The 57,671-nt window shown below is 71.3% G+C and carries 50 protein-coding genes (2 of these 50 cut by a window edge); 23 read left to right on the forward strand and 27 right to left on the reverse strand.

Translation table 11 applies throughout. From position 1 onward, the window contains the following. Nucleotides 1–863, forward strand: partial view of a PspC domain-containing protein gene (locus BG418_RS25565; RefSeq protein ID WP_188276316.1) — the 3' portion only. The gene continues 475 nt to the left of window position 1, outside the view; only the last 863 of its 1,338 coding nucleotides appear in the window; its start codon lies off the left edge, out of view; its stop codon occupies nt 861–863. 156 nt (nt 864–1,019) lie between these two features. Here BG418_RS25565 and BG418_RS25570 read toward each other — a convergent pair whose 3' ends face one another. From BG418_RS25570 to guaA, 4 genes are all read right to left on the reverse strand, one after another. After that, complete coding sequence (locus BG418_RS25570; protein WP_188276317.1) at nt 1,020–1,547, reverse strand: DoxX family protein; 528 nt, start codon at nt 1,545–1,547, stop codon at nt 1,020–1,022. A 105-nt stretch (nt 1,548–1,652) separates the two neighbouring features. Next, the gene (locus BG418_RS25575; RefSeq protein ID WP_399000230.1) at nt 1,653–2,897 is read right to left on the reverse strand and encodes a hypothetical protein; all 1,245 of its coding nucleotides are present in this window, start codon (nt 2,895–2,897) and stop codon (nt 1,653–1,655) included. 132 nt (nt 2,898–3,029) lie between these two features. Continuing rightward, nucleotides 3,030–3,839, reverse strand: coding sequence for a class II aldolase/adducin family protein (locus tag BG418_RS25580; RefSeq protein WP_188276318.1), 810 nt, complete (start codon nt 3,837–3,839; stop codon nt 3,030–3,032). Nucleotides 3,840–4,000: 161 nt separating this feature from the next. Beyond that, nucleotides 4,001–5,578 (reverse strand): glutamine-hydrolyzing GMP synthase, encoded by a 1,578-nt coding sequence (gene guaA, locus BG418_RS25585; protein WP_188276319.1) that lies wholly within the window; start codon nt 5,576–5,578, stop codon nt 4,001–4,003. Between the two features lie 316 nt (nt 5,579–5,894). Here guaA and BG418_RS25590 point away from each other — a divergent pair, with 316 nt between their 5' ends. After that, nucleotides 5,895–6,197, forward strand: a complete 303-nt coding sequence (locus BG418_RS25590; protein WP_188276320.1) for a chorismate mutase — start codon at nt 5,895–5,897, stop codon at nt 6,195–6,197. 843 nt (nt 6,198–7,040) lie between these two features. On the opposite strand, the gene BG418_RS25595 is transcribed toward BG418_RS25590, so the two are convergent. The 7 genes from BG418_RS25595 to BG418_RS25625 all read right to left on the reverse strand — a co-directional run bounded on the left by BG418_RS25595 (nt 7,041) and on the right by BG418_RS25625 (nt 20,823). Beyond that, entirely contained in the window at nt 7,041–8,864 is a 1,824-nt protein-coding gene (locus BG418_RS25595) for a GMC family oxidoreductase (protein ID WP_188276321.1), read from the reverse strand. A 53-nt stretch (nt 8,865–8,917) separates the two neighbouring features. Beyond that, nucleotides 8,918–10,534: a succinic semialdehyde dehydrogenase gene (locus BG418_RS25600; protein ID WP_188276322.1), complete on the reverse strand. Its 1,617-nt coding sequence runs from the start codon at nt 10,532–10,534 to the stop codon at nt 8,918–8,920. A gap of 119 nt (nt 10,535–10,653) precedes the next feature. Then, entirely contained in the window at nt 10,654–12,255 is a 1,602-nt protein-coding gene (locus BG418_RS25605) for a serine/threonine-protein kinase (protein WP_188276323.1), read from the reverse strand. 110 nt (nt 12,256–12,365) lie between these two features. Beyond that, nucleotides 12,366–13,949 carry a serine/threonine-protein kinase gene (locus BG418_RS25610; RefSeq protein ID WP_399000237.1) on the reverse strand — a complete coding sequence of 528 codons (1,584 nt, stop codon included), beginning with the start codon at nt 13,947–13,949 and terminating at the stop codon, nt 12,366–12,368. 105 nt (nt 13,950–14,054) lie between these two features. Further along, a complete protein-coding gene (locus BG418_RS25615; RefSeq protein WP_188276589.1) occupies nt 14,055–15,680 on the reverse strand; it encodes a serine/threonine-protein kinase in 1,626 nt (541 codons plus the stop codon). A gap of 178 nt (nt 15,681–15,858) precedes the next feature. Beyond that, the gene (locus tag BG418_RS25620; RefSeq protein ID WP_188276324.1) at nt 15,859–18,708 is read right to left on the reverse strand and encodes a protein kinase; all 2,850 of its coding nucleotides are present in this window, start codon (nt 18,706–18,708) and stop codon (nt 15,859–15,861) included. Nucleotides 18,709–18,813: 105 nt separating this feature from the next. Beyond that, entirely contained in the window at nt 18,814–20,823 is a 2,010-nt protein-coding gene (locus BG418_RS25625) for a serine/threonine-protein kinase (RefSeq protein ID WP_188276325.1), read from the reverse strand. Nucleotides 20,824–21,072: 249 nt separating this feature from the next. Between BG418_RS25625 and BG418_RS25630 the strand changes: the two genes are divergently transcribed. Then, nucleotides 21,073–22,314, forward strand: coding sequence for a serine hydrolase (locus tag BG418_RS25630; RefSeq protein ID WP_188276326.1), 1,242 nt, complete (start codon nt 21,073–21,075; stop codon nt 22,312–22,314). 21 nt (nt 22,315–22,335) lie between these two features. Here the strand turns inward: BG418_RS25630 and BG418_RS25635 are convergent, their stop codons facing one another. Beyond that, a complete protein-coding gene (locus BG418_RS25635) occupies nt 22,336–24,042 on the reverse strand; it encodes a glycerol-3-phosphate dehydrogenase/oxidase (RefSeq protein ID WP_188276327.1) in 1,707 nt (568 codons plus the stop codon). A 219-nt stretch (nt 24,043–24,261) separates the two neighbouring features. On the opposite strand from BG418_RS25635, the gene BG418_RS25640 reads away from it, so the two are divergent. Both BG418_RS25640 and BG418_RS25645 read left to right on the forward strand, forming a co-directional pair. After that, entirely contained in the window at nt 24,262–25,506 is a 1,245-nt protein-coding gene (locus tag BG418_RS25640) for a nucleotide sugar dehydrogenase (protein WP_188276328.1), read from the forward strand. A gap of 147 nt (nt 25,507–25,653) precedes the next feature. Continuing rightward, nucleotides 25,654–26,136 carry a hypothetical protein gene (locus BG418_RS25645; protein ID WP_188276329.1) on the forward strand — a complete coding sequence of 161 codons (483 nt, stop codon included), beginning with the start codon at nt 25,654–25,656 and terminating at the stop codon, nt 26,134–26,136. Between the two features lie 80 nt (nt 26,137–26,216). Here the strand turns inward: BG418_RS25645 and BG418_RS25650 are convergent, their stop codons facing one another. The 4 genes from BG418_RS25650 to BG418_RS25665 all read right to left on the reverse strand — a co-directional run bounded on the left by BG418_RS25650 (nt 26,217) and on the right by BG418_RS25665 (nt 30,664). Then, entirely contained in the window at nt 26,217–27,341 is a 1,125-nt protein-coding gene (locus tag BG418_RS25650; protein ID WP_188276330.1) for a GuaB3 family IMP dehydrogenase-related protein, read from the reverse strand. Nucleotides 27,342–27,471: 130 nt separating this feature from the next. Further along, nucleotides 27,472–28,977, reverse strand: a complete 1,506-nt coding sequence (gene guaB / locus BG418_RS25655) for an IMP dehydrogenase (protein ID WP_188276331.1) — start codon at nt 28,975–28,977, stop codon at nt 27,472–27,474. 244 nt (nt 28,978–29,221) lie between these two features. Beyond that, entirely contained in the window at nt 29,222–29,797 is a 576-nt protein-coding gene (locus BG418_RS25660; protein ID WP_188276332.1) for a sigma-70 family RNA polymerase sigma factor, read from the reverse strand. A gap of 255 nt (nt 29,798–30,052) precedes the next feature. After that, nucleotides 30,053–30,664: a response regulator transcription factor gene (locus BG418_RS25665; RefSeq protein WP_003948568.1), complete on the reverse strand. Its 612-nt coding sequence runs from the start codon at nt 30,662–30,664 to the stop codon at nt 30,053–30,055. Nucleotides 30,665–31,070: 406 nt separating this feature from the next. Between BG418_RS25665 and BG418_RS25670 the strand changes: the two genes are divergently transcribed. Then, nucleotides 31,071–31,403 (forward strand): WhiB family transcriptional regulator, encoded by a 333-nt coding sequence (locus BG418_RS25670; protein WP_188276333.1) that lies wholly within the window; start codon nt 31,071–31,073, stop codon nt 31,401–31,403. Between the two features lie 107 nt (nt 31,404–31,510). Here the strand turns inward: BG418_RS25670 and BG418_RS25675 are convergent, their stop codons facing one another. Next, on the reverse strand, nt 31,511–32,407 hold the full coding sequence (locus BG418_RS25675) for a LysR family transcriptional regulator (protein WP_188276334.1): 897 nt from the start codon (nt 32,405–32,407) through the stop codon (nt 31,511–31,513). 80 nt (nt 32,408–32,487) lie between these two features. On the opposite strand from BG418_RS25675, the gene BG418_RS25680 reads away from it, so the two are divergent. Both BG418_RS25680 and BG418_RS25685 read left to right on the forward strand, forming a co-directional pair. Then, nucleotides 32,488–33,168, forward strand: a complete 681-nt coding sequence (locus BG418_RS25680) for an MOSC domain-containing protein (RefSeq protein WP_188276335.1) — start codon at nt 32,488–32,490, stop codon at nt 33,166–33,168. A gap of 73 nt (nt 33,169–33,241) precedes the next feature. Then, nucleotides 33,242–34,015: an SDR family oxidoreductase gene (locus BG418_RS25685; RefSeq protein WP_188276336.1), complete on the forward strand. Its 774-nt coding sequence runs from the start codon at nt 33,242–33,244 to the stop codon at nt 34,013–34,015. Nucleotides 34,016–34,020: 5 nt separating this feature from the next. Here the strand turns inward: BG418_RS25685 and BG418_RS25690 are convergent, their stop codons facing one another. Next, complete coding sequence (locus tag BG418_RS25690) at nt 34,021–35,892, reverse strand: DUF2264 domain-containing protein (protein WP_188276337.1); 1,872 nt, start codon at nt 35,890–35,892, stop codon at nt 34,021–34,023. A gap of 280 nt (nt 35,893–36,172) precedes the next feature. Here BG418_RS25690 and BG418_RS25695 point away from each other — a divergent pair, with 280 nt between their 5' ends. The 6 genes from BG418_RS25695 to BG418_RS25720 all read left to right on the forward strand — a co-directional run bounded on the left by BG418_RS25695 (nt 36,173) and on the right by BG418_RS25720 (nt 42,826). Continuing rightward, nucleotides 36,173–37,399: a substrate-binding domain-containing protein gene (locus BG418_RS25695; RefSeq protein WP_188276338.1), complete on the forward strand. Its 1,227-nt coding sequence runs from the start codon at nt 36,173–36,175 to the stop codon at nt 37,397–37,399. Between the two features lie 104 nt (nt 37,400–37,503). Further along, nucleotides 37,504–38,835 (forward strand): sugar ABC transporter substrate-binding protein, encoded by a 1,332-nt coding sequence (locus BG418_RS25700; protein ID WP_188276339.1) that lies wholly within the window; start codon nt 37,504–37,506, stop codon nt 38,833–38,835. Nucleotides 38,836–38,989: 154 nt separating this feature from the next. Then, on the forward strand, nt 38,990–39,826 hold the full coding sequence (locus tag BG418_RS25705; RefSeq protein WP_223185459.1) for a carbohydrate ABC transporter permease: 837 nt from the start codon (nt 38,990–38,992) through the stop codon (nt 39,824–39,826). Then, nucleotides 39,823–40,731 (forward strand): carbohydrate ABC transporter permease, encoded by a 909-nt coding sequence (locus BG418_RS25710; RefSeq protein WP_188276340.1) that lies wholly within the window; start codon nt 39,823–39,825, stop codon nt 40,729–40,731. The genes BG418_RS25705 and BG418_RS25710 overlap by 4 nt, the downstream gene beginning before the upstream one ends. A 215-nt stretch (nt 40,732–40,946) precedes the next feature. Continuing rightward, on the forward strand, nt 40,947–41,933 hold the full coding sequence (locus BG418_RS25715) for a hydroxyacid dehydrogenase (RefSeq protein ID WP_223185460.1): 987 nt from the start codon (nt 40,947–40,949) through the stop codon (nt 41,931–41,933). Between the two features lie 197 nt (nt 41,934–42,130). Beyond that, complete coding sequence (locus tag BG418_RS25720) at nt 42,131–42,826, forward strand: ester cyclase (protein WP_188276342.1); 696 nt, start codon at nt 42,131–42,133, stop codon at nt 42,824–42,826. 160 nt (nt 42,827–42,986) lie between these two features. On the opposite strand, the gene groL is transcribed toward BG418_RS25720, so the two are convergent. The 4 genes from groL to BG418_RS25740 form a co-directional block, all read right to left on the reverse strand. Beyond that, a complete protein-coding gene (groL, locus tag BG418_RS25725; RefSeq protein WP_188276343.1) occupies nt 42,987–44,609 on the reverse strand; it encodes a chaperonin GroEL in 1,623 nt (540 codons plus the stop codon). 111 nt (nt 44,610–44,720) lie between these two features. Beyond that, nucleotides 44,721–45,029 carry a co-chaperone GroES gene (gene groES / locus BG418_RS25730; RefSeq protein ID WP_004955293.1) on the reverse strand — a complete coding sequence of 103 codons (309 nt, stop codon included), beginning with the start codon at nt 45,027–45,029 and terminating at the stop codon, nt 44,721–44,723. A gap of 317 nt (nt 45,030–45,346) precedes the next feature. Next, nucleotides 45,347–46,066 (reverse strand): hypothetical protein, encoded by a 720-nt coding sequence (locus BG418_RS25735; protein WP_188276344.1) that lies wholly within the window; start codon nt 46,064–46,066, stop codon nt 45,347–45,349. Then, nucleotides 46,063–47,037 carry a polysaccharide deacetylase family protein gene (locus tag BG418_RS25740; RefSeq protein WP_188276345.1) on the reverse strand — a complete coding sequence of 325 codons (975 nt, stop codon included), beginning with the start codon at nt 47,035–47,037 and terminating at the stop codon, nt 46,063–46,065. Before BG418_RS25740 ends, BG418_RS25735 begins: the two co-directional genes overlap by 4 nt. A gap of 83 nt (nt 47,038–47,120) precedes the next feature. On the opposite strand from BG418_RS25740, the gene BG418_RS40095 reads away from it, so the two are divergent. From BG418_RS40095 to BG418_RS25785, 8 genes are all read left to right on the forward strand, one after another. Beyond that, nucleotides 47,121–48,446 carry a class I SAM-dependent methyltransferase gene (locus tag BG418_RS40095; RefSeq protein ID WP_223185366.1) on the forward strand — a complete coding sequence of 442 codons (1,326 nt, stop codon included), beginning with the start codon at nt 47,121–47,123 and terminating at the stop codon, nt 48,444–48,446. A 95-nt stretch (nt 48,447–48,541) separates the two neighbouring features. After that, on the forward strand, nt 48,542–48,928 hold the full coding sequence (locus tag BG418_RS25755) for a WXG100 family type VII secretion target (RefSeq protein WP_188276346.1): 387 nt from the start codon (nt 48,542–48,544) through the stop codon (nt 48,926–48,928). Nucleotides 48,929–48,976: 48 nt separating this feature from the next. Further along, nucleotides 48,977–49,279 carry a WXG100 family type VII secretion target gene (locus tag BG418_RS25760; RefSeq protein ID WP_188276347.1) on the forward strand — a complete coding sequence of 101 codons (303 nt, stop codon included), beginning with the start codon at nt 48,977–48,979 and terminating at the stop codon, nt 49,277–49,279. Further along, nucleotides 49,279–50,982 (forward strand): RNase A-like domain-containing protein, encoded by a 1,704-nt coding sequence (locus BG418_RS40100; RefSeq protein ID WP_223185367.1) that lies wholly within the window; start codon nt 49,279–49,281, stop codon nt 50,980–50,982. Before BG418_RS25760 ends, BG418_RS40100 begins: the two co-directional genes overlap by 1 nt. A 19-nt stretch (nt 50,983–51,001) precedes the next feature. Then, complete coding sequence (locus tag BG418_RS25770; protein WP_188276348.1) at nt 51,002–51,667, forward strand: hypothetical protein; 666 nt, start codon at nt 51,002–51,004, stop codon at nt 51,665–51,667. An 8-nt stretch (nt 51,668–51,675) separates the two neighbouring features. Next, nucleotides 51,676–52,308 (forward strand): hypothetical protein, encoded by a 633-nt coding sequence (locus tag BG418_RS25775; RefSeq protein ID WP_223185368.1) that lies wholly within the window; start codon nt 51,676–51,678, stop codon nt 52,306–52,308. Further along, nucleotides 52,305–52,643, forward strand: a complete 339-nt coding sequence (locus tag BG418_RS25780) for an RNase A-like domain-containing protein (protein WP_188276349.1) — start codon at nt 52,305–52,307, stop codon at nt 52,641–52,643. The genes BG418_RS25775 and BG418_RS25780 overlap by 4 nt, the downstream gene beginning before the upstream one ends. A gap of 13 nt (nt 52,644–52,656) precedes the next feature. Beyond that, a complete protein-coding gene (locus tag BG418_RS25785) occupies nt 52,657–53,319 on the forward strand; it encodes a contact-dependent growth inhibition system immunity protein (protein WP_188276350.1) in 663 nt (220 codons plus the stop codon). On the opposite strand, the gene BG418_RS25790 is transcribed toward BG418_RS25785, so the two are convergent. Both BG418_RS25790 and BG418_RS25795 read right to left on the reverse strand, forming a co-directional pair. Next, nucleotides 53,303–53,668 carry a hypothetical protein gene (locus BG418_RS25790; RefSeq protein ID WP_188276351.1) on the reverse strand — a complete coding sequence of 122 codons (366 nt, stop codon included), beginning with the start codon at nt 53,666–53,668 and terminating at the stop codon, nt 53,303–53,305. The two genes, BG418_RS25785 and BG418_RS25790, sit on opposite strands and share 17 nt — an antisense overlap. A 50-nt stretch (nt 53,669–53,718) precedes the next feature. Then, nucleotides 53,719–54,345 (reverse strand): hypothetical protein, encoded by a 627-nt coding sequence (locus tag BG418_RS25795; protein ID WP_188276352.1) that lies wholly within the window; start codon nt 54,343–54,345, stop codon nt 53,719–53,721. Between the two features lie 78 nt (nt 54,346–54,423). Between BG418_RS25795 and BG418_RS25800 the strand changes: the two genes are divergently transcribed. Further along, nucleotides 54,424–55,365 carry an NAD(P)-binding domain-containing protein gene (locus tag BG418_RS25800; protein ID WP_317453756.1) on the forward strand — a complete coding sequence of 314 codons (942 nt, stop codon included), beginning with the start codon at nt 54,424–54,426 and terminating at the stop codon, nt 55,363–55,365. A gap of 57 nt (nt 55,366–55,422) precedes the next feature. On the opposite strand, the gene BG418_RS25805 is transcribed toward BG418_RS25800, so the two are convergent. The 3 genes from BG418_RS25805 to BG418_RS25815 form a co-directional block, all read right to left on the reverse strand. Further along, on the reverse strand, nt 55,423–55,911 hold the full coding sequence (locus tag BG418_RS25805) for a VOC family protein (RefSeq protein WP_188276354.1): 489 nt from the start codon (nt 55,909–55,911) through the stop codon (nt 55,423–55,425). A 99-nt stretch (nt 55,912–56,010) separates the two neighbouring features. Then, a complete protein-coding gene (locus BG418_RS25810) occupies nt 56,011–57,267 on the reverse strand; it encodes an RNA polymerase sigma factor (RefSeq protein ID WP_399000261.1) in 1,257 nt (418 codons plus the stop codon). Nucleotides 57,268–57,328: 61 nt separating this feature from the next. Then, nucleotides 57,329–57,671, reverse strand: the 3' portion of a protein-coding gene (locus BG418_RS25815) for a YciI family protein (RefSeq protein ID WP_188276356.1). Its footprint extends 14 nt past the window's final position; 343 of the gene's 357 nt are visible here — the last part of the coding sequence; its start codon lies off the right edge, out of view; its stop codon occupies nt 57,329–57,331.

Raw genomic sequence — 57,671 nt, forward strand, 5'->3', positions numbered from 1 at the left:
CCGCGTCCCAGACCTTCGCGACCCCGGGCGCGCCCCCCGAGACCAAGGCGCCGCCCGCCCCCGGCCCGCCCTCCTGGTGGCGCGACCCGATCGTCAAGGACGGCACCACCGGCCCGGTCGGCACCGGCTATCTGTGGGGCGCCGAGGGCGCCGACGCGCCTGCGCGCCCCGGGTTCGGGGCGCGCGCCAAGGAAGGCCCGGCCGAGAAGGCGGCCGACCGGGCCACCCGGGGCCCGCGCCCGATCGGCGGGCTCGTCTTCCTGCTCGCGCTGATCGCGGGCGGCATCGGCACGGCGGGCGCCTGGAGCCACCAGCCGCTGGGCACCGCGCTCCAGATCGGCCTGACCGCCGCCCTCGCGGTGTTCGGCCTCGGCCTGGTGATCAGCGCGTTCGTGGGGCGTACGGGGTTCGGCACGCTGTTCATGGCGGTGCTCACGGCGGCGCTGCTCGCCGGGGCCTCGGCGCTGCCCAAGACCATCGACACCCACTGGACCAGGGCGAACTGGAAGCCCGCCGCGATCGCCGACGTACAGCCGTCGTACCAGCTGGGCACCGGCGAGGGCACGCTGGATCTCAGCCGGGTCGTGGTGCCCGCCGGCCAGACCGTCTCCACGCGCGCGGAGCTCGGCGCTGGCCGGCTCCGGGTGTTCGTACCGAAGGGCGTGACCGTGAAGGCGACCATCCAGGTGGGCGTGGGCGACGTGCAGTTGCCCAGTGAGAGCCCGCACGACGTGAACGTCGAGCCGAACCAGAAGAAGACCGTGACACTCCCGCCGCCCGCCGGTGCCAAGCCCGCCGGGACCGTCGAGCTCGATCTGCATGTCTCCATCGGCCAGGCGGAGGTGGACCGTGCCGCGTCATGAGTTCCGGCCCGGGCGCCTCATCGCGGGGGCCGCGGTGCTCGCCACCGCCGTACTGTTCGCGGGTGATGCCGCCAACGAGTGGAACACGCCCTGGTACGCGGTGATCCCGCTGATGTCCGGCGGGCTCGCACTCGCCGGGCTCGCGAGCTGGATCGCCTACGGGGTGCGCAGACGGCGGCGCGCCGCCAGCCAGGCGTCCGCCGACAGCAGCGGCGTCCCTGCCAGCACCAACGGCAGCCAGGCCATGAGATAGGCCAGGTCGTTGCCGTAGTAGTACGGCGTGGTCGCCCAGCTCACGGTCAGCCACAGGCTGAGCGAGATCAGCGCCCCGCCGACCGCCGCGAGCCGCCCGAACAGGCCGACCAGGATGCCGAGTCCGACCGCGATCTCACCGAACGCGATGGCGTACCCGAAGCCGACCGGGCTCTTGAGGGCGAGGTCGACGAGGGCGGGGATCGCGGAGCTGTCGCGCACCGAGTGCATCAGCTCCCCGATCGAGCCTGCGCCGCTCGCCTTGAGGGTGGTGGTGCCGCCGGTGAGCTTGTCGAACCCGGCGTAGACGAACGTGACGCCGAGGAAGACGCGCAGCGGCAGCAGCGCGTACTTGCCCGCCGTCGCCCGCAGCCCCGTCCTGCCCGTCGCCGTGCCGCCGCTGTGTGTCCGGGTGAGGTATCCGTGTGCCATCGCCGATCCCGCCTTCCGTATCCCCTGTCAACAGACCATACGTACGGGAGGTACAGGCGGCTCAACCGGTTGAGCCGTCAACGGGCTCGGCGCAGTGCGTCGATCTCAGTCCGTGACGTCGATCGAGATGCGGTTCGTCTCGACGCCCGCCGCCGTCACCACCCGCACCTCGACCCGGCCGGGCTCGACGTCGACCGGGACCGGGACGGTCAGCAGGGTGTCGGTGGGGTTGGCGAAGCCGCCGGTGACCGGGATCAGCGGGACATGGACATGGACGGCGCCGATCCGCACGACCATCCGGGCGAGCCGGTCGGGGGTGCCCGCGCCCGGCGGCACGAATCCGGCGCCCCGGATCTCGATGTCGTCGCCGGTGCGGATCGGCGCGTCCAGATCGCCCGCCTCCCGCGCCCGTACGACCGAGAGCACCACCGGACGGCCGCCCTCCGCGTACTTCCCGGCGAAGTACGTCAGCGCCGACACCGCGACCAGGAGCGCCAGCGCCCACGGCAGATCGGGCAGCTGCTCGGGCCGACGGGCCAGGCGTACCCCGGCGAAGATCACGGCGACCGCGCTGACCAGCACGTACTGCACATCCGAGAAGCTGCCGCGCCCGGCGTCGTCGGTGAGCAGATCGGCGGCGCGCGGCCGCTCGGCGCGCACCTTCTGCAGCCGCTGCCCCGCGATGCGTACGACCACCACGCGGCGCACCACCACCGCGATCGCGCAGACCAGCGCGACCACCGTCAACAGGCCCGCGCCCCGGCCGAGTTTCAGGCCGTCGAGCACGTCGTCGCGCTCCGCGGGGCCGGACGCCCCGGCCAGGCGCAGCGCGAGGACGAGGACCGCGAAGACCACGAGCAGCACCCAGGCGGCGGCCACCGCGCGCGAGGTGGAGAGCCGGTTGTCCTCGCCGACGACCGGCGCGAGCAGGCCGCCACGCGCGCGATGCAGCCGGGCGGCCCCGGTGAGCAGGACGGCGGCGGCCAGCGCGGCGATCAGGCCCGCGGTCCGCGCGGCGGTCCAGCCGGTGCCGATCGCGGTGGACGACTCGGCGAGGGCGAGCGCGGCCACGCTGCCCCACACGATCGCGACGGTGGCCCGCCAGACCGCACCCGGCCAGGCGTGCCCCGCCTCCCGACCGCATTCGGCGAGCACGCGCGCGGACTGGGTGAGCTCGTCCGACACCCACTGCCGGGACGCCCCGGCGGAGTGCGCGACGGCGGCGGGCAGCCCCTCTCCGGCGGCGAACCCGTCGCGCTTGGCCAGGAACTCCGCGACCGCGCGCCGGTGCCCGTCCCGCGACCCCGGCCCGCACTCACCACCGCACTGCCGAGCCTCCTGCACCGCCACAGAGATCTCGCCCTTTCCCTCACGCCACGCCCAAGTCACGTCAACTGTCAGCGAATTGTGCCGTACGCGGGCCATCCCCCGCCCGACGGGGCGTCGCGGCGCGAGTGATTGACGCACCATCAAATTGACGTACTACGACAGGAGTTCGGGCTCCGACTCGCTGATCTGGCGCCACAGCGGCTGGTAGTTGATCCAGGCGACCAGATCGCTGCCGAGCTGATCATGGGTGGCGACCGCGTCCCTGCGGTCGATGAGCACGGGCTTTCCGGCCGCCCGCGCGGCCAGCTGCACCTGGGCGCAGCGCTCCATGGCGATGAACCACCAGGCCGCCGCGTCCACCGAGTCCCCCACGGTCAGCAGCCCGTGGTTGCGCAGGATCACGGCCTTGTACGCACCGAGCGCGGCCGCGATCCGGCGGCCCTCCTCGGCGTCGACGACCACGCCCGTATACGCGTCGAAGAGGGCGTGGTCCTCGAAGAAGGCGCACGCCTCCTGGGTGTACGGCTCGATCAGCTCGCCGAGCGCCGCCAGTGCGCGCCCGTGCACCGAGTGGGTGTGCGCGACGGCGACGACATCGGGCCGGGCCCGGTGCACCTGCGCGTGGACGGCGAAGGCCGCCTGGTTGACGTGGTGGCGGCCCTCGACGACCTGGCCGTCCCCGTTGACCAGCACCAGCGTGCCCGCCGTGACCTGCGCGAACGGGACGCCGAAAGGATTCACCCAGTAGCAGTCCTCGAACTCCGGGTCCCGCGCGGAGATGTGGCCGGACACGCCCTCCTCGTAACCGAACCGGGCGAACAGCCGCAGCGCGGCCGCCAGGCGCTGCCGCCTGTGCCGCCTCGCCTCGGCCGGGTCGTCGTGCACGGGCGGCAATGAGAACTGGAGCTGGTCGACGGGTATGGGTGCGGGCGGCTCCGCCGGGGTCTGCGGGATCTCGGTCATGGCCGGAAGTTACCGCGCGGTCCGACGAGTGAACAGGGTCGAGCACGTTGTTCGTCTGCGGGCCGTCTTGGGCTGGCCGCGCAGTTCCCCGCGCCCCTAAAACGGCGGAGCCGCCGCCCCGGGGTTTCCGGTGCGGCGGCTCCGATCGTCCGCTCAGTGGGTTACTCCCACTCGATCGTGCCCGGCGGCTTGCTCGTCACGTCGAGGACGACGCGGTTGACGTCGGCCACCTCGTTGGTGATCCGGGTCGAGATCTTCGCGAGCACGTCGTACGGCATCCGCGTCCAGTCGGCCGTCATGGCGTCCTCGGACGAGACCGGGCGCAGCACGATCGGGTGGCCGTAGGTGCGGCCGTCGCCCTGGACGCCGACGCTGCGGACGTCCGCGAGCAGCACGACCGGGCACTGCCAGATCTCGCGGTCCAGACCGGCCGCCGTCAGCTCCTCGCGTGCGATGGCGTCGGCCTCGCGCAGCAGGTCGAGGCGGTCCTTGGTGACCTCGCCGACGATACGGATACCCAGGCCCGGGCCGGGGAACGGCTGGCGCTGGACGATCTCCTCCGGCAGGCCGAGCTCCTGGCCGACCATGCGGACCTCGTCCTTGAACAGCTTGCGCAGCGGCTCGACGAGCTCGAACTCCAGGTCCTCCGGGAGCCCGCCCACGTTGTGGTGGGACTTGATGTTCGCGGTGCCGGTGCCGCCGCCGGACTCGACGACGTCCGGGTACAGGGTGCCCTGCACGAGGAAGGCGACCTCGGGGCCGTCCTCCTGGAGGATCTCCAGCTGCGCCTGCTCGAAGACGCGGATGAACTCGCGGCCGATGATCTTCCGCTTGGTCTCCGGGTCGGAGACACCGGCGAGCGCGGTGAGGAATCGCTCCTGCGCGTCGACGACCTTCAGCTGGACGCCGGTGGCGGCCACGAAGTCCTTCTCGACCTGCTCGGTCTCACCCTTGCGCATCAGACCGTGGTCCACGTACACGCAGGTCAGCTGGTTACCGATGGCCTTCTGGACGAGGGCCGCGGCGACCGCCGAGTCCACACCGCCGGACAGACCGCAGATGGCGCGCTTGTCGCCGACCTGCTCACGGATGAGGGCGACCTGCTCCTCGACGACGTTGTGGGTCGTCCAGGTCGGCTCGATGCCGGCGCCGCGGTAGAGGAAGTGCTCCAGGATCTGCTGGCCGTGCGTGGAGTGCAGCACCTCGGGGTGGTACTGCACGCCGTACAGCTTCTTCTCGTCGTTCTCGAAGGCCGCGACCGGCACGACGTCCGTGGACGCGGTGACGGTGAAGCCCTCGGGCGCGGCCGAGCAGGCGTCGCCGTGCGACATCCACACCGACTGCTCGGTGGGCGTGCCCTCGAAGAGCGTCGAGCCGGCCTTGCTGACGTGCAGCGGCGTACGGCCGTACTCGCGCGCGCCGTTGTCGTCGACGGTGCCGCCGAGCGTCGTCGCCATCAGCTGGAAGCCGTAGCACATGCCGAAGACCGGGACCCCGGCCTCGAAGATCTCGCGCTCCAGGACGGGGGCGCCTTCCGCGTACACGGAGGACGGGCCGCCCGAGAGGATGATCGCCTTCGGGTTCTTGGCCAGCATCTCGGCCACGGGCATCGTGCTCGGCACGATCTCGCTGTAGACCCGGGCCTCACGGACGCGGCGGGCGATGAGCTGGGCGTACTGGGCGCCGAAGTCGACAACGAGTACGACGTCGGGCGCGGCAGCAGGGGACGCTGATGACACTGGCGGCCTTCCGGCGAAGGGAGGGGGTCGGTATTTGTCGATTCTACCGGGGCGCGGGGTGGGACCTTTCGTCTCACCATCCGAACCGGGGTTGGCCCGGCCCGGGGCGGTCGGTCCATACTGTCGCCATGCGCAAGCACCAGACCTTCGTCTTTACCTATGGCACCCGGCCCGCCGGGCGCCATGGTCGTGCTGCTTGAGCAACTGACAAGCGACTTCCCAGGCGCCCCGGGCCGACAAGGCCCGGGGCGCGCTGTCATTTCCGGGCCTTGCCGCTCCGGGGCCGCCGCCCCGAAGACCCAAGGAGACCCCCGACATGTCCCTCACGCAGACCTCCATCACGCAGACCGAGAAGACCGGCGCCCGTACCGACGAGGCCGCGACCGTGATCACCGGCGCCCGCGAGCGCATCGACACGCTCGACGACCGGATCATCGGCCTCATCCAGGAACGGATGGCCGTCTCGGCCGTCATCCAGGAGTCCCGCATCGCCTCCGGCGGGCGCCGGGTGAACCTGAACCGCGAGATGGAGGTCCTGGCCCACTACCGGGACGCGCTGGGCAAGCCCGGCACCGCGCTGGCGATGACGATGCTGGAGCTGTGCCGGGGCCGTATCTGAACGGCCGAGGACGAGCGGGACGGGCCGCATCTGCGTTCGGTCGCATCCTCACCCGTCCGGCGCCGTGACCGCCCCCGGCCCCACTTCGTTTGTCAGGGTGTCCGTGCCAGCCAGGGGCGGGCCCGAAAAAACCACGCGTGGCTCCGCTGGAGCGTGTGACGCACCGTTGGTGCGTCGTGGGACCTCGCCCCAGCGCGCGTGACCGGACGGCAGGGGACAGCAGCCCGGTCACCCTTTAAAGCGGTCGGTTCCGGGGACGCCCGGGGCCGGCCGCATCCGGTCCAAACGGTTGCGCGGTCCGCAGCCCATCCCTCACGATGCAAAGACACGTCCCGTACTGCGCAGAGCGACTGCCAGTGGTCGATACCATCCGCGCGCCCCCCGCGCGCCGGGTCGGCCACCCGGCGCACACCCCGGCGGCGCCACCCCCCGTCGCCGCCCCGAGGCACCGATGCTGCCCTGACGTCGGTGCTGACGCCAAGGGCCCCGCGGGCCGTCCCCAGGAGGATGGCCCGACGCGGGGCCCTTCGCTCTGTCCGGGCCACTGCCGGCTTCTGGCCAGGCCCTCTTCCGCTCGCGCGCGGAGCCTCGCACCGCTCGCCGGGTTGCCCCGAGCCATGCCTTTGGCGGGATCTCTCCCGTAACCCTTCGGGCACCCGAAACAGATGTGACGGGAAGCACATAAGGATTCTGTGAGTCCTGGGACAACCATTGACAGGAGTTGCAGGTCATCCCCTGCGGAACCAACGGCCCCGCATGTTCTGCGGGGCCCGTGGACGAGCGGGGAGCGCTGCACTCGGAGGGGGGTGCAGCGCTCCCCGTCTTCCGTCGGTGGCCGAAGTCCTACACCTCGGGCTCGTCCGACTTCTTCGGCGGCACCGTCGGCATCCCCAGGAACGGCAGCCGCAGCGCGCCGAACGCGTCCTCCGGGACCGCCGGGGACTTCGGCGCCACCGCCGCGACCCGTACGTACGGCCTGCCCTGGGCCGGGCGCCGGTCGGTCTCGCCCTTGTTCGGCCAGAACGACATCGCCCGCTCGGCCTGCGCCGTGATCGTCAGGGACGGGTTCACGCCCAGGTTCGCCGAGACCGCCGCCCCGTCGACCACCGAGATCCCCGGATGCCCGAAGAGCCGGTGGTACGGGTCGATCACGCCCTCCTCGGCCGACGCGCCGATCGGGCAGCCGCCCAGGAAGTGCGCGGTCAGCGGGGTGCCCATCAGCTCGCCGACGTTCGAGCCCGCGAAGCCGTTGATCTCGGCGGCGATCGCGGACGCCGCCAGCGAGGCCGCCTCGATCTGCTTCGGGTTGGGCGCGCCATGGCCCTGGCGTGCGGTGAGCAGACCCTTTCCGACGCCGTCCGGCTTCAGATACGTCGTCAGGGAGTTGTCCAGCGACTGCATGACGAGCCCGATGATCGTCCGCTCCGACCAGCGCCGGTTGCTCACCGAGCGCGCCAGGAGCGTCGGGTGCTTCACCGCGTTCGCCAGCCATCCGAGCGCCCGCGAGGAGCCCTGCGCGTACGGCACCTGGAGGATCGACAGGCCGCCCATCGCGTTCGAGCCCCGGCCGTAGCGGACCGGCTCGATGTGGGTGTTCTCGTCGGGATGGACCGAGGACGTGATGGCGACGCCCCTGGTGAAGTCGACCCGGTCCGCGCCGTGCGCCTTCTTGTAGCGGCGGTTGTCGGTCTGCGCCCCGACCAGCGCCTCGGAGTTGGTACGGGTCAGCTCGCCCAACTTCATGGAGATGTACGGGAGTTGACCGCCCGAGCGCATACGGTGCAGCAGGGTCTGGGTGCCGTAGGTGCCCGCCGCGATCACCACGCGCCGGGCCGTGAAAAGCCGCCCCGGGGCCTTCTTGCGGTTGTCGGTGGGAAGCGTGGCCACTGCGTATCCGCCGCGCGAGTCGTCGGTGACCGAGACGACGGTGGTCATCGGGTGCACCATCGCGCCCGCCTTCTCGGCGAGGTAGAGGTAGTTCTCGTTGAGGGTGTTCTTCGCGCCGTGGCGGCAGCCCGTCATGCACTCACCGCACTCGGTGCACGCCTTGCGCGCCGGGCCCGCCCCGCCGAAGTACGGGTCCTCGACCGTCTCACCGGGCCGGGCCTTCGCCGTCCCGTCGGCGTCCTGCCCGTCCCCGAAGAACACGCCGACCGGCGCCATGTGGAAGGTGTCGCCCACCCCCATCCGCTGGGCCGCCGCCTTCAGATGCACGTCGGAGGGGGTCATCGTCGGATTGAGCCGCACCCCGAGCATGCGCCGGGCCTGGTCGTAGTACGGGCCCAACTCCTCCTGCCAGTCCGTGATGTCCTTCCACTGCGGGTCGTCGAAGAACTGCTTCGGCGGCACGTACAGGGTGTTGGCGTAGTTCAGCGACCCGCCGCCGACCCCCGCGCCCGCCAGCACCATCACATTGCCGAGCAGATGGATGCGCTGGATGCCGTACATCCCGAGCTTGGGCGCCCACAGGTAGTTCTTGATGTCCCAGGAGTTCTTCGGCAGCGACGCGCGCGTGAAGCGGCGCCCCGCCTCCAGGACGCCGACGCGGTAGCCCTTCTCGGTCAGCCGCAGCGCCGTCACCGAACCGCCGAAGCCGGAGCCGACGACGAGGACGTCGTAGTCGTACGCCGTGTCGTCCTGGTTCTGGGCAGGGGTCTCCTGGGACATCGGCTCTCCTCGTGCGACTTCGGAACGGGACGGGGGCAAGGAGTCGAGCGGGCTCAGCGCAGGCGGAGCGCCTTCATCGCCTTCAGGCTGCGGCTCATGAACGCGGCGTACTTCTCGTCGTCCATGCCGAAGGACGGCGCCAGCGGGAGGATCCGCTGCTGGGCGACGGTCTGGGCCTCGGTGTACTTGAGGATGCCCTCGGAGCCGTGCCGGCGGCCGAGGCCGGAGTCCTTCATTCCGCCCATCGGGGACTGCACGCTGCCGTACGCGGGTGCGTACCCCTCGTTGATGTTGACCGTGCCCGTGCGCAGCTTCGCGGCGACCTGATGGCCCCGGCGCGAATCCTTCGTCCAGACCGAGGAGTTGAGACCGTACGGGGTGGCGTTCGCGGCCTCGACGACCTCGTCCTCGTCCGTGAACCGGTAGATCGAGACGACCGGGCCGAAGGTCTCCTCGGTGCAGACGGCCATCGGGGCCTCTACGCCGTCCAGGATCGTCGGCTCGTAGAAGAGCGGGCCGATGTCGGGGCGGGCGACGCCGCCCGCGACCAGCTTGGCGCCCTTGGCGACGGCCTCCTCGACGTGCCGGGTCACCGTCTCCAGCTGACGCTCGCCCACAAGCGAGCCCATGTCGGCGCCGTACGCGAGGGAGGTGCCGAGCCGCATCGCCTTCGTACGGGCGGCGAAGCGCTCCACGAAGTCGTCGGCGATCGACTCGTGGACGTACAGCCGCTCGATGGAGATGCAGAGCTGTCCGGCGGAGGAGAAGCAGGCGCGGACGGCGCCCGCCGCCGCCTTCTCCACGTCGGCGTCGCGCAGCACCAGCATCGCGTTCTTGCCGCCCAACTCCAGGGAGACACCGACCAGTCGGGCCGCCGCGCCCTGGGCGACCTCGCGGCCGGTGCGCGTGGAGCCGGTGAACGAGACGTAGTCGGCGTACTTGACGACCTCGGGGCCGACGACCGGGCCCTCGCCGAGCACGACCTGGAACACCTCGGCGGGAAGTCCCGCCTCGATCAGCAGGTCACGGGCCCACAGCGCGGTCAGCGCGGTCTCGGTGTCGGGCTTCATCACCACGGCGTTGCCGGAGACGAACGCGGGCAGCGCGTCGCCCACCGACAGCTCGAACGGGTAGTTCCAGGGCGCGATCTGCCCCACCACCCCGCGCGGCTGGCGCAGTTCGGTGACCTTGGTGAGGGTCGGCACGACACCGGTGTGGCGCTTGGGGCGCAGATACGCGGGCGCCTTGCGGCCGTAGTGGCGCGCGGCCACGGCGACGGCCTGGACCTCCTCGTGCGCGTGCAGGCGCGCCTTGCCGGTCTCCAGCTGGATGAGGTCGAGGACCTCGCCCTGGCGGGCGAGGACCAGGTCGTGGAAGCGCAGCAGGACGGCGGCGCGCTCGCGGGGCGACGTCGCGGCCCAGGCGGGCTGTGCGGCGCGGGCGCGCGCGAACGCCTCGGCGACGTCCTCGGGCGTGGACTCGGGCAGGTCCGCCAGCTTCTCGCCGGTGAACGGCGTGTGGTTCACCGTCCGGCCGGAGCCGATGACACCCCGGGTGAGGCGGGCGACCACCTCGGGGGTGACCACATCGGCGGCGGTGCGGGCGCCCGTGGGAGCCGCGGCGACCGGGTTCGTACGGGTGCTGGAGGGCGTGGCCTGCGAGTCCGTCATGGGAGGGAGCGTATGCCCGGCGCAACCGTTTGGGTACCCGCCGGTAATACCTTTGTCGCACCCTCACAAACACGCCAGTAATCACTGGCCACATAACCGCTGATCAGGCCCTGTTTCCCTCAGAGGTCATGAATTTTCAGACCGTCGACGACTTGGCCGAACAGCTTCTCGCCGTCCTTGGACGCCTTGCCCGCGGCCGGCATCCTGACCCGCAGCTGCCAGTAGACCGAGCCTTTTCCGGGGATCAGCAGCTCGTGGAAGCGGAAGTGCAACGGGTCGGGGTCGCTCGCCGAGGTCGCGTACGGGACGAAGTCGGTGACCACCTCGGACGCCTTCTTGCCCTGGTGGGTGGTGTCCTTGACGGTGACCACGGCGTTGCGCATCTCGGTGGCCGACGCGCCGCCGTGCTCGTAATGGGACTTCCAGGCGGCCCCGGTGGGACCGGGGTCGTCCGTCCTGCCGGTGGTGTCGGTCTTCCAGACGTCGATCTCGAAGACGCCGCTGGGGTCGTAGTACCAGACCGCGTCGCCCTTGTCGCCCTGCTTGCGCTTGTACTCCTCGGGCACGGCGACGTCCGCGTTCAGCACCTCGTTCTCGGGCCGCACCTGCCAGCCGGAGGGCAGTCCGCCGCCCCCGAACGGGTCGGTGACCAGCAGCGTCACCGCCACCACCACCGCGAGCAGACCGCCGCCGACGCCGTACCGGGCGCGCTTGCTCTCGGCGAGGACCGGCGGGACCCAGGCGCGGGCGCCGGTGGCGGAACCGGCCGCCGCGCCGGGCAGCAGCCGGGTGGCGGCGACGGCGGCGGGCGCCGGGTTCGCGACCGACTCCAGGATCCGGCGGATCTCGGCCGGGGCGGGCCGCGCCGCCGGGTCCTTGCGCAGCAGCTGCATCACCAGCGTGCCGAAGGCGCCCGAGCCCCGGGCCGGCATCTGCGGCTCGGCCGACAGGACCGCCTGGAGGGTGGCCGGGGTGTTGCTGCGCCGGTAGGGGGACATGCCCTCGACCGCCGCGTACAGCACGACGCCGAGCGACCACAGGTCCGACTCCGGGCCGGGCCGCTGACCCAACACCCGCTCCGGCGCGATGAATTCGGGCGAGCCGACGAACGCGCCGGTCTCGGTGAGTCCTTCCTCGCCCTCGACCTGCGCGATGCCGAAGTCGGTGAGCACCACCCGCTCGCCGCGCCCGAGCAGGACGTTGGCGGGCTTCACATCGCGGTGCAGGACGCCCGCCTCATGGGCCGCGGTGAGCGCGCCGAGGACCGCGAGCCCGATCCGCGCGGCCTCGCGGACGTCGAGGGTGCCCTCCTGGAGCCGGTCGGCCAGCGAGTGGCCGCGCACCAGCTCCATCACGATCCACGGCTTGCCGTCCTCGACGACCACGTCGTGCATGGTGACGACGCTGGGGTGGTCGATCCGGGCGGCGGCCCGCGCCTCGCGCTGCATCCGCGTGTGGACGGTGGCGCGCTCGCGCTCGCCCAGGTGTTCCGGGACGCGCGGCTCCTTGACCGCGACATCGCGGTCCACCACCTCGTCGTGCGCACGCCAGACCGTGCCCATACCGCCGTGGCCGAGGCGGTCGACGAGCCGGTAGCGCCCGCCGAGGATGCGCCCGGCACCGGCCTCGCTCTGCGTGGGCTCGTACGCGTTCGGTACGGGCTGCGGCGGCTGAAGGCCGTAGCTGGTGGGCTCGTCGGCCCGTCCCCCGTCGTTCGTCATGCACACATCCTGTCGAACAGGAGTTGCCCGTGCCACAGAGGGGGTTCAGCGGATGCAGAGCCGTGACGTGACAAGGGCCGCGCGGAGACGTGACCGGCCGGGCGGACGGATCAGGCCGACGGCGTGAACGAGTCGAGCGCGGTGTCGAAGTGCCGCTTGGCCTCGTCGCGCCGCCCTATCGGCGCCGAGACCCACACGTCGTACATCTTGCCGCTCTCGTCCCAGGACTCGTCATACGTGTGCCGGGGCCCCTCGGCCGTACTGAAGCCGTTCCAGCTGAACTCCCACAGTGCCGCGTCATGGCCCTGGTGGGTGGTGGCGACGACCTTGCCGTCCCGGTAACCGGGGTTGGTGCTCGACCCGTTGGCGTCGGCGAGCCGCATCACGCCGAGCGGGCCGCCGGACACGGAGTTCTGCAGCCGGATGCCGAGCCGGAAGGCGCCGTCCGGCGAGACGTAGAAGACCCGCCGGTCGTCGGTGGTACGGGTGAAGCCCGCCGGGACCGTGAGGCTGAAGCCGTCCGGGTCGCGGACCGTGCGGTACCCGGCGGGCGCGGTGCCGGCCGGGGCGGGCTCGGACGCGGTGACCGTCACGGTGGCGCCCGCCGGCCCGGGTCGCACGGAGGCTGCCGAGGAGGCGGTGACCGTCGCCGTGGTCCCGCCACCGGTGGCGGCCTGTGCGTTGCCGCCGCCCTGGCCGCTGTCGTCGCTGCTCAGCAGGACGGCGGTGGCCGCGCCCGCACCGGCGAGGACGACGACCGCGGCCGCCGCGACCAGCGCGGTCCTGGCCCGCTTGGGCCGGGAGGCCGGGCCGGTCACCGCCACCCGCTCGGTCGGCGTGTACGTGCGCGGGGTGACGGGGGTGGAGCCGGTCGCCACGTACGCCTTCAGCAGTTCCGTGGCCTCCGGCGCGCCCAACCGGCGTACCGGGTCCCGGTCGAGCAGCCCGTGGACCACCGGGAGCAGCGGGGCTGCGGCAGCGGGCGGGCGGATCTCGTCGGTGACCACGGCGTGCAGCACACCGCCCAACGAGTCGCGGTGGAAGGGCGATTCGCCGCTCAGGGCGGCGCACAGGAGCGCGCCGAGCGACCACAGGTCGGACTCGGGCCCGGCCGCAGCCCCCTGCATCCGCTCCGGCGCGGTGTACTCGGGCGAGCCGACGAACGCGCCCTCCTCGCTGATCGTGGTGGTGCCCGGCAGCTGCGCGATCCCGAAGTCGGTGAGCACCACCCGGCCGGTGCCCTCCTCAAGGAGGACGTTGGCGGGCTTGAGGTCGCGGTGGAGCACGCCCTGGCGGTGCGCGGTGCTCAGTGCGCCGAGCAGCGCGATGCCCATCCGGGCCGCCTCGGCCGCGTCGACCGGCCCGCGCAGCCGCAGCCGGTCGGCGAGCGAACCGCCCTCGACCAGCTCCATCACGATGTACGAGCGCCCGTCCTGCTCGACCACGTCGTGGACGACGATGACGTGCGGGTGCTTGATCTGCGCCACGGCCCGGGCCTCGCGCAGCGCGGCCATGGCGGGGCCGCCGCCATCGGGGTGCAGCTCCTTGACCGCGACCTGGCGGCCGAGCAGTTGGTCCTGGGCGCGCCACACCGTGCCCATGCCGCCCCGGCCGAGCCGGGCCGTCGGCCGGTAGCGCCCGGCGATCAGGCGCTCGTCGGCCGGACCGCCACGCGGATCACTGGGTGCGGACACCGCGTCTTCCCCCTGATACTCGTCCTGGGCCCATCATGCCGCACGGGCCCGTGCCCGAGCAGGGCGTGAGGTCACGGGACGGCCGCAACAGGAGCTGACAGGCCGTCAGTTGAGCGGCGGCGGCTGCCAGCCGCGCAGCACCGTGTCGAACTGCTCGCGGGTGGTCGCCCAGTCGGTCTCCGGGCCCGACATGTACACCGCGTACTCGGTGCCGCCGCCGTCCGAGAAGTACATCTGGTCGATCGCGTGCCGCTTGCCCGGGAAGCCCTTCTTCTCCACGTAGGTGAACTCCCAGAGCGAGGAGTTCACCTGGTCCCGGAAGGTGTTGGAGTGCAGCGTGATCCGCTGGTACTTGGGCAGCCGCTTCTCCAGCGCCTTCTCCAGGTTCAGCTGGTGCATGTACGGATTCTCGAAGTCGGGCTTGCCCACGCTGATCCGGATGTAGTGGCGGCCGTCGTCCGGCGTGTAGTCGACCTCCTTGCCGTCCATCTGGCGCCGCCAGCCCTCGGGCACGAAGAGGGTGAACCCGGCCGGGTCCTTCACCCGCTGCCATCCGTCGGGCAGCGACGCGTCGCCCTGCTTGGTCGGCTTGTCCGTGGCCTTGTCCGGGGACTTGCTGGCCGTGCCGGTCGTGGTGGTGCCGGTGCTGCTGTCGCCGCCTCTGTCGCGGTACTTGAGCACGGCGAGGCCGACCCCGCCGCCGACGACGGCCGCGAGCGCGACCACCAGGGCGACCGTCCGCCAGCGCCGCCTGCCCGCCGGGCGCGCGGGCGCGACGACGGGCGCGGGCACCACGGCCTCCGGTGCGGGCACGGGCGCGGGTGTGCGGACCGTACCGGAGCCGCCGGCAGGGCCGTTGGCCGCGTGCAGTTCGGCCTCGGAGACCTGCCGGGTCGGCACGTACTCGTGCGCGGCCTTGGGCTCGCGCCCCTCCATCGCCTCCAGGAACATCCGCTCGGCCTCTTCGGCCGAGGGGCGGTCCTCGGGGTCCTTGCGCAGCAGGGCGGTGATGACCGGGGCGAGCGCTCCCGCGTGGGTGGCGGGCGGGGGCTCCTCGTTCACCACGGCCTGCATGGTGGAGATGGGCGAGGAGCGGCGGAAGGGCGACTCACCCTGGACGGCGGTGTAGAGCGTGGCGCCCAGCGACCAGAGGTCGGAGGCGGGACCGGGCTGTCCTCCTCGTACCCGCTCGGGCGCCAGATAGTCGATCGAGCCGACGAGTTCACCGGTTCGGGTGATCGTGGAGTCGCCCTCGATGGCGGCGATACCGAAGTCGGTGAGCAGCACGCGCGCGTCGCGGGCGAGCAGGACGTTGCCGGGCTTGACGTCGCGGTGCAGCACCCCGGCCGCGTGGGCGGCGCGCAGCGCGCCGAGGACGTGCAGGCCTATTCGGGCGGCTTCGCGGGCTTCTATGCGCCCGGTCTCGGCGGCCTTGACGGCGTCGGCGAGCGAGGGCCCGTCGACGTACTGCATCACGATCCAGGGGCGGTTGTCGTGGTCGAGCACATCGTGGACGGTGACCACGCCGGGGTGCGTGATGCGCGCGGCGGCCCGCGCCTCCTTCTGCGTCCGCGCGTGCAGCACTACGCGGTCGGCCTCCGCCACGTACAGCGCGGCGGTCAGCTCCTTGACGGCCACCGTCCGGTGCAGGACCTCGTCGTGGGCCCGCCAGACCTTGCCCATGCCACCGCGGCCGATGGTGTCGCCCAGACGGTAGCGCCCGGCCAGCAGCAGCCCCGCCGCCACCGCTTCCGCGCCCTTGCCGCTGTTGCTCTGGTTCTGTTCCACGTCCCCCGCCCGGCCGGTTCTTAAGGGGCAAGGTTACGGAGCGGATTCCGGCCAGGGAACCTCGGGGGCACCTTGCGCCGGACCGACTGCGAAGTATGTGTCTGAGGCAACCTATGAACCGTCAACGAGTGGCGCTGTAGGCGGCCGTGGCCTGCGTATAGATCTCCGTCACCTTGTCCCGCTGCGGCTCCGGACCGATGACCTGGATGAGGTGATACCGGCCATTGAGAATCATGACCTGATTGCGCACGTAAACGGTCCGGCCAGTGCTGTCACGCCAGGTGAACTGCCCCTCGGCAGTCACTTTTCGGCCAATGTCGACCCGTCTCAACCCGGCCGCGGTGGCCCAGGCCGAGTCCCGAAACGGCTGTAGCTCGCGCTCCTTGTCGCGCTGGTACGCGAGCGGGTCGTCACCCATGCTCTTGACGCTGTCCCGGCCGGGCACAACGACCAGCGTGAAGTCCCCACCGACATAACGGACTTGTCCGGCGTCATTGATGGGCTGCCGCTCGAAGGACGGATCGACGGCGGTCCGGAACCCCTCTGGGTCCGTACGGATCACGTACCCCTTGGCGGGCGGCTGCCCGCCGGGCGCGGTGGTCTGGGTCTGGGGGGAGGAGGGCGAACCGGTGCGCTCGGTGGTGCCGGTGCCGGGCGTCGGCGTGGTGCGCGGTGCGCTCTTTCCGGCGGGCGACCCACCACCGTTGTCCGTCGCGTCCTTGGAGCCGGACCTGGGCATGAAGAACACGGCGTACGCGAGGGCGGCGACGAGGAGCAGAAGGACGAGCAGGACGAGGCTGCGCCCGAGGGAACGGGGTGTGTTCTCTCGTTCTGGCGCGCGCGTGCGCTCCCGCTTCGGCGTACGAGACGTACGGGATTCGGCCCGCAGGGAGACGCCGGGCTCGCTGAACTCCTCATGTCTGCTCAGCCGCTCCGGCCTGCGGGGCTTGGGCTGACGCTTCTGTCGATGGCGGCCGTGCTCACCGGAGGCCGCGCGGCGGCGCCGCACCAACTCGCCCCGACGCCGCAGGATCGGCAGCCGGGTCGCATCGGGCGAGGGCAGCGGGACGACATGGGTGCCCGCGTCCGGTTCGGGCGCGGACCGCACGATCGAGCGCAGCCAGCCGCGCAGCTCCTCGAAGTCCGGCCGCTCGGTGGGGTCCTGGCGCAGCAGCGACTCCACGACCGGCCGCAGCGGGCCGCACTCCTCGGCGAACGCGGGCGGCTCGCCGCACACCATCTGCACCAGCTCGACCGCGTTCTCCTCCGGGTACGGAGCGTGCCCCTGCACCGCCCGGAACAGCAGCGCGCCCAGCGCCCACAGATCGGTGGCGGGCCCGATCGGCGGCGCGAGCCGCCAGTTCTCGTGTATCGGCCCGGCCTGCTCGGGCGCCCACCGCTCGGTGACACCCCCCACGACGGCGATGCGCGTCTGCCGCGCCCGCTCGGCCGCGAGGCGTGTGGTGGGCCCGTGGTACCCGCCCCCGTGCGGCTGCGGCGCCACGGCTCCCCAGCCGCCCGCGCCGTTCTCCCGGGCGACAACGCCCGCACTGGCATGCGTCTGCCGCTGCGCGTCGGCCCGCAACGCGTCGGCCCCGGCCCCGACGGCATGCGGCAAGGCGGGCTGCGGCGCGGCGGAGGGCGGGGGGCCGGTGGTGGCGGGGGGTGCGCTGGGGACGCCGGGTGCGCCGGAGGAGGTCGGTGCGCCCGGCGGGCGGGCGAGTTCCGGACGCGGGATCCAACGGCCCGTGACCGGGTCGTACGCCCGCCTGGTCCGCCCCGAGTCCGGGCCCTCCTCGACTGCGTAGGGGCTCGCGGACGCGGTGGTGTGGCCGGTGGTGTGGCTCGTGGCCGGTGTCGCGTGGGATCCGGCGGCAGGCGTACGGGGTACGCGCGTCCCGCTCACCGGGTCGTACATGTCCCGGTCGACGACATCAGCCCTGGAGCCGGTGTCGGCGTCGCGCCACACACCCTCCAACTCGGCCTGCGGGGGCGCCGGACGCTGCATGGGCAGTGCCCCGTCGTCCCCCACGCGCGCGGCGGCCCGCGCTCCGGCCCGGTACGCGGCGATGGCCCCGGCGCGTGTTCCGGCGGCGGTGGAGGTGCCGGGCCGGGGCACGAGGGCTCCGCCTTGTCCGGGGCCCGCCTGCCCGTTGGCCGCCTCGACGTCATCATCCGGGCCGTCTCCGTCCGGTCCCGCCGGGGACCAACCCGCGGGCAGCGCCGGCGCCCTGGTCGACGGAAGCGAGGCGGGCCGGGCGGCCGGAGCCGTCGGCGCGGGCGGCCTGAAGGGGGCGTGGGGGTCAACGACATCAGCCCCGTCGGTCGCCTCCACCGGCTCACCGGCACCCGGCGCCCCGAAGTCGTCGTCCCCACCGTCGAACCCCGCCGGCACCACCGCGTAACCGCACAGCGCTTCCTCCGCCGCGCCGACCGCGAGACCGGTCAGCATCACGCGGCCGTCATCGCATATCAACACGGTCCGGGCCGTGATGTTCCGGTGCGTCCAGCCGTGCGCGTGCAGCACGCGCAGCGCGGTCAGCACATCCGAGGCGACCTCCGCCGCCCGGTACGGCGCCATCGGCCGCTCGGCGAGCAGCGCGGCCAGTGGCCGGGCCATGACGAGTTCGCTGACGATCCACAGCGAACCGTCCTCGGCGAACACATCGAAGACCTGGTCGAGCCGGGGATGGTCGGGGATCCGCGCGGCCGCCTGGGCCGCCTCGATCGCGCGCCGCAGAAACGGATCGGCGGGCCGTCGCTGCGCCCCGCCGCCGAACCCTCCCCCGTACCGCCCGTCCGCCCCCTGCACCTCGGCGTCGACGACCTCCGGCAACGGCACCCGCCGCACCAGGACTTCCTGTCCGCTGTAGGTGTCAAACGCCCGGGTCTCGACCAGTTCGTACTCGTCCGAAGGCGGCAGCGGCAGCCGATAGCGGTCGGCGAGCACCCGACCCGCATACTCGTCCACGACGCCTCCCCAGAGCGCGCTGTCCCCCGAACCCGTCAATTCCGGTCGATTACCGGCCCATTGTGGCTGCGTACGGTCCGCGGGCTCTCACGATACGTGGCCTGCTCAGTCCTTGGGGCTGAACGTGTCGAACGCCGTCTTACGCAGCGTCGCACACGGCTCGGCGTCCCACTCGCCCGCCTTGCAGGTGATCATGATCGCGTAGCCGTGCGACCCGTCGGCCTTGAAGCCACGGTTGAGCACGCGTACGTGCTGGCCGCTCTGATCCCGCTCGAACGTCCAGTCGGCCACCGTGGGGTAGCCCTTGTACGACACCGACTGTATGCCGACCAGCTTGTAGTTGCTGCTGCTCCCCGCGACCGCGCCGGCGAGCTCCAGCCAGGCCCGCTTGGCGTCGTCGGACGGGCTGGAGTTGAAGTCGACCTGGACACGCGGGAAGCCGCCGTTGGCGCTGTATATGCCGCCCGAGTTCTCCCCGGCTGTGCCGGTGCGGTGGAACCCGGCGGGCATGGCCATGGAGAAGTGGAAGTCGCCGTCGGTGACCATGGTGTAACCGCTGGGCAGCCCGGCCGCGTTGCCGTTCCCGGACCCGGACCCGGTGCCGGGGGTCGCGGGCGAACCGGAGGTCTTGCCGCCGCTCTGCCCCTCGGTCTGCGCCTGCCCCTGTCCGCTGCCCTGACCCTGGCCCTGCGCCTGGCCGTTGCCGGTCTTGCCGTTGGCGTTCTTGTCGCCGCCCGCCGTGGCCCCGCTGGACGCGGCCTTGTCGCTCTTGCCGTCCTTGCCGGTCTTGGCCTTGCCATTGTCGTCACCGCCGCCACTCAGCGCTATCGCGAGCACCGTGCCGAGCACGGCCAGCGCCGCGACGACCGCGATGATCACGAGGGTGCGGCGCGGCACCACGTCGGTGAGCGGCGCCCGCACCGGCGCGGGCGGCCCGGACGGCGTCGGGGGCGCGACGGACGCCGACCCGGCCGCCCCGCCAAGGGACTTGGCGGCGGTCTTGCCGACAGCCCGGTCCTTTGCCTTCTCTTTCGCCTTCTCCTTGGCGGTGGTCTGCGCCGCCACCGCCGCGTTCCGTACGGACTTGAGCGCGCCCCGCATCCGGTCGGCGGCCGCGTCGGCCACCTCCTTCGCCTTCGCGCCCGTGTCGCCCTTGGGCTCGCCGGGCACGGGGGGCAGCGCGACGACCCGCGTCACCTCGGACGACACCGGCTCCGGCGCAGGCTCCGGCTTCTCCGGGGCGTGGATGACCTCGGTGAGCAGCGCACGCGCCGCCGCGTTGTCGAGCCGCTGCTCGGGGTCCTTGGCGAGCAGCCCGTAAATGACCTTCTCCAGGAGCGGTCCCGCGTTCTGCGGCGGGTCCACCGGCTCGGTCATGACCGCGGTCAGCGTCGCTATCGCCGAACCCTTGTCGTACGGCGGGACGCCCTCCACGCTCGCGTAGAGCAGACCGCCCAGCGACCACAGGTCGGCGGCCGGACCGGGCTTGTGGCCACGCGCGCGCTCCGGCGAGATGTACGAGGGCGCGCCGACGAGCATGCCGGTCGAGGTGATGGACGGGTCGCCCTCGACCTGCGCGATACCGAAGTCGGTGAGCACGACCCGGCCGTCCTCGGCGATCAGCACGTTGGACGGCTTCACATCACGGTGCAGGATGCCCTCGCGGTGCGCGGAGCGCAGCACGTCGAGGATGGCGAGCCCGACCTCGGCGGCCCGGCGCGGCGTCAGCAGCCCGTCCTCGCGCACCGCTTCGGCGAGCGACTTGCCCTCGACGAGTTCCATGACGATCCACGGCCGGTCGTCCTCGTCCACGACGTCGTAGACCGTCACCGCGCTGGTGTTGCGGATCCGGGCGATCGCCTTGGCCTCGCGCAGGGTGCGCGTGATGAGCCGACGCTTCTCCTCGTCGTCGATGCTGCTGGGAAAGCGCAGCTCCTTGACGGCGACGGTACGGCCCAGCGTCTCGTCGACGGCACGCCAGACCGTGCCCATGCCGCCACGGCCGAGCACATCCCCGAGCCGGTACCGATCGGCCAGGAGCCTGCCCTCGGCCTTACGGCCGGGCTCCTTCCGCTCGTCCCGCTGGGGCTCCCGCGACTGCTCCGCCTCCGACATGCGTCCCCTCTGCGATCCCTGATCCGCGCCCGCACCGACCGCGTCCCGGCCGACGGCTCCCCGCAACTTGCCTCGTGAGGCGGCCCGGTTCACCGCTTTGTCCTGCTTCTCCTGCCGGGGGTCCGGGGGTTGGCCCCCGGGGGAGCGGCACCCGCCCTGGCAGAACGTCCATTGTCTCTCACGCCGGGACCAATGATTGTCCCGGGTCCGCCGTCCGCCAAGATGGCTCCCGGAAGGGGGACGACCGCGATGCCGACACTTCGGACACTGCTCGCCATACCCCTGGCCGGCTCGCTCTGCGCCCTGGGCAGCCTGTGCCTGCCCAGCCCTCCGGAGCCCCCGGACCGCCCGGACCCGCAGGTCACCGCGCTCACCCGACTGGTCACCGAGGGCGCCGCCCCGGCCGCCGCGCTGCTCGCCGAGAACCGTACGGACCCCGGGTCCCACACGGATCCGCCGTCCAGCACGGACTCCCCGTCGGACACGGACTCCCGGCCGGGCACGGACTCCCTGTCGGACACGGACTCCCGGCCGGGCATGGACTCCCTGTCGGACACGGACTCCCGCTCGGGCACGGACTCCCAAGCCCGCACCGGCTCGGCGTCCCGCACCAGCTCCCGGTTCCGCACCGCCGGATCCGGCCTCGGCCGCGCCGACCGCTTCCGGGCGGGCAGCGTCACCAAGTCCTTCGTCGCGACGGTGGTGCTCCAGCTGGCGGCCGAGGGCAGGCTGAACCTCGACGACACCGTGGAACAGCATCTGCCGGGCCTGATACGCGGCCATGGAAACGACGGCCGCCACCTCACCCTGCGCTCCTTGCTCTCCCACACCAGCGGTCTGTTCCCCTACACGGCCGACACCACGGTCCCGGTTCCACTCACCCCCTCAGCAGCCGTCCGTATCGCCCTCGCCCACTCCCCCGGACCCTTGGGCACCTACGCGTACTCGAACACCAACTACGTAGTCCTCGGCATGGTTGTTCAGCAGGTCACCGGCCACTCCTACGCGGCTGAGGCCGAACGCCGCATCATTTCTCCCCTCCGTCTCACCGGCACCTCCTTCCCGGGTGCCCGCACCACGCTGCCCTCCCCGCACAGCCGCGCGTACTCCGCCGACGGCCGGGACGTCACCGACCTCGACCCGCGCCGGGCGGGGGCCGCCGGAGAACTGGTCTCCACGCTCGCCGATCTGAACCGCTTCTACGCGGCCCTGCTCGGCGGCGAGCTGCTGCCCGCGCCCCAGCAGCGCGAACTGCTCAGCACCGCCGCCACCCACGGCGTATACGGCCTCGGCATCTACCCGCAGCGGCTCTCCTGCGGGATCACCGTCTGGGGCCACAACGGGCATATATCGGGCAGCCTCGTCCACGCGGCCGCCACCGTCGACGGCCGCCACACCGTCGTCTTCCGCATCAACACCGACACCCTCACCGACCCCTCCCTGGAACTCGCCCTGCTCAACACCGAGTTCTGCCCGACGCCCACCCCGTAGCCCCCGGCTGGGCCCGTCGCCCTACAGCGGCACGATGTCCGGCGCTCCCAGCCGCGCCGCGTCCGCCGTCAGGTCGTCCGGCTGGCGCTGCGACTCGCGCTCGGCCTGCACCCTCTTCTCGTAGTGCTCCACCTCCTTCTCGATCTGCTCCTTGTCCCAGCCGAGGACCGGCGCCATCAGCTCGGCGCACTCCCGGGCCGACCGCGTGCCCCGGTCGAACGTCTCGATCGAGATCCGGGTGCGCCGGGTCAGCACGTCGTCGAGGTGACGGGCGCCCTCGTGCGACGCGGCGTAGACGATCTCGGCCCGCAGATAGTCCTCGGCCGCGCTCAGCGGCTCCCCCATCGACGGGTCGGCCACGATCAGCTCGATCAGGTCCTCGGTGAGCGAGCCGTACCGGTTCAACAGGTGCTCCACGCGCACCACATGGAGCCCGGTCCGCGCGGCGATCCTCGCCCGCGCGTTCCACAGCGCCCGGTATCCCTCCGCGCCGAGCAGCGGCACGTCCTCGGTGACACAGGCCGCGACCCGCTGGTCCAGGCCGTGCACCGCCTCGTCCACCGCGTCCTTCGCCATCACCCGGTACGTCGTGTACTTGCCGCCCGCGATCACCACGAGCCCGGGCACCGGATGCGCCACGGTGTGCTCGCGCGAGAGCTTGCTGGTGGCGTCCGACTCACCGGCCAGCAGCGGGCGCAGGCCCGCGTAGACCCCCTGCACATCGTCCCTGGTCAGCGGGACGGCGAGGACCGAATTGACGTGTTCCAGCAGGTAGTCGATGTCCGCGCTGGAGGCCGCCGGATGCGCCTTGTCCAGGTCCCAGTCGGTGTCGGTCGTGCCGACGATCCAGTGCCTGCCCCATGGGATCACGAAGAGCACCGACTTCTCGGTGCGCAGGATGAGCCCGCTCGTGGAGTGGATCCGGTCCTTGGGCACCACCAGATGGATGCCCTTGGAGGCCCGGACGTGGAACTGGCCGCGCTCACCGACCATCGCCTGGGTGTCGTCCGTCCACACCCCCGTCGCGTTGACGATCTGTTTGGCGTGGATCTCGTACTCCCCGCCTCCCTCCACATCGCGCACGCGCGCCCCGACGACCCGCTCGCCCTCGCGCAGAAACCCGGTCACCCTGGCCCGGTTGGCCGCGTGTGCGCCGTAACTCGCGGCAGTGCGGACCAAGGTGGCCACATAACGCGCGTCGTCCATCTGCGCGTCGTAGTACTGCAAGGCCCCGACCAGCGCTTCCTTCTTCAGGCAGGGCGCGACCCGCAGGGCGCTGCGGCGGGACAGATGCCGGTGGACCGGCAGCCCCCGGCCGTGGCCGGACGAGATCGACATCGCGTCGTACAGCGCCACGCCCGATCCCGCGTACAGCCGCTCCCAGCCCTTGTGCTGGAGCGGATAGAGGAACGGCACAGGCTTGACCAGGTGTGGGGCCAGCCGTTCGAGGAGCAGCCCGCGCTCCTTCAGCGCTTCTCTGACCAGCGCGAAGTCCAGCATCTCCAGATATCGCAGCCCGCCGTGGATCAGCTTGCTCGACCGGCTGGAGGTGCCCGAGGCCCAGTCCCGCGCCTCCACCAGCCCGGTGGACAGGCCGCGGGTCGCGGCGTCCAGCGCGGTGCCCGCGCCGACCACCCCGGCGCCGACGACCAGCACGTCGAGCTCGCGCTCGGCCATCGCGGCGAGCGCCTCGGCACGCTGCACCGGTCCCAGTGTCGCTGTCCTCACGGCTGCCTCCCGTTGATCTGGGTGGTCTGGCTCACAACCTCGATTCTGGACGCGACCACCGACATCGGCCACCGCCTGTGGACAACACTCGGACGACCCCGGGCCCACAATGCCGCATAACGGTCATATTTACTCTTAGTCTGACATTGCGTAACGCCCATTCTGTCCACAGGGCTTGCGCACCTTGCCCCCTCCGGTTATGGGAAGGACGGTCATCGCATGCCCGCAGACCTCGCCGTCATCGGACTCGGCCACCTCGGCCTGCCGCTCGCCCAGGCCGCGGCCGCCGCGGGCATCGACACCGTCGGCCACGACACCGACCCGCACGTCCTCGCCGAACTCCGCGCCGGGCGCCCCCCGGTCGACGGCTGCCTCACCGCCGCCGAGCTGCGCCGGATGCTCGCGGGGGGCTTCCGTACCGCCGCCGGACCGGCCGAGCTCGGCCGGGTGCGCACCGCCGTGATCTGCGCGCCCACCCCGCTCGGCGCCGACCGCACCCTGGACCTCACCGCCGTCGCCGACGCGGCGCGCACGCTGGCAGCGCGGCTGCGCCCGCACACCACGGTCATCCTGGAGTCGGCCGTCCACCCCGGCACCACCGAGGACTTCCTGCGCCCGCTGCTCGAAGCGGGCTCGGGGCTGCGTGCGGGCCGCGACTTCCACCTCGCCTACTCCCCCAGCCGCATCGACCCCGGCAACCGCACACACGGCTACGCCACCACGCCCAAGGTCATCGGCGGCCTCACCCCCGCCTGCACCGAGTCCGCCGCCGCGTTCTACGGCCGCCTCACCGACAAGGTCGTCCGCGCGCGCGGTACCCGCGAGGCGGAGATGGCCAAGCTCCTGGAGACCAACTACCGCCAGGTGAACATCGCGCTGGTCAACGAGATGGCCGTGCTCTGCCACGACATGGGCGTCGACCTGTGGGACGTCATCCGGTGCGCCGAGACCAAGCCGTTCGGCTTCCAGGCGTTCCGCCCCGGTCCGGGCGTCGGCGGCCACGGCGTCCCGCTCGACCCGACGCCACTGCCGTACACCGGGCTGCGGATGGTCGGGCTCGCCCGGGAGATCAACGCGCATATGCCGCGGTACGTCATCCAGCGCTCCACCACGCTCCTGAACGAGCACGGCAAGTCCGCCCGGGGCGCGCGCGTACTGCTCCTCGGGACCACCTACAAGCCCGATCTCGCCGATCTGGAGGGCTCCCCGGCCGCCGAGATCGCGGGGCGGCTGATGGACCTGGGGGCGTCGGTGAGCTACCACGACCCGTATGTGCCGGACTGGCGCGTGCGCGACCAGCCCGTGCCGCGCGTGGACTCGCTCTACGAAGCGGCCGCCCACGCCGACCTCACGGTGCTGCTCCAGCACCACCGCACGTACGACCTCCAAGGTCTTGCGGTCAAGGCCCAGCTGCTGCTCGACACCCGGGGCGTCACCCCTGGGGGCGCGGCCCACCGCCTGTAGAGCGGCCTCCGAAATCTCGGTGGCGCCCCGCCCACGCACTGTTACTCTTCGGGTCGCTCGATCGCACAGTCGTGCGCATTTCCATGAGCTCTTCCACGCGCGCGTCCGTGGTGCACGCGCTTCCTTGACCTCGGGGGGATCCGAAAAATGAGCCAGAACTTTCCACCGCCGCCGCAGCAGCAGCCGGGCTTCCCGGGCTTCGTCCCGGCCCCGCCGCCGGCCCCGGTCCGCGACAACCTCGCGGGCGGTCTGGTCGCCGCGTTCGTCGCCGCCGTCGTCTGCGCGGGCGTGTACGGCGGGATCCTCGGCGCCACCAAGCACGAGATCGGCTACGCGGCCGTCGGCGTCGGCTTCGTCGTGGGGTGGGCGTCAGGCAAGGTCGGCGGGCGCAACCCCGCCCTGCCGGTGCTGAGCGCGGTCCTCGCCCTCGGCTCCGTCTACGCGGGCCAGATGTTCGGCGAGGCGATCGTCGCCTCCAAGGTGCTCCACGTCGACGCCACGGACCTGCTGGTGAACCACCTGAGCGTGGTGAACGAGCTCTGGAAGACCGACGCCGACCCGCTGACGTTCCTGTTCTTCGGCATCGCCGCGGCCGCCGCCTTCACCGGCTCCAAGAAGGGCGCCGCGTAACCCCCGGCACACGCAAGGGGCCCGGACCATGGGATGGTCCGGGCCCCTTCACATACGTACTACGTACGTGTGAGTCGACGTCAGCGCTTGTGCTGCGCGTCCGCCACCGTCACCTCGACGCGCTGGAACTCCTTGAGCTCGCTGTAGCCGGTGGTGGCCATCGAGCGGCGCAGGGCGCCGAAGAAGTTCATCGAGCCGTCCGGGATGTGCGACGGACCGGTGAGGATCTCCTCGGTGGTGCCGACGATGCCCAGGTCGACCAGCTTGCCGCGCGGCACGTCCTCGTGGACGGCCTCCATGCCCCAGTGGTGGCCCTTGCCCGGCGCGTCCGTGGCACGGGCCAGCGGGGAGCCCATCATCACGGCGTCCGCGCCGCAGGCGATCGCCTTGGGCAGGTCGCCGGACCAGCCGACGCCACCGTCCGCGATGACGTGCACGTAGCGGCCGCCGGACTCGTCCATGTAGTCGCGGCGGGCCGCGGCCACGTCGGCGACGGCGGTGGCCATCGGGACCTGGATGCCCAGCACGTTGCGCGTGGTGTGCGCGGCGCCGCCGCCGAAGCCCACCAGGACGCCGGCCGCGCCGGTGCGCATCAGGTGCAGGGCCGCGGTGTACGTGGCGCAGCCGCCGACGATCACCGGGACGTCCAGCTCGTAGATGAACTGCTTGAGGTTGAGCGGCTCGGCCGCGCCCGAGACGTGCTCGGCCGAGACGGTGGTGCCGCGGATGACGAAGATGTCGACGCCCGCGTCCACGACGGCCTTGGAGAACTGGGCCGTGCGCTGCGGCGAGAGGGCGGCCGCGGTGACCACACCGGAGTCGCGCACCTCCTTGATGCGCTGCCCGATCAGCTCTTCCTTGATCGGGGCCGCGTAGATCTCCTGGAGGCGGCGGGTCGCGGTGTCCTCGTCCAGCTCGTCGATCTCGTCGAGCAGCGGCTGCGGGTCCTCGTAACGGGTCCACAGGCCCTCAAGGTTCAGCACGCCCAGACCGCCGAGCTCACCGATGCGGATCGCGGTCTGCGGCGACACGACGGAGTCCATCGGGGCGGCCAGGAACGGCAGCTCGAACCGGTAGGCGTCGATCTGCCAGGCGATCGAGACCTCCTTCGGGTCCCGGGTGCGCCGGCTCGGGACGATGGCGATGTCGTCGAACGCGTACGCCCTGCGGCCGCGCTTGCCGCGCCCGATCTCGATCTCAGTCACGTTGTGTGGGCCTTTCCCTCTACGTCTGCGGTCCCAGTATCCCCGACATGTGTGTCCCCGACATACGGGCGAGGGGCGGTCCCGTGAACGGGACCGCCCCTCGGCGACACCTACGCGCGCGTAGGTGTCGTCAGCGCTTGGTGTAGTTCGGCGCCTCGACCGTCATCTGGATGTCGTGCGGGTGGCTCTCCTTGAGGCCCGCCGAGGTGATCCGGACGAACCGGCCGTTGGTCTGAAGCTCCGGGACGGTGCGGCCGCCGACGTAGAACATCGACTGACGCAGGCCGCCGACCAGCTGGTGGACGACCGCGGAGAGCGGGCCGCGGTAGGGCACCTGGCCCTCGATGCCCTCGGGGACCAGCTTCTCGTCGGAGGCGACGCCCTCCTGGAAGTAGCGGTCCTTGGAGAAGGACTTCTGCTCGCCGCGGGACTGCATCGCGCCCAGCGAGCCCATGCCGCGGTACGACTTGAACTGCTTGCCGTTGATGAACATCAGCTCGCCCGGGGACTCCTCGCAGCCCGCGAGCAGCGAGCCGAGCATCACCGTGTCGGCGCCCGCGACCAGGGCCTTGGCGATGTCGCCGGAGTACTGCAGGCCGCCGTCGCCGATGACCGGGACGCCCGCGGCCTTGGCGGCGAGCGAGGCCTCGTAGATCGCGGTGACCTGCGGAACGCCGATACCGGCGACGACACGCGTCGTGCAGATGGAGCCGGGGCCGACGCCGACCTTGATGCCGTCGACGCCCGCGTCGATCAGCGCCTGGGCGCCGTCGCGGGTGGCGATGTTGCCGCCGATGACGTCGACGCCCGCCGCGTTCGACTTGATCTTGGCGACCATGTCGCCGACCAGCCGGGAGTGGCCGTGCGCGGTGTCGACGACGATGAAGTCGACGCCCGCCTCGATGAGCGCCTGGGCGCGCTCGTAGGCGTCGCCCGCGACACCCACGGCCGCGCCGACGATCAGCCGGCCGTCCTTGTCCTTGGCGGCGTTCGGGTACTGCTCGGCCTTCACGAAGTCCTTGACCGTGATGAGGCCCTTGAGGATGCCGTTCTCGTCGACGAGCGGCAGCTTCTCGATCTTGTGGCGGCGCAGCAGCTCCATGGCGTCCACGCCGGAGATGCCGACCTTGCCGGTGACCAGCGGCATCGGGGTCATGACCTCGCGCACCTGGCGCGAGCGGTCCGACTCGAAGGCCATGTCGCGGTTGGTGACGATGCCGAGCAGCCTGCCCGACGGGTCGGTGACCGGGACGCCGCTGATGCGGAACTTGGCGCACAGCTCGTCGGCCTCGCCCAGCGTCGCGTCCGGGTGGACCGTGATCGGGTCGCTCACCATGCCGGACTCGGAGCGCTTCACCAGGTCGACCTGGTTGGCCTGGTCCTCGATCGAGAGGTTGCGGTGCAGGACACCGGCGCCGCCCTGACGGGCCATGGCGATCGCCATGCGCGCCTCGGTGACCTTGTCCATCGCCGCCGACAGCAGCGGGACGTTCACCTTCACGTTCTTCGAGAGGTACGAGGAAGTGTCGATCTGGTCGGGCGCCATGTCGGACGCGCCCGGCAGCAGCAGCACGTCGTCGTACGTCAGCCCGAGCATCGCGAATTTGTCGGGCACTCCGTCGACGTTTGCAGTCATGACACCTTCCCCATGGCCTTGATCGGTGCGGATGTCCATGCTAACGGGCTGGCGCGGTGTCTCATTCCATGAACAAGATCAACCGAATTCTTTGGACGTTCACACGTACGTGCGCCACGGCTACGCGCGCGTGGAGCGCCGTACAGCGACGTACGGCAGAAGCGCGCGTGCGGCGGCGTACGGCCGGACGGGTGAAGCGCGGCCCAAGACGCAACCGAAACGTGACGTGAGCGCGTGACCGGGACTACTGCTCGGCGAGCGCGCGCAGCCGGCTGAGCGCGCGGTGCTGGGCGACCCGGACCGCGCCCGGGGACATCCCCAGCATCTGCCCGGTCTCCTCGGCGGTCAGCCCGACCGCGACCCGCAGCACCAGCAGTTCGCGCTGGTTCTCCGGCAGGTTGGCGAGCAGCTTCTTGGCCCACTCGGCGTCGCTGCTGAGCAGTGCGCGCTCCTCGGGGCCCAGGGAGTCGTCCGGCCGCTCCGGCATCTCGTCGGAGGGCACCGCGGTCGAGCCCGGGTGGCGCATCGCGGCCCGCTGGAGGTCGGCGACCTTGTGCGAGGCGATGGCGAACACGAAGGCCTCGAAGGGCCGTCCGGTGTCCCGGTAGCGCGGCAGCGCCATCAGCACGGCGACACAGACCTCCTGCGCGAGGTCCTCCACGAAGTGGCGCGCGTCACCCGGCAGACGGTTCAGCCGGGTGCGGCAGTAGCGCAGCGCGAGCGGGTGGACATGCGCCAGCAGGTCGTGCGTGGCCTGCTCGTCGCCATCGACGGCACGGTGAACGAGCGCACCGATCACCGTTGTCTCGTCGTCGCGCATCGGTCCATGGTGCCCCGGCGTCGCAGACTCCGTGGCACCGCGTCCATAGTTGTGCACCGAAGCGTTATGAGCAGGTGCGCCGGAAGTCATCTCCTGCGCCCTCCCCTCCCGCTCGACCGACTCGTCCCCGAGGAACTCCACACCTTCAAGGATGCGGCATCGCGCGCGAAGCGTCACACGCCGCTCCACGGAGCGGGGGGACGGACCCGTCCGTCGACGACGGACGGGGATCCGGCCGACCCCGCCGCGGCCAGGTCAGCGCACCAGGCCCCAGCGGAATCCGAGCGCCACCGCGTGCGCCCGGTCGGAGGCGCCGAGTTTCTTGAACAGCCGCCTGGCGTGGGTCTTCACGGTGTCCTCGGACAGGAACAGCTCACGCCCGATCTCCGCGTTGGACCGGCCGTGGCTCATGCCCTCGAGGACCTGGATCTCGCGCGCGGTGAGCGTGGGCGCGGCCCCCATCTCGGCCGAGCGCAGTCTGCGCGGGGCGAGCCGCCAGGTCGGGTCGGCGAGCGCCTGTGTGACGGTCGCCCGCAGCTCCGCGCGCGAGGCGTCCTTGTGCAGATAACCGCGGGCCCCGGCGGCGACCGCGAGCGCCACACCGTCCAGGTCCTCGGCGACCGTCAGCATGATGATGCGGGCGCCGGGATCGGCGGACAGCAGCCGCCGGACCGTCTCCACGCCGCCCAGACCGGGCATGCGTACGTCCATCAGAATCAGGTCCGAGCGGTCGGCGCCCCAGCGGCGGAGGACTTCCTCGCCGTTGGCCGCAGTCGTCACACGCTCTACACCCGGCACGGTCGCGACCGCGCGGCGGAGCGCCTCTCGGGCAAGCGGGGAGTCGTCGCAGACGAGGACGGATGTCATGGCCGTCCTCCGCAGCTGATGCGCGTCACCTTGAGCCTCCAGGCTGGTTACGTATCGTCACCTGTGCGATTGACGCCCTCGGACACCTGCCCGAGCGCTTCTTCTTTCAACCGCTCCGCACTCTCAACGACGGTCACTCGAAAGAGTTACGGGTCGGACGGGCACCTTCGGCACTCTACGTGAGGAAGCGTGTGCGCCGGGCGCGCATCGCGGGTCACCCGCCGTTCGCTCGGAGGTATGCCCCATTTAGCGGCTTTTCTTCCCTTTTCCTGGTGTCTGTGGCTAGATTCGCAATGAGTCATATTTACATCTACTAACACCGTAGATGTACGTTCGTCGGTACACCCCAGTGATCCGGGGTACCCGGCCCATCCGCCTCAGGCACGGCTTCAAGGGGACATGAGCAATGGCAGATTTCTCCCGCCTTCCCGGACCGAACGCCGATCTGTGGGACTGGCAGCTCCTCGCCGCATGCCGCGGGGTCGACAGCTCCCTCTTCTTCCACCCGGAGGGCGAACGCGGCGCGGCCAGGAGTGCGCGCGAGAACTCGGCGAAAGAGGTGTGCATGCGCTGCCCGGTGCGCGCCCAGTGCGCGGCCCACGCCCTCGCGGTGCGCGAGCCCTACGGCGTGTGGGGCGGGCTCACGGAGGACGAGCGCGAAGAGCTGATGGGCCGGGCCCGCAACCGGCTGGTGACCGCCGCTGCCACCGGCGGGGCGGGTGACGGGGGGCACGGCTAGCGCCGCGTACGCCGAGGTTCGCAGAAACGTTCCTGCGCCGGATGGCGCAGGCCTGCGTGCCACCCCTGGGCGCCTCCGAGTGATCGCCGACGGCCCAGCGCCGCCGGTCAGTTGCGGGCGGCTGCTCCGGCCAGCTGGTCCAGGGTGGCCGCGACGGCCGGTACCCGGGCCAGGTCGGGCAGGGTGAGCGCGACGATCTCGCGCTCCACGGCCGGCTCGACCGTGACCGTACGGGCGCCCTTGGGACGTACCGACGCGATCGCCAGCTCCGGCAGCACCGCGACACCGAGCCCCGCCCCGACCAGGCCGATCACCGCCGGGTAGTCGTCGGTGGCGAAGTCGATGCGCGGGGTGAAGCCGGACTCCTCGCAGACCTCGACCAGTTGTCGCCGACAGCGCGGGCAGCCCGCGATCCACGGCTCGTCGGCGAGGTCGCGGATGTCGACCGTGCCGCTCTCGGCCAGCCGGTGGCGCTCGGGGACGAGGCCCACCAGGCGGTCGATGAGCAGCGGCCGGACGACCAGGTCGTCCCACTCCTCCGTGGTCGCCTCCCCGTACCGGAAGGCGAGCGCGATGTCGCAGTCGCCGTCGCGCAGCATCTCCACCGAGCGCGGCGGCTCGGCCTCGACGAGCGACACGCGCGTGCCGGGGTGCGCGGCGCGCAGCGCGGCGAGCGCGCTCGGGACCAGCGTGGAGGAGCCGCTGGGGAACGAGACCAGGCGTACCCGGCCGGCCCGCAGGCCCGCGATGGCGGCGACCTCCTCCTCGGCTGCCGTCAGCCCGGCGAGGATGCCGGAGGCGTGCCGCACCAGGACCTCGCCCGCCTGGGTGAGCCGTGTCTCGCGGCCGGTGCGCACCAGGAGCGGGGTGCCCGCCGAGGACTCCAGGGCCTTCATCTGCTGGCTGACGGCGGGCTGGGTGCAGCCCAGCTCGCGGGCGGCCGCCGAGAAGGAGCCGGTGTTGGCGACGGCGCGCAGGACGCGGAGATGACGGGCCTCGATCACCCTTCGAGTATAAGGGATGCTTGGAGATCGCGGGGAATATTGGATGACCGCTTTGAGACAGTCGCGTTAGCGTTCTCCTCATGAAGCTTCTGTCAGTGAATCTGGGCCGCGCCACGGTCGTCGACTACACCGATGCCGAGGGCGGTCTCACCGGCATCGGCAAGCGCCCGGCGGAGGGTCCCGTACGGATCTTCCGGCCCGGTCTCAAGGGCGTGGGCGCCAGTGGTGTGGCGGGCGACGACGTCTGCGACAAGCGCCACCACGGCGGCGACCACCAGGCTGTCTACGCCTACGCGCGCGAGGATCTCGACACCTGGGGACGGGAGTTGGGCCGCGAACTGCCCGGCGGAATCTTCGGCGAGAACTTCACCACGTACGGCCTGGACGTCAGCGACGCCCGGATCGGCGAGCGCTGGAGGGTCGGCCCGGACGTGCTCCTGGAGGTCTCCTGCGCGCGCATTCCGTGCCGTACGTTCGCGGGCGCCCTGGGCGAGCAGGGCTGGGTCAAGCGGTTCACGCAGGCCGCGGTGCCCGGTGCGTATCTGCGGGTGATCGAGGAGGGCGAGGTCCGCGCGGGCGACGCGATCGAAGTGGTCCACCGGCCCCGGCACGAGGTGTCGGTGGCGTTCTGGTTCCGCGCGTTCACGACCGAGCGGGAGTTGCTGCCGCGCACCCTGGCGGCCGGTGACGCGATGCCGCCGGAGGCCCACGAGACCGTCCGCAAGTACCTGGAGCGACAGGACGCCCGACGGGCCTCCTGACCGGACGAGCACCGGACGGTCACCCGGACAGGCCGTCACACCGCTGTCATCCGAGGGGCACTACCGTGCGCGTATGACGACTGCACTGATTACGGGCGCGACAGCGGGAATCGGGGCCGCCTTCGCGCGGCGGCTGGCCACCGACGGGCACGATCTGGTGCTGGTGGCCCGCGACGGCAAGCGGCTGCGGGACCAGGCCACCGAGCTGCACGACCGGCACGGCGTGGAGGCCGAGGTGCTGGTCGCCGACCTTTCCACGGAGGACGGCATCGCGGCGGTCGAGGCCCGGCTCGCCGAGCGCAGGAAGCCGATCGACCTGCTGGTCAACAACGCCGGATTCGGCAACAAGGGCCGCTATCTGGACGTGCCCATGACCGACGAGCTGAAGATGCTCAAGGTGCACATCGAGGCGGTGCTGCGGCTCACCTCGGCGGCGACCGAGGGCATGCGCGAGCGCGGGCGCGGCGGGGTCGTCAATGTCGCCTCGGTGGCTGCGTTCGTACCGCGCGGCACATACGGCGCGTCCAAGGCGTGGGTGGTGCAGTTCACCCAGGGCGCGGCCCGGGACCTGGCCGGTTCGGGCGTGCGGCTGATGGCGCTGTGCCCGGGCTTCGTGCGGACGGAGTTCCACCAGCGGGCCGGAATGGGCACCGACAACATTCCGGGCTGGCTGTGGCTGGACGCCGACAAGCTGGTCTCGGCCGCGCTCTCCGACCTCGCGCGCGGGAAGTCGCTGTCGATCCCGGACCCCCGCTACAAGGCGATGATGGGCGTGGTGAAGCTGGCGCCGCGCGGCCTGCTCGGCGGGCTGACGTCCCGCACCGGCCGCAAGTACGGCCCGCAGTAAGAGGTTCAGAGGCCCGTCGTGCGGACGGTCGGGGCCTTTCCGTCGAGCGCGAGCTCGTACGTGGTGCCGTCACTCCAGGTCACCCGCACGGTGCGGCCCTCGACGCGTACGGCGGTGACCAGGTCGGGGAGGGGAGCCGGGTGCTCCTCCCCCGTCAGGGAGGCGAGCGCGACGAAGAGCGTCGGGCCGTCCCCGGTCACCCCGTCGAGGACCGCCACTTGTGCGTCGGGGCCGAACTGGGTTGATCCGGCGGCCACTACGCGCGCGTGCGGCTCGTACCCCTCGACGGCGTGCAACTGGCCGGTCAGTTCGGGCCCGGTGACAGCCCACCCCGTCTGGCGTACGCGCGTGCCGGGCGGGGCGCCGACGAGCAGATGGGCCCGGACCTCGGCCCGGCCGTGGACCAGCGTGACAGACACGGTCCGCATCCCCGGCAGCGGCCGCGCTGCGGAGGCGGCCCAGCCGGGACCGCTGCCGAGGGGTTCGGCGAACCCCCGGGCGGTGACCGCGCCGTCGTCGAGGACGAGCCCGAAATGGTTGTCGCGCACGTCCCCGCAGGTCGGGCCCGTACGGGTCGCATAGGCGAACCGGGCGTAGCAGGGGTCCTCGTCCGGGCCGAGGCGGTGGTCGGTGCCGTGGTTGTGGAGCCGGACGACGCCGTCCGAAACCGTGGACTGGATCAGGGTGTTGGTCGGGCCGAGGGCGACGGCCGCGTCCCCGGTCTCGACGGGCAGCGGCTCCTCCACAGCTGTCCACACCGGGTGCTCCGGCGGCAGGAGCAGCCCGAGGAATCCTTTCGCCGCCCAGTACGGGGAGGCCGGGCCCGAATACCCCTGGACGATCGGCGCGTACGGGCCGTGCCAGCCCAGGGTGAGCAGACCCCGCTCGTCGGTCGCGCCCCGGCCGGGCTCCCAGTCCATGAAGTACGCGAGGGTGCCGGAGGCGAGGCGGCGGGTGGCGCCCGGGGTCATCGGGGTGTGGCCGGTGAGCGCGCCGAGCCAGGGGGCCGCGGTGGCGGCGAAGCGGTAGGTGAGGGAGCGCCCGTACGGCATGGGGGCGCCGTCGGCGCCGAACATCCGGGTGTGATCCGCGAGATGGGCGCGCAGCCGGGGGCCGTAGCGGTCGAGGAGTTCCCGGTTGTCACCCAAATGAGCGTGCAGGACGGGATAGAAGTGGAGAGCCCAGCCGTTGTAGTGGTCGAAGGAGCGGTGGGGGCCGTCGCTGTACCAGCCGTCGCCGAGGTACCACTGATCGACGTGTTCCAGCGCGCGCTCGATGGTGGCCGAGGCGCGGTCGGTCTCGATGCCGGCGTCCTGGAGGAATCCTGCGACGGTGAGGCCGAAGAACCACCAGTTGTTGTCGACGGGCGAGGGGCCGAGGGCGGGCAGCAGCCAGTCGACGGCTCGCTGGCGGACGCGGTCGTCGAGCCTGTCCCAGAGCCAGGGGCGGGTCAGGCGCAGCCCGAGGGCGACCGAGGCGGACTCGACGACCGCCTGGCGCACCTCGGCCATGCGCGGCCAGGCATCGGGGCTCGCGCTGTCCAACTCCCCGGTGGGCAGCGGGTGTTCGGTGCCGGACGCCAGGCCTTCGGCATAGCGGTCGAGGTGGCCGTGCGGGTCGTCGCCGTGCGCGCCCGCGATCCGCAGTGCGGCGAGCAGCCAGGTGCGGGCGAACCCTTCGAGGCCGTCGGAGCGGGGTCCGGACCAGCTCGGGCGGTCGCCGGGCAGGTTGATCAGCCCATGCCTCGGTGAGGCGTAGGGGCGTACGGAGAGGAGGAGTTGATCGGCCGCGTTTTCCCAGTGGCCGCGGGTCCAGCCGGTGTACGGGCTGAGCTCGTGATCGAGGGGTGCGAGGGGTGCGAGGGGCGGTGTCGGCATGATGCTCCCCGTCTGTGACGGATCCAGGACCGTGGCCGTGCGGGGATCCAGGGCCGTCGCGGAATCCAGGACCGGTTCGGGTTCAGAACCGGGTCAGGTTCAGGACTGGGGCGGCTCCAGGACCGTGCCGTGCTCGGGACTGCGGCGGAATCTAGGGGGTTGGCTGATCGAACGTCAATGGAATCGGACCGAATGATCGAAACGCTTGTCGTTCGATCAGGGTGCATTAGGGTCATGGCCCCAGGACACCGGGCGCCACACTGCGAGGGGGACTGCCGCCGTGCGAGAGAGTGCTGCTGAACGTCACGACCGACTGCTGGAACTGGTGCGCCGGCGCGGCTCGGTGCGGGTCTCCGATCTGGCCGGCCAGTTGGGGGTCTCCCCCGTGACCGCGCGCCGGGACGTGGAGGCGCTGGCCGTGCGGGGGCTGCTCGACCGGGTGCACGGCAAGGTCTCCTGGCCGCACACCCAAGGTGCGCCGGGGGTGCCCGCGCAGGGCATACCCGGGAGCGGTGGCCGGGAGTTGGTGCTCGGGATGGTGGCGCCGAACGCCACGTACTACTTCGCCGAGGTCATCCGTGGTGCGCACGAGGCGGCGGCCGCTGCCGGGGCCCGGCTGATCCTGCGGATATCGGACTACCGCCCGCAGGACGACCCGGCGCTCGCGGCCGGGCTTGTCGCGGCGGGGGCGGACGGGCTGCTGGTCGCGCCGGGCTGGAAGGAGCCGCACGATCCGGTCGAGCACGGGCGGTGGATAGGTGAACTGCCGGTGCCCACCGTGCTGTTGGAGCGGCGCGGGGTGCCCGGCGGGGCCCTGGACGACCTGGACCGGGTCTGCTCGGACCACGCTCACGGGGTGCTCCTCGCCGTACGCCATCTCACCGGGCTCGGGCACCGGGCGCCGCTCCTGGTGGCGCGGGCGGACAGCCCGACGGCGGTCGCGGTGCGGGCCGGGTACCGGCAGGCGCTGGACGCACTGGGGCTGGACGCGCCGGGTCCGGTGATCGGTTCGGTTCCGGCGGAGGTGGACCCGGCCGGGTTCGAGGCGGCCGTGCGGGCGCTGCTGGCGGCCGTGGCCAGCGGGGAGGCGACGGCGGCGCTGGTCCACAACGACGTGGACGCGATACGGATCGTGCAGCGCCTCGCCGAGCTGGGCGTACGGGTGCCGCAGGACCTGGCACTCGTGGCGTACGACGACGAGGTGGCGGCGCTCGCGGACATCCCGCTGACGGCGGTGGCCCCGCCCAAGCACGAAGTGGGCCGGTACGCGGCGCAGTTGCTGATCGAGCGGCTGCGGGGTGGATCGGCGGAGCCGGGCGAGGAGCCGCGCCGCCATGTGGATCTGCTGCCGCGTCTGCGGGTGCGGTCCTCGTGCGGGGCGCCGCGCCCTGGCGGCGGCCGGGTGCCGGATGCCGGGGTCGGGCTCGCCCCGGGCCCCGTGCTCGGCGAGGGCGCCGACTCCTCTGCGAGCCAGCCTGCGAGCCAGCCCATCACCGCTCACTCCTAACTCGATCATTTTTCGATCATTCGAACTTTCGCTCTTGACTTCGGTCAGGAACGGCTCAAGGATCGCGGCCATCGCCTCGTCCCCTCACGTTCAGGAGCCGTTCCGTGAACCGCAGTTGGACCAGATCGACTACCGCAGCCATCGCCACGGCAACCGCCCTCGCCCTGCTCTCGGCCTGCGGAAGCGGGGACGGCGGCTCGGACGCGGGCGGTGGCAAGGGCACCGCCGACAAGCCCGTCACCCTCACCTTCTGGGCCTGGCAGAAGGGGTCGAAGGACGTGGTGGACGCGTTCAACGCCTCGCACAAGACCATCAAGGTGAAGTTCGAGGAGATACCGTCCGGCAACGCCGGTGGCTACGCCAAGATCTCCAACGCGGTGCGGGCGGGCAACGCGCCGGACCTGGTCGCGATCGAGTACCCCATGCTGCCCGAGTTCGTCAGCCAGGGCGCGCTCCAGGACATCGGCTCGTATCTGCCCGCCGACGTACGGAAGAAGTTCCTGCCGCAGGCGGTCGAGCTGACCACGCTGGGCGGTAAGAGCTGGGCGGTGCCGTTCGACGCCGCGCCCCAGACGTACTACTACCGCAAGGACTTCTTCACCAAGAACAACATCCAAGTACCGAAGACCTGGGCGGAGTTCCGCACCGCCGCCGAGCAGGCGAAGAAGGTCGATCCGAAGGCGCGGATCGCCACCTTCATGCCGGACGACCCGACCACGTTCGAGGCGATGGCCTGGCAGGCCGGGGCCCAGTGGTTCAAGGCCGACGGCGACACCTGGAAGCTCAACACCTCGGACGCCGCCACCAACAAGGTCGCCGACTACTGGCAGGGGCTGATCGACGACAAGCTGGTGCAGACGGCGGTCTCGTTCAGCCCGGAGTGGACCGCCGCGCTGAAGGACGGCTCGACCGTCGGCTACCTCGGCGCTGCCTGGGGCGCGGGCGTCCTCAAGTCGACGCTGCCCGACCAGAGCGGCAAGTGGGGCGTCGCGCCGGTGCCGACCTGGGACGGCAGGCCCGCCAGCGGCATGCTCGGCGGCTCCACTTGGGCGGTGACCAAGGGCAGCAGGAAGGCGGCGGCCGCCGTCGAGTTCGCCACCTGGATGTCCACCACCGAGGAGGGCGTCAAGGCCCGTATCGCACCGGGCACTTCGAGCGCGTTCCCGGCCGACGTCTCGTTGCGCCCGGCCGCCAAGAAGGCGTTCGACGCCGGGTTCTACGGCGGCGAGGACATCTACCAGCTCTTCGACGCGGCCGGTGCCTCGATCAACCCCGCCTGGAGCTGGGGCCCGACCACCGGGACCACCAACACCACGCTGAAGGACCAGTTCGGCAAGGTCAGCGGCGGCACGGTGAAGATCACCGACGCGCTGCGGGCCGCCCATGACGCCACCTTGGCCGAGCTGAAGAAGCGCGGCCTGAAGGTCGAGGGCTGAGCCCGTGACCGGGACGGTCCGGACAGCCGGAGTGGACCGGACGCCCGGGGAGGGCCGCGCGAGTAGCGCATCCCGCACCACCCTTCGCCGTACGAACACCACACGCCGACGCACCAACGCCGCCGCCACCGCGCTCCTCGCGCCCTTCTGCGTCCTGTTCACCGCCGTGACCGTCGTGCCGATCGGGTACGCGGTGTGGCTGAGCCTGTTCACCGAGAAGCAGTCGGGGCTCGGGTTCGGCGGGGCGAGGTCCGTGTTCAGCGGGCTCGACAACTACACGGCGGCCCTCGGCGACCGGGCGTTCCGCGACGGGTTCTGGATCCTGCTCGGCTACTGCGCCGTCTACATCCCCCTGATGGTCGGCGGGGCGCTCGCCCTCGCGCTGCTGCTCGACTCGGGGCTCGCCCGCGCCCGCCGCTTCTTCCAGCTGGCGCTCTTCCTGCCGCACGCCGTGCCCGGCATCATCGCCGCGCTGATCTGGGTGTACCTCTACACACCCGGCCTCAGTCCGGTCGTACGGGCCATGGACTCCGGCGGTGTCGGCTTCAGCTTCTTCTCCCCCGACGGCGCCCTCCCCTCCGTGGTCAACATCGCGCTGTGGGAATGGCTCGGCTACAACATGGTGATCTTCTACGCGGCGCTCCAGGCCATCGACCGGTCCGTCCTGGAGGCGGCCACGGTGGACGGCGCGGGCGCCTGGCGGATCGCGTTCAGCATCAAAGTCCCGCTGATCCGCGCCTCGTTGGGGATGGTCGCGCTGTTCACCGTCATCGGCTCGCTCCAGCTGTTCACCGAGCCGCTCATCCTCAACCAGGGCAGCGGTTCGGCGGTCACCTCGACCTGGACGCCGAACATGTACGCCTACACCGCGGCCTTCGCCCGCAACGACTACGGCCTCGCCGCCGCCGCGGCCGTTCTGCTCGCCCTCGCCGCCGCGCTGCTGTCCTTCGCCGTCACCCGCCTCACCACCCGGAAGGGGGCGCGGACATGACCACCCCGGCCACGACCGACTCCACCCCCGCGCACACCAGGGCCGAGCCCTCACCCCGTAGCAAACCGAACGCCCGCTGGCTCTCCAGGACCGCCGTCAACGGCGCGCTGCTGCTCTCCGTCGGCTACACGCTCTTCCCCCTCCTCTGGCTGATCACCGCCTCCACCAAGGACACCGGCGGTCTGCTCGGCGGCGACGCGTTCTCCTTCAAGGGCTTCGACCTCGGCAGGAACCTCTCCGACCTGGCCTCCTACAACGACGGCGTCTACTTCCGCTGGTATCTCAACTCGCTGCTGTACGCGGGCGGGGGCGCGCTGGTCTGCGCGCTGATCAGCGTCGCCGCCGGGTACGCCTTCGACAAGTACCGCTTCCGGGGCAAGGAGAAGCTGTTCGGGGTGGTGCTGCTGGGCGTGCTCGTACCGTCCACCGCGCTCGCGCTGCCGATGTACCTGCTGGCGAGCAGGACAGGGCTGGTCAACACGTACTGGTCGGTGCTGATCCCCGTCCTGGTGAACCCGTTCGGCGTCTATCTCTCCCGGGTGTTCAGCGCGAGCTATATCCCCGACGAGGCGCTGGAGGCGGCCCGTATCGACGGGGCGGGCGAGCTGCGCGCGTTCTGGTCGATCGGGCTGCGCATGGTGATGCCCGGGTTCGTGACCGTGTTCCTCTTCCAGTTCACCGCGATCTGGAACAACTTCTTCCTCCCCTTGGTGATGCTCTCGGACCAGAAGCTCTTCCCGCTGAGCCTCGGTCTGTACTCGTGGAACTCCAACACCCACGCCGAGCCCTCGTTCTACCCCCTCGTCGTCACCGGCTCCCTCCTCGCCGTCCTCCCCCTCGTCATCGCCTTCGTCGCCCTCCAGCGGCACTGGAAGGCGGGTCTCACGGCGGGCAGCGTCAAGTGACCGGACGGACGCACAGCCGGTTACCCATGGACAACGCCCCCGTGAGGAGCCCGAGTTCCACCATGCACCACGCCACTGACAACGGCCCGTCCGATCACCACCCCTCCGAACACCGCCCCTCCGAAGGCGGCCCGTCCGAAGGCGGCCCGTCCGAACACGGCGCATCCGCACAGCGCCCCTCCGCGCCCGCCCGCCGCCCCGCCGTCCTCCTCGCCATGGGCCCCGGCATCGCCGACCGGCTGTTCGCCGAGCGGCACCGCGTCCGCCTCGCCGCGCTCGCCGAGACCGACCCCCACCTCGTCGCCCACGACCTCGCCTCGCCCACTTCTCACGTGGCGGAGGCGCTGGCCGCGGCCGAAGTACTGCTGACCTGCTGGGGAGCGCCCGTGCTCACCGCCGAGGTGCTGGCCGCCGCGCCCCGGCTGCGGGCCGTCGTGCACGCCGCCGGGTCGGTGAAGCACCACATCACCGACGCGTGCTGGGAACGGGGCATCGCGGTGACCTCGGCGGCCGCGGCCAACGCGCTGCCGGTCGCCGAGTACACGCTGGCCGCGATCCTGTTCGCGGGCAAGCACGTGCTGCCCGCCGCCCAGCGGTACGCGGAGCTGCGCGCCCCGCACGACTGGCTGCGCGCGTCCGACGGCACCGGCAACTACCACCGCACGGTCGGCCTGGTCGGGGCGTCGCGGATCGGCCGCCGGGTGATCGAGCTGCTGCGCCCGTTCGACTTCCGGGTGTTGCTGCACGACCCGTATGTGGACGCGGTCGAGGCGGCGGAGCTCGGCGTCGAGCTCGTCGACCTGGACACGCTCTGCGCCCGCAGCAGCGTCGTCTCGGTGCACGCGCCCCAGCTCCCGGCCACCGAGCGCATGATCGGCGCACGTCAGCTGGCGGCGATGCCCGACGGGGCGACGCTCGTGAACACCGCGCGCGGGTCCCTGGTGGACGAGTCCGCGCTGCTCGGCGAGCTGGTCTCCGGCCGGCTGCACGCCGTACTGGATGTCACCGAGCCCGAACTCCCGCCCCGCGAGAGCCCGTTGTACGACCTGCCCAACGTCCTGCTCACCCCGCACATCGCCGGGTCGCTCGGCAACGAACTGCACCGGATGGCGGACCGGGCGCTCGACGAGCTGGAGCGGTACGCGGCCGGGGTGCCGTTCGCCGACCCCGTACTCCCGGCGGCCCTGCACCACTCGGCGTGAGCCGCCGACGCACCACTCGGCGTGAGCCGCCGACGCACCACTCGGCGTGAGCCACCACCGCACCACCCGGCGTGAGCCTCCACGCCCCGCCGCACCTCCAGCCGCACCCCACCCGCTCCCCCGAGCGCTCACCCATCCAGCTGGTTCAAATCTCACTAAAATGGACTTATCGCTCCACGAGCCAGCCGGGAGACGCCATGACATTCGCGCAGATAATCGACTTCAAGACCGAGCGGTTCAGCGACCTGGACCAGCTCATGGACCAGTGGATCGAGGTGACCAAGGGCAAGCGGACCGCGTCCCACAACGTCATCGGCAAGGACCGCTCCGACGCCTCCCACTTCGTCGAGATCGTCGAATTCCCCTCGTACGAAGAGGCCATGGCGAACTCGAACCTCCCGGAGACCAACCGGATCTTCGAGGAGATGGTGGCGCTCTGCGACGGTATGCCCACCTTCACGGACCTCGATGTGGTGCGCAACGACCAGTTGAACGCGTCAACCGCCCGCCGGTTCTTCCACGAGATCGCCACGGGCGGCAACCTCGACGCGATAGACGAGGTGTTCGCGCGCGACTACGCCGACCACGACATCATCAAGGAGCAGGACACGGTCGTCGGCTCCGACGGGATACGCGACGACCTCACCGGGTGGCGGTCGGCCTTCGACTTCACCTTCGACCTCGACCGGCAGATCTGCGAGGGCGACGACGTGGTGACGCTGTGGACCTGGAAGGCCACCCACAAGGGCGACTTCATGGGCATCCCGGCCTCCGGCAAGCAGGTCACCATGACCGGCACCACGATCTTCCGGTTCAAGAACGACAAGATCCAGGAAGGCTGGTGGCACTACGACGCCATGAAGCTCATGAAGCAGCTGGGCGCCACGGGCTGAGCCACCGGATCCCCGGACAGCCCGAGCCACCGCACGCCTCCCGGAATCCGGAACCCGGAACGGGAAAGGCCCCCGCCCCGCCGAGACGGCGGGACCGGGGGCCTTCACACGTACTGCACCGACCACACGTACTACGTGCGGAGCCGGACGTCGTACGACGTCAGTGGCTGTGGCCGTGACCGTGACCGGCGTCGGCCTCTTCGTCGGCCGGCTTCTCGACGACCAGGGTCTCGGTCGTGAGCAGCAGGGAGGCGATGGAGGCGGCGTTCTCCAGAGCGGAGCGCGTCACCTTGACCGGGTCGATGACGCCGGCCTTGACCAGGTCGCCGTACTCGCCGGTGGCGGCGTTGAAGCCCTGGCCCTTGTCGAGCTCGGCGACCTTCGAGGTGATGACGTAACCCTCGAGACCGGCGTTCTCGGCGATCCAGCGCAGCGGCTCGACGGCGGCGCGGCGGACGACCGCGACACCCGTGGCCTCGTCGCCGGACTTGCCCAGGCCACCGTCGAGGACCTTGACGGCGTGGACGAGCGCGGAGCCACCGCCGGAGACGATGCCCTCCTCGACCGCGGCGCGGGTCGCCGAGATGGCGTCCTCAAGGCGGTGCTTCTTCTCCTTGAGCTCCACCTCGGTGGCGGCGCCGACCTTGATCACGCAGACACCGCCGGCGAGCTTCGCCAGGCGCTCCTGCAGCTTCTCGCGGTCCCAGTCGGAGTCCGTGGACTCGATCTCGGCCTTGATCTGGTTGACACGGCCGACCACGTCGGCGCTGTTGCCGCCGCCGTCGACGATCGTGGTGTCGTCCTTGGTGACGGTCACGCGGCGGGCGGAGCCCAGCACGTCCAGACCGGCCTGGTCGAGCTTGAGGCCGACCTCCTCGGCGATGACGGTGGCACCGGTGAGGGTGGCCATGTCCTGGAGCATCGCCTTGCGGCGGTCGCCGAAGCCCGGGGCCTTGACGGCCACGGCGTTGAACGTGCCGCGGATCTTGTTGACGACCAGGGTGGAGAGCGCCTCGCCCTCGACGTCCTCGGCGATGATCAGGAGCGGCTTGGAGCCACCGGCCTGGATGACCTTCTCCAGGAGGGGCAGCAGGTCCTGGATCGAGGAGATCTTGCCCTGGTTGATCAGGATGTACGGGTCGTCGAGGACGGCCTCCATACGCTCCTGGTCGGAGACCATGTACGGGGACAGGTAGCCCTTGTCGAAGGCCATGCCCTCGGTGAACTCCAGCTCCAGGCCGAAGGTGTTGGACTCCTCGACGGTGATGACACCGTCCTTGCCGACCTTGTCCATCGCCTCGGCGATGAGCTCGCCGACCTGGGCGTCCTGCGCGGAGAGCGCGGCCACGGCGGCGATGTCGGACTTGTCCTCGATCGGGCGGGCGGTCGCGAGCAGCTCGTCCGAGACGGCCTTGACCGCCGCGTCGATGCCCTTCTTCAGGGCGGCCGGGGAGGCGCCGGCGGCGACGTTGCGCAGGCCCTCGCGGACCAGCGCCTGGGCCAGCACGGTGGCGGTGGTGGTGCCGTCACCCGCGATGTCGTTGGTCTTGGTCGCCACCTCCTTCACGAGCTGGGCGCCCAGGTTCTCGTACGGGTCGTCGAGCTCGACCTCGCGGGCGATCGTGACACCGTCGTTGGTGATGGTGGGAGCGCCGAACTTCTTGTCGATGACGACGTTGCGGCCCTTGGGGCCGATCGTCACCTTGACCGTGTCGGCAAGCTTGTTGACGCCGCGCTCAAGGGCGCGACGGGCGTCCTCGTCGAACTTCAGGATCTTCGCCATGGGAGCGGTTCAGCCCTCTCGGAAAACTCGGTTAATGAAAACTGCGCCCCTCGCCGCCCGGCTAGCGGGATGACCAGGGGCGCAGCTCAGGCACATGTGCCGGTGAAGCGATTACTTCTCGATGATCGCGAGCACGTCGCGAGCCGAGAGGACGAGGTACTCGTCGCCGTTGTACTTCACCTCGGTGCCGCCGTACTTGCTGTAGAGCACGACGTCGCCGACCTTGACGTCGAGCGGCAGGCGCTCGCCGTTCTCGAAGCGGCCCGGGCCCACGGCGAGGACAGCACCCTCCTGGGGCTTCTCCTTCGCGGTGTCCGGGATGACCAGGCCGGAGGCCGTGGTCTGCTCGGCGTCGAGCGGCTGGACCACGATGCGGTCCTCAAGCGGCTTGATGGCAACCTTGGAGCTGGCGGTCGTCACGATCCGGTCTCCCCCTTCGGAGATCTCACGGGGTTAACTGTTTGGGGTGGCGACCAGGTGGATCCGTCGTCGCGGGTGCCGGACCTGCCCGTCGCTGTGTTGGCACTCTCCGGTGGGGAGTGCCAGAGCCGAGACTAGGACGGCGGTTAGCACTCGGTCAAGCGGAGTGCCAATCCGATGCCGGATTCGCGAGCTGCGGGGTGGCGCCTTCGTCCGTCTGCGGAACGTGCCGGGCCGGTCGCACAGTTCCCCGCACCCCTGGGCAATCAGGCCGCGATCAGCCACAGACGACCCGCGGACAACATCCGGCACCCCCCCTACACGTAATCCTCCAGCCGCCCCACGGTGAACCCCTGCTCCTGAATGCGCCGCAGCATCCGCGCGGTCCGCGCGGCCGGTGTGCCGGGGCCGGTGCAGCGGGCCAGGACGATGTCGCCGGGACGCAGCCGCGCCCCCGAGCGGTAGTGCAGCGCATCCCCCCGCGAGGACATCGCGGCCCGCCACAGCACCAGCGACCGCACCCCACAGGCACGCGCCGCTCGCAGGGTGTCCGCGTTGTACCCCCCGGACGGCGGCCGGAACAGCCGCGGCCGCACCCCGCGCCCGCAGATCTCCGCGCGCTGCCCCTCGTACGGCAGTGCCCGCAGGTCGGAAGCGTGGCCGGACGGCGAGGCGAACGTGGAGACCGGCAGCTTCAGCTCGTGCACCATCCGCTGGAGCGCAGGGTCGCGCACCGCCCCGTCGTACGTCACGAAGACGACCTTCTGCCGGTCGGGCAGCGGCACCCGGTCCACCACGAACGGGAGCGCGGGCCGGCGCGCGGGGGGCGCGGGGGCGGGCGGGAGCGGTCCCGCGAGCCCCCACCGCCGGGCTGCCGCCTCGCGGGCGCCCGTACGCGGCGCGACCTTCGCCGCCGCCTTGCGGCCGAGCCGCCCGATCGGGTCGACGGACTGGGCGCAGCCCGTCGCCGAGAACAGCGAGACCGCGAGCGCACCGGCCGCCAGCAGACCGGCCAGCCGCCGGTGCGCGCGTGTCATACGTAGTCCTCCAGCCTGGCCACCGCGTATCCCTTGTCGGTGACCACCTTCATGACGTTGCGGATCATGTCGGGCATCGTGCCCTTCCAGTCCTCACGTCCCCGGAAATGGGTCAGGATGATGTCGCCGGGGTGCAGGTCGCGGTCCCACTCGCGCCACTCCATGTGATCGGGAAACGCCTCCGCCGCCCACAAGGGCACGGCCTTGACGCCACACGACTGAGCCGCGCGCAGGGTGTCCTCGTTGTAGTTGCCGTACGGCGGCCGGAAGAGCCGGGGCCGTTTGCCCGCCCATTTCTCGATCTTGTCCTGCTGGTCGCAGATCTCGTGGTGCTGTGTGTCGTACGAAAGTGCGGGCATGTAACGGTGGTTGAGGGTGTGGTTGTTGAGGGTGACGCCGAGGCCCTGCATCCGCTTGAAGTACGGGTAGTCGGTGCGGACGAGGTAGTCGCTGAGGAACGCGCTGTAGGGGATGCGCAGTTCCTGCATCATCTTCAGCAGCGCCGGGTCCTTCTCGGCGCCGTCGTCGATGGTGAGGAAGACGATCCGTTTCTTCGTCGGCACGGTGGTGAAGACGGGCGGCAGCGAGTCCCCGCCGTCGGTCTCGAACCCGGGCCGGTTGGTGATCTTCGGTTTGACGGCGGGCGGGGCGGGCGCGGCAAGCGGCACCTTCGCCAGCTTCCACTTCTTGGTGGCGGCGACCCTGGCCTCCTGTGCCTCCTTGAGCTGGTCGGAGTAGCCGGCGAGGGCGCGGGCGGCGTCGTTCTGGTACGCCTGCGAGCCGCCGGCGGGCTTGGCCCCGTGGCGCCCGCCGCCCGGCTCCTCGGCGGCGCACCCGGAGGCGAGCGCGGCGGCGACGAGACCGGCGAGGACGAGACAGGGGGTGCGGCGCGTGCGCGGGGCGCGCGGCGCTCCGCGCGATACGGGTGGTCCGATTGATCCGGATTCTTCCTTTTGTCGTACAAGCTGCATGCCGCCGCATCCTGTCAGCGCAGGGCCGGATCGCCCGGGCGACACCCACCACAGGACGCGGCCCGTCCCCCGCCTGGCCCACAATGGGGCAGGTGAACGACCTCGACTCCTTCCGCGCCCTGCTCGCTCCCGAGGGCCGGGGCCTGCTGGACTCGCTCCGCGACTACGACCCGTCCCAGGAGCTGGCGGTGGCGACCCGGCTGCGCCGCACGCACGCCCCCGAACTGGTCTCGGCGGCGCTCGCCCAGGCGCGGCTGCGCCAGCGCGCGGTGGCGAAGTTCGGCGCGGACGACGCGTACCGGATGTTCTTCACGCCCAACGGCGTCGAGCAGTCGACGCGGGCCACGGTGGCCGCGTACCGCGCCGGGGTCTTCGCCGCGCACGGTGTACGCGGGGTCGCCGACCTCTGCTGCGGCATCGGCGGCGACGCGCTCGCGCTGGCCCGCGCGGGCATCAAGGTCCTCGCGGTGGACCGCGACGAGCTGACGGCCGAGGTCGCCCGCGCCAACGCGGCGGCGCTCGGGCTCGCCGAGCTGATCGAGGTGCGGTGCGCGGACGTGGCGGACGTGGACACGTCGGGGTGGGACGCGGTGTTCGTCGACCCGGCGCGGCGTGGGGGGCGCGGCCGGATCTTCGACCCGGAGGCATACTCGCCGCCACTGTCGTGGGCGGTCGGCGCGGCCCTGAAGGCGCCCTTCGCCGCCCTCAAGATCGCCCCCGGCATCCCGCACGAGGCGATCCCGCCTCAGGCCGAGGCCGAGTGGATCTCGGACGGCGGGGACGTGAAGGAGGCGGTGCTGTGGTTCGGGGGCGGGGCGGTCGAACCGGGCGCCGGGGGCAGAGGCAGTGGGGCCGTCGAACCGGCCGCCGGGGACAGGGACAGCGGGGCCGTCGAACCGGGCGCCGCCGAGTCCCCCGGCGCCGGTGGGATGCGCGGCGCCGTCACCCCCGGCTCCGTCCGCGCCACGCTGCTGCCCGCGCACGCGTCCCTGTGGACCTCGGCGCCGCTGCCCGCCCCGCCGGTGGGACCGATCGGGCGGTATCTGTACGAGCCGGACGGCGCCGTCATCCGCGCGCATCTGGTGGCCGAAATCGTCGCGGCGAGCGGCGGCCGCCTCGTCGACGAGACGATCGCGTACGTGACGAACGACGAGCCGTACGTCTCCCCGTACACCACCGCGTACGAGATCACCGACGAACTCCCCTTCAACATGAAGAAGCTGAAGGCGCTGCTGCGCGAGCGCGAGGTCGGGATCCTCACCGTCAAGAAGCGCGGCTCGGCGGTCGAGCCGGAGGAGCTGCGGCGCAAGATGAAGCTCCAGGGGCGCAACTCGGCCACCGTGTTCCTGACCCGGGTGGCGGGAGCGCCGACGATGCTGGTCGGGCACCCGGTGGCGGCCCCGGCGTAACACTCGTCACATCCCCTGCTCTTTGCAACTGCTCTGTTGTCACAGGGCGTTGTTAGGGTGCAAGAGATCATCCAGACGTTCGGGGGAGGCGATTTATGGACAAGCGACCTGATCTCGGCGTGCCCCACGAGGACGGGCTCAAGACGCTGGCGCACGATCTCGACGAGATGCAGCGCCATCTCGACAAGCAGGTCCGCCGCATGGACGGGATCGTCGACCGGATCGAGGCGGGCTGGAAGGGCCCGGCCGGGTCGGCCTACCGCGATCTGCACCGGGGCGCGGCCAAGGACGCCGTGCGCATCCGGGGGGTCCTCCAGGTCATCGAGGAGGCCGTGCGGCTGAGCCGGGACGGGTTCAGCGAGCAGGACCTCGAAGTCCTCGCGCGGATGCGGGAGATACAGGACCACGTCGACGTGGCCCGCGAGGCCGACGCGCTGCAGGCGCCCGAGCCGGGCCCGCGCAGCAGCATCAGCGATCTCTGACGTCCGACAGCCAGGCCGTACGAACGCTCAACGGGGGAACAGGGGAACATGCCCGACGACGACCACATAGCCGTCAGCTTCGGCACGCTGCGCGAGCTCGCCGGAGAGCTGGAGGACATCCTCAAGCAGCTCAACGAGAAGCTGGGCTCGCTCTACGACCGTACCGAGAAGGTCGTGCTGACCTGGGACGGCGCGGCCCGCGAGGCGTTCGTCGACGAACTCGACCGCTGGGACCGCGACATGCAGGACCTCCAGGCCCGCCAGGCCTGGCTCCACGAGGTCGTCACCACCGGCCACGCCAACTACGCCTCGGCCCACCGGGCCGTGCTGCGCGGCTGGGGGGCCGCCTGATGGCCACGCCTCCGCCGCCGGCGAACGGCGCCATCGACGTCAAGCCGATGGACCTGCACCGGGTCTCGGGCGGCGTCGCGAGCCAGCAGCCGATGTTCGACCGGGCCGCCAAGGACCTGCTGACCGCCCTCCAGAAGTACCCCGATGCCGGTGGCTACGGAACCGCGTCCGAGGCGTTCGCCACGGCGTACGTCAAAGTGGGCAACCGGTTCCTGGAGGTGTGGGCCAAGTCCGTGGAGAGCGTGGGCGGCGTCGCCGTCGGCTTCACCACGACCGCCAACAACTACGCGAAGGCCGACGCCGCCGCCCACCCCGGCGGCCCGCCGGCGGTCACGCAGCCGCTGCCGCACGTCATCGACAAGGCACCGTCCTACGGCCACGTTCCCAATCTGAAGTGGGGTGACGACGACGGAGGCGACGACTTCCTCCGTTCGCTCCTCGAACAGGTCCCGGGGCCGATCCGCGATGTGCTGCGCCCGGTCGTCAAGCACGCCTTCCGGATGGGGAAGGTCGCCGACGTCTACCCCTTTCCGCAGCAGCACTATCTGAACTCGCTGTCCAAGTCCTGGATGTCGATGACCATGAGCCTCTCCATGACGGAGAGCGCGCTGACCGGTCTGGTGGGGTCCATCACCCAGCAGACCAACACCGAATGGCACGCCGCCATGCGGCAGTTCTGCAGCTCGCTGTGGGGCACCAAGGCGTGGGGCAAGTCCACGGCCGGATACGAGTGGAAGCACGACTCATCGGCGTCCCAGACCGCCACGCACCCGGTGATGACGGTGCTGTTCGACACCGCGCAGAAGGTCAGCGATCTGCTGTACCACTTCGCGGAAGCCGCCGTGTACGTCAACCACGAAGTCCATGTGGTGTACATGAAGGCCGTGCACGACGCGCTCCCCAAGATCGACGTCAACTTCAAGGACGGGGTCGACGTCAAGGACGTCGTGGGTCTGTTCAAGGGGGTCGTGAAGGGGGTGGCGAAGGGGGCGGTCGAACTCGGCGAGGGCATCGTTCTGGAGATCGACACGGACAAGCTGAACTCCATCGTCGACACCTACAACGGCAAGGTCAACGCGCTGACGCCGCAGCTCAACACGCTGATGGCGGCGCTGGACGAGGCATATCTGAGCGCGCCCACATTCCTCGCAGAGGAGGCCAGGGCGGAGGGGTTCGGCGCCCGGGCGCTGCAGTCCTTCAAGGACGAGCACCACTTCATGGTTCCCGGCGAGGATCCGAAGAACATCTACTACCCGATCGATCTGGCGAGCCAGGAGGGCATCCACGGCAGCCATCCCATCGACCGGCACGTCGGTATGACGGACGACCAGCTCGCCCAGCGGCTGCGCGACCAGACCAATGCCCCCGCCGCGTCCTCCTTCACGGACCTGGCGTCGGCGCAGAAATTCACCCAGGCCGCGCTCAACGACCACGACAACGCGATCCGGATCGACGAATGGCTGCAAGGGGTGGAGAAAAAGAAGAAGAACAACCCGAATTGGGATCCCAACAACTCCTCGATCCAGCCGCAGATCAAGTTCACGTTCAACGAGGACACCGGATCCACCATTACCCGCGCCGACTATGATGCACACGGCATGGGCGCCACGGCCACCAAGACCAGATCGGTGCAGGTGGCGCTGAAGTACAAGGAGGGGATGGACCCGCCGTTCGTCGTCGTCACCTCCATGCCGATCCCCTAGCAGCAAAGGCAGCAGTCACGTGCAGTCGTACACGGCGGCCCTGTTCACCAGTGGCCCGGTGGCGCACCTCATCGATCTGGCCATCAGAGTGCAGACATCGCAGGGAGAGCTGTCCCTCGACGACGAGATCCGGCGGTACATCCGGGTGACCGGCGCGTCGGACACGGCGAAATGGAGCTGCCCCGCCCGCACGGGGGCGGCCATGCTGGACGTCGCCGGAGAACTCCTCACCGAGAACTCGCCCGTGGCGATTCCCGATGAATTCCGGCAAAAGCTGGCGCAGGCGTCGGGAGACGAGGACGCCGCCGAATACCTGCATACGCTCGCGGGGATTGTTCGCATTCTCGACCGGGACCTGCCGCCCGACTACAGCGAGCTTCCCATGAACACCTGGGAAGCGGGGATGGGGTTCCCTCATCTCAGCGGGTTCACCGCTCATCTCACCGATGACGTCGAAGCCACTTCCCTGGCGGATTCCGTGAATTCGTATATCGCCGGGGAACACCCGTTCTGCACCGAAGTACTGCCCCGGACCGCCGCCGAGGCACACCGCGCCCTCGTCCTCTTCCCGGACGCGGACTCCTTGCGGACGAACCTGCTGCGCCCCATCCCATGGATCTCCGCGGACGCCCTGCGCGAACTGCTCCGGACCGTGGACGACCACATGCTGCGGGAACACTCGTGAGCCGTGCAATGCCGACCCCCGATGCAGCCGCCTGGGCCGAGGCGCTCGCGATGTACCGGCAGCGGTACACCTATGCCCTGGTGGGGCCGCGCGTACAGGAGGACTGGGTGCGGGACGTCGCCGCCGTCATGCGGCGGGAGGCCGTGGATCCCCGGGGGTGGGACTGGGTCGACGTGGACGCGGACGACGAGGAGTGGGCGGCCGATCCGGCCTTCCCGTTCGTCGTGCCGCCCACCGACCCCGAGGGCGCGGCGGTGTGGCGGGCCCGGCTGCGGGAGGTGCCCCGGCCGGCCGTGGAGCGGCTGCTGGTCCTTCTGGCCACCACCTGGCTGGACGTCCCCAAGGAGCGCGGCAGCAACGACTTCGAGGCCCGTCGGCCGGACCTCGAACGCGCGGCCCGGGTGATCCTCTCCCGGTTCCCGGAAGACACCGCGTTCTACACGAACACCGGATACGAGAACCCCGACCACCCCGGACTTCTACGCCCCGGTCACCGGCTGCGACCCGCTCTCCCGGTACGACTGGGACCTCGGCCTCATCGCGGTCTCCCGCGCCGAGGTCGGCATCGTCTGGTCCTTCGACGCCACCTGAACGGATTCCCCCGGAATGGGCCCCAACGAGACATGAGCAGCGAGGCATGAGCAGCAGCGAAAGCGGTACGGAGAGCGGTCCGCCCGTACGGAACCGTTCCGCCACCTACCCCGACCGTGCGACCGCGCAGTGGGCCACCCAGCATGTGGTGACCCACAACGAGCAGGTCATTCATCGGTGGCTCGGGCAGTCGACCCGGGAGCGGCTCACCGTGGAGGCCGCCTGGCCGTCGCGGGAGGAGCCGGTCGGGCGGGTGTTGTTGCAGGCCATGATGCTGGCCGGGCGCGGGGCCGTCGATGTGCGGGCCGCGCGGGTCGTGCTGAAGCGCAGCGACGCGAGCCCGCACGGCTTCACCGTGCACGCCACCTTCCCCGTCTACCTCTAGAGGCCAGCGTCCTATGTCCCTCAAGCCGCTTGAACACGACCGTAAGTATGGGGAGTTGGATCAGGTTCTGCGGGCCTATCTCGGGCTTGCCGCCGATGACACTCCCGAGAAGCGCAGTGCCGCCCTGGACGCCTATCTGCGGCACACCTGGCACACCCGGCCCTGGGCGCTGGCCACCGCCGAGGCCCAGCTGCGGGAGTACGCGAAGAACCCGCCCGGGCGGCTCCGGCTGCGGCTCGGGGAGTTCTATCCCGTGCCCGACGTGGGGCTCGCCGAGTCCGCGATCCAGGAGTGGCTCGTCACGCTGGCCGACCATATTCGGCACAGCGTCGAGGAAGGTGAGGTGCCGCCGCCCGGCTCGCCCGGTACTCACTGGGAGTGGCACGCCCGCTTTCCCGAGCTCGGGCAGCTGCTCGGCGGGTGGTTCTCGCAGGACATGCCGGATGAGTTCGACGACCATGACGCCGCCGTCGACGACTACCTGGGCAGCACCGCGCCCGATCTGATCGCCCGGCTCACCGGGGAAGTCCATGAACTTCTCGGGCTCGGGCTCGACGAGTCCGGGTACGCCGACGCGCTCGCCGAGCTCGGCATGGAGGTCGACCCGCCCGCCCCGTACGGCCCCGGCGCCTGGCTCACCGCCGTGGCCGAGCGGCTGGTCACGCGAGGTCGGTGAGCTCCTCCGCGTACACCTGGGACAGCGGCTGGGGACCCACGTACTGCTGGCAGTTGCACTGACCGGACTCGAAGCGGACCGGCTTCTTGGACTCGTCCCAGGCGACCGGCACCTCGACCCGCTCGTGGCACTTGCCCTGCTTGTCGTGCTTGGCGAGGTGGTGGGTGCAGCCGCAGACCGGCTCGGGGGGCCGGTTCGCGGCCTCCACGGCGAGCCGCTCGTGCTTGGCCGCCTCAAGGCGTTCCATCGTGCGCTCGTGGCGGGTGCGCAGCGCGGTGCGCGCGGTGTCGGCCGCCCAGCCGAAGCCACCCATCCAGAAGACGATGAGGACCCACCAATACCATTCCATTTGCTGCCTCTTCCCCGTGAAACGCGCGTCCGTACGTTCCGTACGCGCGTTCAGGATAGGTGCGCCGGCGCCAGGAACCGAAGGGCCCAGCGGCGGTGCTTCAGGGCCTTCGCCACCGCGATCAGACCCATGAGCCAGCAGACAAGACCCAGGCCCATCCCGAGGACCACCATCCCGTAGGTGTCGGCGCCGGGCCGGGCGCTCGCCGGGACCGCCACGCACACGTACAGCCCCAGCGCGCACATCAGGCCGCCGGGCAGCAGCCAGCCGAGGACCGGGCCGCCCGCGCGCAGCGCGGCGTCCGCCGGGTGGCGGTCCAACTCGGCCCACTGGGCGAACAGTTCCCGGATCCGCGCGTCCTTGCGCACGCCCGCCGCTATCGCGATCGACGTCGGTACGAGCGTGGCCACCCCGATCACCAGGCAGACGAAGCCGAACAGCAGCGACAGCGCGTCCAGCGCCTCGGTGAACGCCATCACCGCCGTCCCCGTGAACGCCCAGCCGGTCGCGAGCAGCACCGCCCAGCCCCAGTGCGCCGCGATCCGCCCGGGGCCGAGGAGGCGGCCGAGGAGGTCGTTCAGGACGCCCGCCCGGTCGGCCAGGAGCGCGTCACGGTCGGGCCAGGCACGGATCTGCGCAGGTGGCGGCGGGGGTGGCAGGGGCGTGCGCGGTGACATGTGCACGAGATTACCGGCGGTCGGAGGCCCCGCTGAGCCCCCTCTCCTACGCACTAATGGGTAAGTACGCACTTATTAGTGGGTACTTGTCGGGCCACGCGACCCGGCCGAGACTCGAAGCAGATCAACAACGCGCCCGAAAAAGGAGAGTTCGCGATGAGTTCGGTATCGGTCGTCGGCCTGGGGGCCATGGGGAGCGCCCTGGCGCAGGCCCTGCTCACGGCGGGGCACGACACCACGGTCTGGAACCGCACACCCGCGAAGGCGGACCCGCTCGTGGAGCGCGGCGCCCGACGGGCCGCCACCGTCGCGGCGGCCGCCGAGGCGAGCGATGTGGTCATCTTCTGCCTGCTCGGATACGCCGATGTGCACGCGCTGGTCGACGCCGACGGTGCCGCGCTGCGCGGCCGGGTCGTCGTCAACCTCACCAACGGCTCCCCGGCACAGGCCCGTGAACTGGCCGACAAGGTACGGGCGCTGGGCGCCGACTACCTCGACGGCGGCATCATGGCCGTCCCCGCGATGATCGGCCGCCCCGAGGCCATGGTGCTGTACAGCGGTTCGACGATCGCCTTCGAGGGGCACCGCGAGACGCTGAAGGTCTTCGGCCGCGCGGTCTATCTCGGCGACGACGCGGGCCAGGCACCGCTGAACGATCTGGCGCTGCTGACCGGCATGTACGGGATGTTCGCCGGGTTCCTCCAGTCGGTGGCGCTGGTGCGCTCGGCGGGCGGGGACGTGGAGGAGTTCGCGACCGGGCTGCTCGTTCCCTGGCTGCAGGCCATGTCGGGCAGTCTGCCCGCGATGGCCGCGCAGGCGGCCAAGGGCGAGTACGCGACGACGGGGTCCAACCTCGCCATGCAGGTCGTGGCGCACGACGCGCTCGTCGACCTCCTCCGCGCCCAGGGCATCGGCGCCGACCTCCTCGACCCGCTCTTCGACCTGATGCGGCGGCGTGTGGCGGACGGGCACGGGGACGAGGACGTCGCGAGCGTGGTGGAGCTGCTGCACGAGCGGTGACGGCGCCGGTCCGCGTGGCCGGGCCACCCCCGTAAAGGCCCGGCCGCCGACCCCCGTTCACTTCCCCTCGTACGCCTCCCGCAGCCCCGCCACGTCCAGCTTCCCCATGCCCATCATGGCCTTCACCGCGCGGTCCACGCCCGCCGGGTCGCCGCCGCCGAGGATCTCCTGCATCTGGCGCGGGACGATCTGCCAGGACAGCCCGTACTTGTCCTTGAGCCAGCCGCACGGGCCCTCCTCGCCGCCGTCGGCGGTGAGCTTGGCCCACAGGTCGTCGACCTCGTCCTGGTCCTCGCAGGTCACGGCGAGCGAGATGGACTCGTTGAAGCTCCAGTTCTGCGGGCCGCCGTTGAGGGCGGTGTACTGCTGACCGGCGAGTTCGAAGGTGATCGTCATGACGGAGCCGGTCTTGCCGGGCGCCGAGTCCGTGTACCGCGTGCTGTCGACGATCCGCGAGTCGCCGCCGAAGACGGAGACGTAGTAGTTCGCGGCCTCCTCGGCCTGGTCGTCGAACCAGAGGAACGTCTGGATCTTCTGTGCGGGCATGGGTGCTGCCTCCCGATCGGCCGGGCCGTCCGGCGGATGCCGGCGGCTTTCGAAAGGTAGACCGGGCCCGCCCGGGAAACTCATCGCTCCCGCGCACTCTCAGCGGCCCGCCGCCCGCCCCCGCAGCAGCTCCCGCTCCCGCTCGTTGCGCGTCAGCTCCGCCGCCCGGGCGAACTCCGCACGGGCCTCCGCGTGTCGGCCGAGCCGTTCCAGCAGGTCGCCCCGGACGCTGGGCAGCAGGTGGTACGCGTGCAGGGCCGGGTCGGCGGCCAGGGCGTCGACGATCGCCAGGGCCGCCCCGGGCCCCTCGGCCATCGAGACCGCGACCGCCCGGTTCAGCTCCACCACCGGCGACGGGGCAATGGCTGCGAGCCGCCGGTACAGCGCGGCGATCGCCGCCCAGTCGGTGTCCTCGTACGTCGGGGCCTGCGCATGGCAGGCGGCGATGGCGGCCTGGAGCGCGTACGGGCCGGGCGCGCCGCCAAGTTCGCCCGCGCGGGTCAGCGCCGCGAAGCCGCGCCGGATCAGCAGCCGGTTCCAGCGCGAACGGTTCTGGTCGGCGAGCAGCACCGGCGCCCCCGAGGCGTCCGTACGGGCGGCGGTGCGCGACGCCTGGATCTCCAACAGGGCCGCCAGCCCGTGCACTTCGGGCTCCTTCGGCATCAGCGCCGAAAGCACCCGGGCCAGCCGCAGCGCGTCCTCGCACAGGGCGGGCCGCACCAGGTCGTCCCCGGCGGTCGCCGCGTACCCCTCGTTGAAGACGAGGTAGATGACCTCCAGGACGGATTCGAGGCGCGCCGCGCGCTCCGGCCCGTACGGCACCTCGAAGGGCACTCCCGCCTTGGCGAGGGTCCGCTTGGCGCGCGAGATGCGCTGGGCGACGGTCGCCTCCTGGGCCAGGAACGCGCGCGCGATCTCGTCCGTCGTCAGCCCGCCGAGCAGCCGCAGCGTCAGGGCGATGCGGGCCTCGGTGGAGAGCACCGGGTGGCAGGCGGTGAAGATCAGCCGGAGCAGGTCGTCGTCGATGGCGTCGCCGTCACCGGCATCCTCGATGTCCGGGTCCCAGGCGGCCTCGTCGAGGTCGCGGCCGAGTTCGGCGAGCTTGCGCGCGTACGTCTCGCGGCGGCGCACCAGGTCGACGGCCCGGTGCCTGGCGGTGGCCGTGAGCCAGGCACCCGGATTGTCCGGGACCCCGGTCTCGGGCCACCGCTCCAGCGCGGCGACCAGCGCGTCCTGCGCCAGCTCCTCGGCGATCCCGACATCCCGTACGACCCGGGCGACGGCGGCGATGACGCGCGCGGACTCGATCCGGAAGACGGCCTCGATGGCCCGGGCGGCGTCCTGTTCGGTGCTCACGGGCATTCATGAGAGCACCGGCGCGGCCCGGCGGCAATCGGCGTACGGGAAGCCCGTCGGCTCAGCCCTCGAAGATCTCGCGGAGCTCGGACGTCACCGTCCAGTGGTCCTCGTGGATCGTCAGGAACCGCTTGACCCACTCCAGGGCCTCGGCGCGGTCCTTGCACTGCATCAGCGCATAGCCGCCGACGACCTCCTTGGACTCCGTGAACGGGCCGTCGGTCGTCGAGAGCTTCCCGCCGGACCAGGTGACCCGGGTGCCCTGCGCGCTCGGGGTCAGGCCGCCGGTGTCGAGCAGGACCCCGGCCTTGGTCATCTCCTCGATCAGGGCGCCCATCCGCTGCATCAGCTCGGCGCTGGGGCCCTCGGCGGGGGACTCGGTCTCGTTGATACGGACCATCGAC

This window comes from Streptomyces sp. CBMA152 (genome assembly GCF_014596475.1).
In the GTDB taxonomy this organism is placed as follows: Bacteria; Actinomycetota; Actinomycetes; order Streptomycetales; family Streptomycetaceae; genus Streptomyces.

Coding starts and splice junctions, on each gene's coding strand:
- BG418_RS25755 (WP_188276346.1), top strand. CDS start 48,542: ATGGACAAGCGACCTGATCTCGGCGTGCCCCACGAGGACGGGCTCAAG.
- BG418_RS25715 (WP_223185460.1), top strand. CDS start 40,947: ATGGGCCCCGGCATCGCCGACCGGCTGTTCGCCGAGCGGCACCGCGTC.
- BG418_RS25580 (WP_188276318.1), bottom strand. CDS start 3,839: ATGACCGAGATCCCGCAGACCCCGGCGGAGCCGCCCGCACCCATACCC.
- BG418_RS25785 (WP_188276350.1), top strand. CDS start 52,657: ATGTCCCTCAAGCCGCTTGAACACGACCGTAAGTATGGGGAGTTGGAT.
- BG418_RS25690 (WP_188276337.1), bottom strand. CDS start 35,892: ATGCCGACACCGCCCCTCGCACCCCTCGCACCCCTCGATCACGAGCTC.
- BG418_RS25710 (WP_188276340.1), top strand. CDS start 39,823: ATGACCACCCCGGCCACGACCGACTCCACCCCCGCGCACACCAGGGCC.
- BG418_RS25645 (WP_188276329.1), top strand. CDS start 25,654: ATGAGCCAGAACTTTCCACCGCCGCCGCAGCAGCAGCCGGGCTTCCCG.
- BG418_RS25600 (WP_188276322.1), bottom strand. CDS start 10,534: ATGACGGACTCGCAGGCCACGCCCTCCAGCACCCGTACGAACCCGGTC.
- BG418_RS25680 (WP_188276335.1), top strand. CDS start 32,488: ATGAAGCTTCTGTCAGTGAATCTGGGCCGCGCCACGGTCGTCGACTAC.
- BG418_RS25625 (WP_188276325.1), bottom strand. CDS start 20,823: ATGTCGGAGGCGGAGCAGTCGCGGGAGCCCCAGCGGGACGAGCGGAAG.
- BG418_RS25640 (WP_188276328.1), top strand. CDS start 24,262: ATGCCCGCAGACCTCGCCGTCATCGGACTCGGCCACCTCGGCCTGCCG.
- guaB (WP_188276331.1), bottom strand. CDS start 28,977: ATGACTGCAAACGTCGACGGAGTGCCCGACAAATTCGCGATGCTCGGG.
- BG418_RS25735 (WP_188276344.1), bottom strand. CDS start 46,066: ATGACACGCGCGCACCGGCGGCTGGCCGGTCTGCTGGCGGCCGGTGCG.
- BG418_RS25670 (WP_188276333.1), top strand. CDS start 31,071: ATGGCAGATTTCTCCCGCCTTCCCGGACCGAACGCCGATCTGTGGGAC.
- groL (WP_188276343.1), bottom strand. CDS start 44,609: ATGGCGAAGATCCTGAAGTTCGACGAGGACGCCCGTCGCGCCCTTGAG.
- BG418_RS25720 (WP_188276342.1), top strand. CDS start 42,131: ATGACATTCGCGCAGATAATCGACTTCAAGACCGAGCGGTTCAGCGAC.
- BG418_RS25805 (WP_188276354.1), bottom strand. CDS start 55,911: ATGCCCGCACAGAAGATCCAGACGTTCCTCTGGTTCGACGACCAGGCC.
- BG418_RS25780 (WP_188276349.1), top strand. CDS start 52,305: ATGAGCAGCAGCGAAAGCGGTACGGAGAGCGGTCCGCCCGTACGGAAC.
- BG418_RS25630 (WP_188276326.1), top strand. CDS start 21,073: ATGCCGACACTTCGGACACTGCTCGCCATACCCCTGGCCGGCTCGCTC.
- BG418_RS25795 (WP_188276352.1), bottom strand. CDS start 54,345: ATGTCACCGCGCACGCCCCTGCCACCCCCGCCGCCACCTGCGCAGATC.
- BG418_RS25590 (WP_188276320.1), top strand. CDS start 5,895: ATGTCCCTCACGCAGACCTCCATCACGCAGACCGAGAAGACCGGCGCC.
- BG418_RS25595 (WP_188276321.1), bottom strand. CDS start 8,864: ATGTCCCAGGAGACCCCTGCCCAGAACCAGGACGACACGGCGTACGAC.
- BG418_RS25570 (WP_188276317.1), bottom strand. CDS start 1,547: ATGGCACACGGATACCTCACCCGGACACACAGCGGCGGCACGGCGACG.
- BG418_RS25665 (WP_003948568.1), bottom strand. CDS start 30,664: ATGACATCCGTCCTCGTCTGCGACGACTCCCCGCTTGCCCGAGAGGCG.
- BG418_RS25740 (WP_188276345.1), bottom strand. CDS start 47,037: ATGCAGCTTGTACGACAAAAGGAAGAATCCGGATCAATCGGACCACCC.
- BG418_RS40100 (WP_223185367.1), top strand. CDS start 49,279: ATGGCCACGCCTCCGCCGCCGGCGAACGGCGCCATCGACGTCAAGCCG.
- BG418_RS25790 (WP_188276351.1), bottom strand. CDS start 53,668: ATGGAATGGTATTGGTGGGTCCTCATCGTCTTCTGGATGGGTGGCTTC.
- BG418_RS25685 (WP_188276336.1), top strand. CDS start 33,242: ATGACGACTGCACTGATTACGGGCGCGACAGCGGGAATCGGGGCCGCC.
- BG418_RS25605 (WP_188276323.1), bottom strand. CDS start 12,255: ATGACGAACGACGGGGGACGGGCCGACGAGCCCACCAGCTACGGCCTT.
- BG418_RS25775 (WP_223185368.1), top strand. CDS start 51,676: ATGCCGACCCCCGATGCAGCCGCCTGGGCCGAGGCGCTCGCGATGTAC.
- BG418_RS25760 (WP_188276347.1), top strand. CDS start 48,977: ATGCCCGACGACGACCACATAGCCGTCAGCTTCGGCACGCTGCGCGAG.
- BG418_RS40095 (WP_223185366.1), top strand. CDS start 47,121: ATGGGGCAGGTGAACGACCTCGACTCCTTCCGCGCCCTGCTCGCTCCC.
- BG418_RS25660 (WP_188276332.1), bottom strand. CDS start 29,797: ATGCGCGACGACGAGACAACGGTGATCGGTGCGCTCGTTCACCGTGCC.